The 57671-nt window shown below is 51.7% G+C and carries 34 protein-coding genes and 3 pseudogenes (1 of these 37 only partly in view); 27 read left to right on the forward strand and 10 right to left on the reverse strand.

All coding sequences use genetic code 11. The features are described from left to right. Positions 1–426 precede the first annotated feature (426 nt). The 20 genes and pseudogenes from tssB to GVK32_RS13075 all read left to right on the forward strand — a co-directional run bounded on the left by tssB (position 427) and on the right by GVK32_RS13075 (position 29208). A pseudogene (gene tssB / locus GVK32_RS12980) lies at positions 427–924 on the forward strand (type VI secretion system contractile sheath small subunit). Positions 925–961: 37 nt separating this feature from the next. Then, on the forward strand, positions 962–2512 hold the full coding sequence (gene tssC / locus GVK32_RS12985) for a type VI secretion system contractile sheath large subunit (protein WP_159868250.1): 1551 nt from the start codon (positions 962–964) through the stop codon (positions 2510–2512). 17 nt (positions 2513–2529) lie between these two features. After that, complete coding sequence (gene tssK, locus GVK32_RS12990) at positions 2530–3870, forward strand: type VI secretion system baseplate subunit TssK (protein ID WP_159868253.1); 1341 nt, start codon at positions 2530–2532, stop codon at positions 3868–3870. Next, on the forward strand, positions 3867–4556 hold the full coding sequence (tssL, locus tag GVK32_RS12995; protein WP_159868256.1) for a type VI secretion system protein TssL, short form: 690 nt from the start codon (positions 3867–3869) through the stop codon (positions 4554–4556). Before tssK ends, tssL begins: the two co-directional genes overlap by 4 nt. Continuing rightward, on the forward strand, positions 4553–6262 hold the full coding sequence (locus GVK32_RS13000; RefSeq protein ID WP_159868259.1) for an OmpA family protein: 1710 nt from the start codon (positions 4553–4555) through the stop codon (positions 6260–6262). Before tssL ends, GVK32_RS13000 begins: the two co-directional genes overlap by 4 nt. A gap of 3 nt (positions 6263–6265) precedes the next feature. Next, complete coding sequence (gene hcp / locus GVK32_RS13005; RefSeq protein ID WP_041146130.1) at positions 6266–6757, forward strand: type VI secretion system effector Hcp; 492 nt, start codon at positions 6266–6268, stop codon at positions 6755–6757. Positions 6758–6933: 176 nt separating this feature from the next. Further along, positions 6934–9585 carry a type VI secretion system ATPase TssH gene (gene tssH, locus GVK32_RS13010; protein ID WP_159868262.1) on the forward strand — a complete coding sequence of 884 codons (2652 nt, stop codon included), beginning with the start codon at positions 6934–6936 and terminating at the stop codon, positions 9583–9585. Further along, entirely contained in the window at positions 9582–12083 is a 2502-nt protein-coding gene (locus GVK32_RS13015; protein WP_159868265.1) for a type VI secretion system Vgr family protein, read from the forward strand. The genes tssH and GVK32_RS13015 overlap by 4 nt, the downstream gene beginning before the upstream one ends. A gap of 104 nt (positions 12084–12187) precedes the next feature. Then, positions 12188–13858 (forward strand): acetyltransferase, encoded by a 1671-nt coding sequence (locus GVK32_RS13020; protein ID WP_159868268.1) that lies wholly within the window; start codon positions 12188–12190, stop codon positions 13856–13858. Further along, positions 13855–14946 (forward strand): T6SS immunity protein Tli4 family protein, encoded by a 1092-nt coding sequence (locus GVK32_RS13025; RefSeq protein WP_159868271.1) that lies wholly within the window; start codon positions 13855–13857, stop codon positions 14944–14946. Before GVK32_RS13020 ends, GVK32_RS13025 begins: the two co-directional genes overlap by 4 nt. A gap of 79 nt (positions 14947–15025) precedes the next feature. Further along, a complete protein-coding gene (locus GVK32_RS13030) occupies positions 15026–16117 on the forward strand; it encodes a T6SS immunity protein Tli4 family protein (protein WP_159868274.1) in 1092 nt (363 codons plus the stop codon). Between the two features lie 65 nt (positions 16118–16182). Continuing rightward, a complete protein-coding gene (locus tag GVK32_RS13035; RefSeq protein ID WP_134526589.1) occupies positions 16183–16461 on the forward strand; it encodes a PAAR domain-containing protein in 279 nt (92 codons plus the stop codon). A gap of 1012 nt (positions 16462–17473) precedes the next feature. Beyond that, a complete protein-coding gene (locus GVK32_RS13040; RefSeq protein ID WP_159868277.1) occupies positions 17474–18598 on the forward strand; it encodes a hypothetical protein in 1125 nt (374 codons plus the stop codon). Next, positions 18595–22041 (forward strand): ImcF-related family protein, encoded by a 3447-nt coding sequence (locus GVK32_RS13045; RefSeq protein ID WP_159868280.1) that lies wholly within the window; start codon positions 18595–18597, stop codon positions 22039–22041. The genes GVK32_RS13040 and GVK32_RS13045 overlap by 4 nt, the downstream gene beginning before the upstream one ends. After that, positions 22041–23627, forward strand: coding sequence for a type VI secretion system protein TssA (gene tssA / locus GVK32_RS13050; RefSeq protein WP_159868283.1), 1587 nt, complete (start codon positions 22041–22043; stop codon positions 23625–23627). The genes GVK32_RS13045 and tssA overlap by 1 nt, the downstream gene beginning before the upstream one ends. 358 nt (positions 23628–23985) lie before the next feature. Continuing rightward, positions 23986–25740 (forward strand): type VI secretion system baseplate subunit TssF, encoded by a 1755-nt coding sequence (gene tssF, locus GVK32_RS13055; RefSeq protein ID WP_159868286.1) that lies wholly within the window; start codon positions 23986–23988, stop codon positions 25738–25740. After that, positions 25704–26789: a type VI secretion system baseplate subunit TssG gene (gene tssG, locus GVK32_RS13060; RefSeq protein ID WP_159868289.1), complete on the forward strand. Its 1086-nt coding sequence runs from the start codon at positions 25704–25706 to the stop codon at positions 26787–26789. The genes tssF and tssG overlap by 37 nt, the downstream gene beginning before the upstream one ends. Then, a complete protein-coding gene (gene tssJ / locus GVK32_RS13065; RefSeq protein ID WP_159868292.1) occupies positions 26767–27312 on the forward strand; it encodes a type VI secretion system lipoprotein TssJ in 546 nt (181 codons plus the stop codon). Before tssG ends, tssJ begins: the two co-directional genes overlap by 23 nt. Continuing rightward, entirely contained in the window at positions 27312–27767 is a 456-nt protein-coding gene (gene tssE, locus GVK32_RS13070; protein ID WP_159868295.1) for a type VI secretion system baseplate subunit TssE, read from the forward strand. Before tssJ ends, tssE begins: the two co-directional genes overlap by 1 nt. Before the next feature lie 103 nt (positions 27768–27870). Next, positions 27871–29208 carry a VasL domain-containing protein gene (locus GVK32_RS13075; protein WP_159868298.1) on the forward strand — a complete coding sequence of 446 codons (1338 nt, stop codon included), beginning with the start codon at positions 27871–27873 and terminating at the stop codon, positions 29206–29208. 95 nt (positions 29209–29303) lie between these two features. Here the strand turns inward: GVK32_RS13075 and GVK32_RS13080 are convergent. From GVK32_RS13080 to GVK32_RS13090, 3 genes and pseudogenes are all read right to left on the reverse strand, one after another. Beyond that, positions 29304–30354 (reverse strand): annotated as a pseudogene (locus GVK32_RS13080) (IS3 family transposase). Between the two features lie 141 nt (positions 30355–30495). Next, the gene (locus GVK32_RS13085) at positions 30496–31077 is read right to left on the reverse strand and encodes a TetR/AcrR family transcriptional regulator (protein WP_159868301.1); all 582 of its coding nucleotides are present in this window, start codon (positions 31075–31077) and stop codon (positions 30496–30498) included. Positions 31078–31165: 88 nt separating this feature from the next. Continuing rightward, entirely contained in the window at positions 31166–32215 is a 1050-nt protein-coding gene (locus tag GVK32_RS13090) for an aldo/keto reductase (protein ID WP_159868304.1), read from the reverse strand. A 109-nt stretch (positions 32216–32324) separates the two neighbouring features. Between GVK32_RS13090 and GVK32_RS13095 the strand changes: the two genes are divergently transcribed. The 6 genes from GVK32_RS13095 to GVK32_RS13120 all read left to right on the forward strand — a co-directional run bounded on the left by GVK32_RS13095 (position 32325) and on the right by GVK32_RS13120 (position 39903). After that, entirely contained in the window at positions 32325–33116 is a 792-nt protein-coding gene (locus tag GVK32_RS13095) for an SDR family oxidoreductase (RefSeq protein WP_159868379.1), read from the forward strand. Between the two features lie 60 nt (positions 33117–33176). Beyond that, positions 33177–34283, forward strand: coding sequence for an NADH:flavin oxidoreductase (locus tag GVK32_RS13100; protein WP_159868307.1), 1107 nt, complete (start codon positions 33177–33179; stop codon positions 34281–34283). Between the two features lie 77 nt (positions 34284–34360). Beyond that, positions 34361–35368 (forward strand): NADP-dependent oxidoreductase, encoded by a 1008-nt coding sequence (locus tag GVK32_RS13105; RefSeq protein ID WP_159868310.1) that lies wholly within the window; start codon positions 34361–34363, stop codon positions 35366–35368. Between the two features lie 328 nt (positions 35369–35696). Next, positions 35697–37577, forward strand: coding sequence for a beta-glucoside-specific PTS transporter subunit IIABC (locus GVK32_RS13110; protein WP_159868313.1), 1881 nt, complete (start codon positions 35697–35699; stop codon positions 37575–37577). A 10-nt stretch (positions 37578–37587) separates the two neighbouring features. Then, positions 37588–39009, forward strand: a complete 1422-nt coding sequence (locus GVK32_RS13115) for a glycoside hydrolase family 1 protein (protein WP_159868316.1) — start codon at positions 37588–37590, stop codon at positions 39007–39009. 57 nt (positions 39010–39066) lie between these two features. Beyond that, positions 39067–39903, forward strand: coding sequence for a PRD domain-containing protein (locus tag GVK32_RS13120; protein WP_159868319.1), 837 nt, complete (start codon positions 39067–39069; stop codon positions 39901–39903). A gap of 92 nt (positions 39904–39995) precedes the next feature. On the opposite strand, the gene GVK32_RS13125 is transcribed toward GVK32_RS13120, so the two are convergent. The 4 genes from GVK32_RS13125 to GVK32_RS13140 form a co-directional block, all read right to left on the reverse strand. After that, positions 39996–40994: a LacI family DNA-binding transcriptional regulator gene (locus GVK32_RS13125; RefSeq protein ID WP_159868322.1), complete on the reverse strand. Its 999-nt coding sequence runs from the start codon at positions 40992–40994 to the stop codon at positions 39996–39998. Positions 40995–41395: 401 nt separating this feature from the next. Further along, entirely contained in the window at positions 41396–42799 is a 1404-nt protein-coding gene (locus GVK32_RS13130; RefSeq protein ID WP_159868325.1) for a carbohydrate porin, read from the reverse strand. Positions 42800–43072: 273 nt separating this feature from the next. Beyond that, positions 43073–45826, reverse strand: coding sequence for a family 78 glycoside hydrolase catalytic domain (locus GVK32_RS13135; RefSeq protein WP_159868328.1), 2754 nt, complete (start codon positions 45824–45826; stop codon positions 43073–43075). Between the two features lie 138 nt (positions 45827–45964). After that, on the reverse strand, positions 45965–47842 hold the full coding sequence (locus GVK32_RS13140) for a glucose PTS transporter subunit IIA (protein WP_159868331.1): 1878 nt from the start codon (positions 47840–47842) through the stop codon (positions 45965–45967). A 314-nt stretch (positions 47843–48156) separates the two neighbouring features. Here GVK32_RS13140 and GVK32_RS13145 point away from each other — a divergent pair. Continuing rightward, a pseudogene (locus GVK32_RS13145) lies at positions 48157–48333 on the forward strand (nucleotidyl transferase AbiEii/AbiGii toxin family protein); the annotation flags it as partial. 615 nt (positions 48334–48948) lie between these two features. On the opposite strand, the gene GVK32_RS13150 reads toward GVK32_RS13145, so the two are convergent. The 3 genes in view from GVK32_RS13150 to GVK32_RS13160 are tightly spaced (at most 16 nt apart) and all read right to left on the reverse strand, a layout consistent with a single transcriptional unit that may run on beyond the window. Further along, positions 48949–49683, reverse strand: a complete 735-nt coding sequence (locus tag GVK32_RS13150) for a hypothetical protein (protein WP_123754788.1) — start codon at positions 49681–49683, stop codon at positions 48949–48951. Then, positions 49680–52418 (reverse strand): glycosyltransferase, encoded by a 2739-nt coding sequence (locus GVK32_RS13155; protein WP_159868334.1) that lies wholly within the window; start codon positions 52416–52418, stop codon positions 49680–49682. Before GVK32_RS13155 ends, GVK32_RS13150 begins: the two co-directional genes overlap by 4 nt. A 16-nt stretch (positions 52419–52434) precedes the next feature. Further along, positions 52435–57671, reverse strand: the 3' portion of a protein-coding gene (locus GVK32_RS13160; protein ID WP_159876622.1) for a hypothetical protein. Its footprint extends 1756 nt past the window's final position; 5237 of the gene's 6993 nt are visible here — the last part of the coding sequence; its start codon lies off the right edge, out of view; it ends in the stop codon at positions 52435–52437.

Genomic DNA, 57671 nt, shown 5'->3' on the forward strand with positions numbered 1-57671 from the left:
CGCGCATTAGCGGTCAACGTCGGCCGCGCCTGCTTTCGCCGGCCCGCTTCTTTAGTCAATACCGCTCCTTACGTCAATACTGCCGGCTCCTCTCCTTGTGGTGTTTCAAATGTCCGACACTGGACTTGAAAAATATTATTTTATTATTTCATTTATTAATTTGGAATTCTCATTGTTGTCGTGAATGTTATTTATTTTTGTGGCGTGAGTTTGTTTAAAGTAAATGTTGGCGGGTGACAGGCGCGCCAGGCCTGTTATGTCGGGCTTATGGCGCGGGTTGCTTTTAATTAGCGATTGCCGTTACGGGTTGTTTGAGTATTTCACGCTTTACGCTGCGATGAATTTAGAGTAAAAACAAAAAGCCGCATCCTCTATAGTGGCAATATTTAAGGTTAAGTGATTAATTTATTCAGGAGATAAGTATATATGTCTGAATCATTTCAGAACGAAATACCTCGTGCGCGTGTAAATATAAAGCTGGATCTTTTGACGGGGGGAGTTCAGAAGAAAGTTGAGCTCCCGCTAAAGCTCCTGAGCGTGGGTGACTTCAGCAACGGCAAGGCAGAGGGCACGCTCTCTGAGCGCGATAAGATAGACATCAACAAGAACAATTTTAACAGCGTCCTGGCTAATCTTAATCCGCAAGTCAATCTCACCGTTAAAAACACCCTCGCCAGCGATGGTTCTGAAGAAAACGTGACGCTCTTTTTTCACAATATGAAGGACTTTGAGCCGGAGGCGGTGGCGCGGCAAATTCCACAGCTTCGGGCAATGCTCGCGATGCGTAATCTGCTGCGCGATTTGAAATCAAATCTTCTGGATAATATGACTTTTCGGAAAGAACTGTAAATTATATTAAAAGACCCAGCGCTTTCTGCAGCGTTGCGTAATGAACTGAATGCGCTTGCCCCTGCCCAGGATTAATTACTGGACGTTTTTATCACGGAATAATGACGAGTAAATGCTAATGTCAGTCAATAATGAATCCCAGAATCTGGCGGGTGGCGCCGTTGTCGAAAAACATCTGCCGCAGGGTGGGGTATATGCCTCACTGTTTGACAAAATAAATTTAACGCCGGTGGCTGAGCTCGGTGATTTAAACGGTTTTGATGATACGACCGTTATGGCGGAAACCTCCGCCGACGCGCGCGTGACCGCCGCGGTGAAAGTGTTTATGCAGTGTCTGCAAAAATCCGGGCACAAAGTGGAGAAGCTGGATAAGACGATCCTCGACCATCATATTGCGGAGCTGGATTTTCAGATTGGCCGTCAGCTTGATGAAGTCATGCATCACCCGGATTTTCAGCGCACTGAGGGCGTCTGGCGCGGGCTCAAATCGCTGGTGGATAAAACCGATTTTCGCCAGAACGTCAAGCTGGAGCTCCTCGATTTGTCTAAAGAGGAGCTGCGCCAGGACTTCGAGGACTTTCCGGAAATTATCCAGAGCGGGTTGTATAAGCAGACCTATATCGCGGAGTACGACACCCCGGGCGGCGAGCCTATTGCCGCAGTTATCTCCGCCTATGAGTTCGATGCCTCCGCTCAGGATGTGGCGCTGATGCGTAACATCTCAAAGGTCTCCGCCGCCGCGCACATGCCGTTTATTGGCTCCGCGGGACCGGCATTCTTTTTAAAGGAGAACATGGAGCAGGTTGCGGCCATCAAGGATATCGGCAACTACTTCGATCGCGCCGAATATATCAAATGGAAAAGCTTCCGCGAAACCGACGACTCTCGCTACATCGGCCTGGTGATGCCGCGCGTGCTGGGCCGCCTGCCGTACGGCCCGGACACCGTGCCGGTGCGGAGCTTCAACTACGTCGAAGAGGTGAAGGGGCCGGAACACGACAAATACCTGTGGACCAACGCCTCCTTCGCCTTTGCGGCCAATATGGTGAAAAGCTTCATCAACAACGGCTGGTGCGTGCAGATCCGCGGGCCGCAGGCCGGCGGCGCGGTGCAGGACCTGCCCATTCATCTGTACGATCTCGGCACCGGTAATCAGGTAAAAATTCCGTCAGAGGTGATGCTGCCGGAAACTCGCGAATTTGAGTTCGCCAACCTCGGTTTTATTCCGCTTTCTTATTATAAGAACCGGGATTACGCCTGCTTCTTCTCGGCAAATTCGGCCCAGAAACCGGCGCTGTACGACACCGCGGACGCTACCGCAAACAGCCGGATTAACGCGCGCCTGCCCTACATCTTCCTGCTGTCGCGCATCGCGCACTACCTGAAGCTTATTCAGCGTGAAAACATCGGCACCACCAAGGACCGCCGCCTGCTTGAGCTGGAGCTCAACGCCTGGGTGCGAAGCCTGGTGACCGAAATGACCGACCCGGGCGACGAGCTGCAGGCGTCGCATCCGCTGCGCGACGCCAGGGTGGTGGTGGAGGATATTGAGGATAACCCGGGCTTCTTCCGCGTGAAGCTGTTTGCCGTGCCGCACTTCCAGGTGGAAGGCATGGACGTCAATCTGTCGCTGGTTTCCCAGATGCCGAAAGCGAAAGCGTAACGTAAGGCAGGAAGCAGATGAAAACGGAACAACCGTTATGGGGCAGGGGCATCATGATCTCTCCCCAGCACTTCCAGCAACAGGCTGCGTATGCGGCCTGGTCTGTGGAATGCATTGCCCGGCTGGGGCTCAACCATCCCTGGGGGGTGATTGAGTCGACCTTTGAACCGGACATGCTGAAACTCGGTCGTCTGCAGGCCCGCAGGCTGCATGTCCGTTTTCAGGATGGTTCGCTCATTGATACGGATAATGCCGATGCGCTGCCGCCAGCTCTGTCGCTGGACGGCGAATCACGTGACGCCGTGGTGGTGCTGGCTCTGCCCTTGTTACGGGCTAATGGCGGTAACTGCCTGACACCCGATCAGATGGCAGATCGCCCGGTTCGTTACCGCCAGCGATGGCGGGACGTGCGCAACCAGTATGGTGAAGACACCCGCCAGATTGCGGTGATGCAGCCGGAGCTGACGCTACGCTTCGCTCATCAGAACAACAGCGATTATCTGACCTGTCCCGTGGCCCGCCTGCTACAGGATTCGCAGGGCACCTGGGAGCTTGATGGCAGCTTTCTCCCGCCGCTGCTATCCGTACAGAGCAGCCGCTGGCTGGTGACCCAGCTCGAACAGCTGATGACCCAGCTGCGAGCCCGTTTGACCCGCCTGATGGCCATGCGCCGGGAAAGCAATGCGCGGATGGCAGATTTTGCGGTGGCTGACGTGTCTCTTTTCTGGCTGCTGAATGCCCTGAACAGCGCGGAGCCGGTACTCGGTCAGTTTTTACGATATCCGCAGAGCCCGGCTGAACGACTGTATCCGGAACTGGCAAGACTTGCCGGCAGTCTGCTCACGTTCTCCCTTGAGCATCAGATTAGCGCCATTCCGGGCTGGCAGCACGAACAGCTGAACGCTGTCTTCCCGCCGTTGTTTGACTTATTGGGCGACCTGCTGGAGGCCAGCCTGCCCTCACGGGTGGTGTCCGTTGAACTTGAGTACGATAAACGCCTGCATTTCTGGCAGGCGCGCCTGCACGATCCCCGTCTGCGCGAAGGTGCCGACTACTACTTATCCGTACGCTCCCCCATCCCGGTAGCCCAGCTGCAGGAGCAGTTTCCGCGCCAGTGCAAAGTGGGCAGCCCGGATCACGTCCGCGGTATCGTCAATTCCTCTCGGGTGGGGGTGCCATTGACGCCGCTACGCCATGTACCTGCCGCCATTCCTCTGCGCCTGGAGAATCAATATTTCAGCCTCGATGTGTCTCATCCTCTGGCTGTCGACATGCTCGAAAGCGGCTGCTGTATGTTTTATGTCCCGGGAATGCTCGGTGAGCCTGAACTTGAACTCTTCGCGGTACTGAGAACATGAGCGAGCGCAAACGCGGCATCTCCGCGTCCATCGATATTGATGCGCTGTTACAGGACACATGGCTGCAGGTTATCAGCCTGCGCCACGGCCCAAAATTTCAGGAAGGGGAAGGTCGATTGCTGTGGGAACGCTGTGTTGCGGACGTGGAGCGCGTACAGCGCGCGCTGAAAGAGAGCGAACTGGATGACGCCAGCTGTCAGCATATTCTCACCGCACAGTGTGCACTGCTCGATGAGGCGGTTAAAGGCCGCGGCGTAGAAGATGACGCCTGCGTACAGTGGTATGACATTCCTCTACAGGGACACTTTCTCGGCACCATGGATGCCGGAGATACCCTGTGCGATCGTATGCGAGATGTACTGCGTGAACCTGCACCAGACAGTGCGGTGCTCACCTGCTTTCAGCGCGTCATGATGCTGGGGTTCCTCGGTGATTTCCGGTCGCTGAATGACCCCAACCGTCAGAAACTGATACAGGCATTCGCTGACCATGTCTCACCCTTCAGCTATCCGCAAACCGAGCGGCTAATGGTAGAAAGCCGCGCATATCGGGTGATAGGGCGCTGGCTGTCATTATGGCCTGTACGGATCGCGGTGAGCGCTCTGGCGACCGTTGGCCTGTGGTGGGCACTGAACTCCTGGCTCGAGCGGATGCTGACAACCCTGTTGCCTGGGGTGGCGAAATGAGTCTGGCGCAACGGCGCGGGCTTGCGCTGTGGGCGGCACTGCTGAGCGTCGTCGTGTGCCTGGGATTTTTGCCGGCGTCCCGGCTGATTTCCGTCCTTGTGCTGGTGGTTGCCCTGGGGCTGATTGCGATAATTGGCTACGTCACAAGGCGTCGTTCTGAGAAGGACGTGGCCCTGCAGTTGGATAATCTTCCTGAAGCGACCTATCGCCAGCCGGTGATGCTGGTCTGTGGCGATCTACCGCAAACCTGGCCAGAACGGTCTCAGGTGCTGACCGTCACGCAGGGATGTTGGATCAAGGTTGAAGAGCATCAGAACCTGGCGCAGCTGACGCGGCAGCTGCTATGCCAGCGTCCGAACTGGGGGCGGCAGCTCGCGGTGATGGTCAACGTCTGTCCGCAGCAGCATGCGGACAGCGAAGCCCTGACCAGCCGTTTGCTGACTCTGCGCTGGTACATCAGCCAGCTGCGCCGTGAAATCGGGTATTCGGTACCGCTGCTCCTGAACGTCCAGGCCGGCAGCGCGATGATGACCGACATGCTCTGGCAGGCTGCTGTTGCGGAGGAAGGGATCCGCGTATGGCGGGAATCCTCAGTCCCCAGCCCCATTTCTGCATGGGTCGCGACAGGTGGCACGGTGGCCATGCAGCAGCAGGTGCTGATGAACAGCCTGATGACCTGGTCGCAAGGCCACGTCAAAGCGGTGTTTATCGATAAGAATCCGGATATCCCGGCAGTTGCCCCCGCTGCGATGCTATGGGGGATTGGGCCGAACGTTTCCGGTAGCCTCACTGATTCCATCTGGACTGCCTGGCTGACGCGCCACACCGCCATACTGCGCGCTGCTGGCTGGCAGCCGGTGGGGGCTGACAGCACAACAATAGCGCTATTCCCGGACTTTGTTCTCCCGCTCTTACCGGAAAGCCAGGGCCCCACGCCTCCTGGCCGCGCCTGGCGCTGCGCACTCGGGCTTTTCACCCTGGCGGTCATCGTGGCGCTGCTCAGCAGCGGCTGGAACAATCGTCAGCTGTTGCACCGTTTGAGTTTCGATGTCGCCCATTACTACCAGCTCTCTATGGATGACTACGGTCCCAAAGCCGATGCCGTCAAGGTATTACGTCAGGATTCCGCTCAGCTGGACGGCTGGGCGCGCAACGGTGAACCGCTACGGATGAGCCTCAGCCTGTATCAGGGGGAACGGTTACGTATGCCGATGCTGGATGCGATCCGTTCGTATGTACCGCCGCCTTCACCAAAACTGGAGGCAAAGTTAGCTACGCCACCCAAAATCAGCCGTCTCGACAGCATGTCGCTGTTCGATTCCGGCAGGTTCGTACTGAAAGCCGGCTCCACCAAAATGCTGGTCAATTCGCTGGTTGGCGTCAGGGCTAAACCGGGCTGGCTGATCGTGATAGCCGGGCATACCGATAACACCGGCAACCCCCAACGCAATCAGACGCTGTCCCTGAAGCGTGCCGAAGCGGTACGGGACTGGATGCGGGATACCGGCGACGTGTCGGAAAGCTGTTTTGCGGTGCAGGGCTACGGCGAAAGCCGCCCGATCGCGACCAACGACACGCCGGAAGGCCGCGCGCTGAACCGCCGTGTCGAAATTAGTCTGGTACCGCAGGCGAACGCCTGCCAGATACCGGGCACCCACCAGGCGTCATCGCAGGATGATGACGCATCACAACACAATGGAGAGTAATTCATGGCAATTCCTGTTTATCTTTGGCTGAAAGACGACGGCGGTGCGGATATTAAAGGTTCCGTCGACGTGAAAGATCGTGAAGGCAGCATCGAGGTGGTGGCGCAGGAACACAACCTGTACATCCCAACCGATAACAACACCGGCAAGCTGACCGGCACCCGCATTCACACGCCGTTCCTGTTCACCAAGGAGATCGACTCCTCCAGCCCGTACCTGTACAAGGCGGTGACTACCGGCCAGACCCTAAAATCTGCCGAATTCAGATGGTACAAAATCAACGACGCGGGCCAGGAGGTGGAGTACTTCAACACCAAACTGGAGAACGTCAAGCTGGTGAAGGTCGCGCCGAAAATGCACGACATCAAGGACCCTTCCTACGAAAAGCATAACCACCTCGAGCAGATCGAGCTGCGTTACGAAAAAATCACCTGGACCTACAAAGACGGCAACATCATTCATTCCGACTCCTGGAACGAACGCGCCACCGCGTAAGCCCGATGCGGATGGGGCAACCTGTCCGCAGTTTTCCTGAGTATCTGCCCGGCGGGTACTGAGTAAAACATCCCGTAAACGAAAAATCTGACCTGATGCGCTTTAGGTTCCTTACGACAAGGAAAAGCGATGGGCGGTAGCGTGCCTGAAGGTCCCCAGAGAGCGAGTTCAAGAACATGGAAAATCCGGCAATCCTCCTGCGACGTCTCAACCCCTACTGCGCCCGTGCGATGGAAGGGGCAGCCTCCCTGTGCCTCACGCGAGCGCATGCTGAAATTCTGCCGGAGCACTGGCTGCTGAAGCTGCTGGAGCAGGGCGAGGGTGACCTCACGGTACTGGCGCGTCGCTATGAATGGGATATGGACGCCCTGTGGCAGAATTTACTCGCCTGGCTCGATACGCTGCCGCGCTCGGTACGCAGCCGCCCGCAGCTGGCCGATAGCACCCAGACCCTGATGCGCGAAGCCTGGATGCGGGCCTCGCTGGCCGGCGAAGAGCGCATTCGCGGCGTACATCTGCTGATGGCGCTGGTGGATCAACCTAAGCTGGTACGCTGCGACGGCCTGTGGACGCTGCTGACGCTGGGGCAGAACCAGCTGCAGCGCCTGCGCCCGCGGCTCGATACGCAGTCCGACGAATGCCCGGAAGCCCAGCAGGACGCGGAGCTGGCGCAGAACGGCGGGGAGGTGCAATTTGTCGGTCGTCCGGTTGGGGCCGGGATAAAAGAAGGTGAGCTTAATCCGGTGCTTCAGAGCGCGCTGGATAAATATACCCTCGACGTCACCGCCAGGGCGCGGGAAGGCAGCATCGATCCGGTATTTGGTCGAGATACGGAAATCCGCCAGATGGTGGATATTCTCTCCAGACGCCGCAAAAACAACCCGATCCTGGTCGGCGAGCCGGGCGTGGGCAAAACGGCCCTGGTGGAAGGAGTGGGGCTACGCATCGCCGAAGGTAACGTACCGGAGTCGCTGAAAGCCGTCAGCCTGCGCGCCCTCGACCTCGGCCTGCTGCAGGCGGGGGCCGGCGTGAAAGGTGAATTTGAGCAGCGTCTGAAAAACGTCATCGACGCGGTGCAACAGTCGCCGACGCCCGTTCTGCTGTTTATCGATGAGGCGCACACCATTATCGGCGCCGGCAATCAGGCGGGCGGCGCCGATGCGGCCAACCTGCTGAAGCCCGCGCTGGCGAGGGGGGAACTGCGCACCATCGCCGCCACGACATGGAGCGAATACAAACAGTACTTTGAACGCGATGCGGCGCTTGAGCGTCGCTTCCAGATGGTGAAAGTCGATGAGCCGGATGACGATACCGCCTGCCTGATGCTGCGCGGCCTGAAGTCTCGCTACGCCGAACACCACAACGTCCACATTACCGACGACGCGGTACGCGCTGCGGTCGCTCTGTCACGACGCTATCTGACTGGTCGTCAACTGCCGGACAAAGCGATCGATCTGCTGGATACCGCGAGCGCCCGCGTGCGTATGAGCCTTGATACCGTACCTGAACAGCTGACCCACATCCGCGCGCAAATTACGTCTCTTGAAATGGAGAAGCAGGCGCTGCTGGAGGATATCGCCGTCGGCAATCACGCGGATGGCGAACGCCTGGCCATGATTGAACTGGAAGAGGTGCGCCTGATTGTCGAACTCGATGAGCGGGAAACCCAGTACGGTCAGGAACTCAGGCTGACTGAGCAACTGCTGGAGAGCCGTCAGGATATCTCCTTACAGGGCGAAACGTACGAACTGCAGCAGCGGCTGCAGGACATTCAGCAAAGCAGTCCGCTGCTTTCGGTTGATGTGGATGCTCGCACTGTCGCCAACGTTATTGCCGACTGGACCGGCGTCCCGCTCTCCTCGCTGATGAAGGACGAGCAGACCGAACTGCTGAACCTTGAAAGCGAAATTGGTAAACGCGTGGTGGGGCAGAATGCGGCCCTCAACGCCATCGGCCAACGATTGCGGGCCGCCAAAACCGGGCTGACGGCTGAAAACGGCCCGCAGGGGGTATTCCTGCTGGTAGGCCCGAGCGGCGTTGGCAAAACCGAGACCGCGCTGGCGCTGGCGGACGCGCTGTACGGCGGCGAAAAATCCCTTATCACCCTCAATTTGTCCGAATACCAGGAGCCGCACACCGTTTCCCAACTGAAGGGTTCACCTCCGGGATATGTGGGCTACGGTCAGGGCGGCATTCTGACCGAAGCGGTACGCAAGCGCCCGTACAGCGTGGTGCTGCTTGATGAAGTGGAAAAGGCCCACCGCGACGTCATGAACCTGTTCTATCAGGTGTTCGACCGCGGCTTTATGCGCGACGGTGAAGGACGCGAAATCGACTTCCGTAACACCGTGATTCTGATGACTTCCAACCTCGGCGGCGACCCTATCATGCAGCTGCTGGACGACCGGCCGGAAGCTACCGAAGTTGATTTACATGAACTGCTGCGCCCCATTCTGCGCGATCGCTTCCAGCCGGCGCTGCTGGCCCGTTTCCAGACCGTGATTTATCGCCCGCTGGCGGAAACCGCGATGCGTACCATCGTGCAGATGAAGCTGGCGCAGGTCAGCAAACGCCTGCACCGCCACTACGGTGTGGCCACGCATATCGACGAGAGCCTGTATGACGCGCTCACCGCGGCCTGTCTGCTGCCGGATACCGGTGCGCGCAACGTCGACAGCCTGCTCAATCAGCAGATTCTGCCGGTGCTAAGCCAGCAGCTGCTGAGCCATATGGCGGAGAAACGGGAGTTGTCGTCACTGTTGCTAGGCTGGAGCGAGGATAACGGTGTTGCACTGGAGTTTAGCGAAGCCGGAGGAGTGGCATTATGAGTACCAATCCCAAAACCAGATTTAGCCATAACCACCACCTGCTGGAAGTGAAAGGCTGCGAAGCCGAGCTCGACGTGCTGGCCTTTGAAGGCCAGGAAGCCCTGAGCAGACCGTTCAGCTACCGCATTGAGTTCACCAGCGCCGAGCATGCCATCAGTAAAGAGATGATGCTGATGAAGCCCGGCTCCCTGACGCTGCAGGCTCCGGTCGATCAGGGCTTCGGCATTAAGCTACAGCAGCCGGTGCGGGTGATTCAGGGCGTAGTGACGGGCTTTGAACGCCTCAGTACCTCCGCGGATGAAACCCACTACGCGCTGACGCTCCAGCCGCGTCTGGCGCTGCTCGATCGTTCGCACCAGAACGCCATCTACCAGGATATGTCCGTCCCACAGATCGTCGAAAAAATTCTGCGCGAACGCCATGGCTTCAAAGGCCAGGACTTTCTGTTTTCACTGAGCAAAGAGTACCCGCGCCGGGAGCAGGTGATGCAGTACGGCGAAGATGACCTGCATTTCATTACCCGCCTGCTGGGCGAGGTGGGGATCTGGTTTCGTTTTACCGCCGACGCGCGCCTGAACATCGACGTGGTGGCATTTTACGACAGCCAGCAGGGCTACGAGAAAGGCCTGACGTTGCCATCGGTACCGCTGTCGGGCCAGCATTCGAAAGGGGTGGACTCGGTCTGGGAGATGGAATGTCATCACTGCGTGGTGCAGAAACAGGTCAGCGCCCGTGACTACAACTACCGTCAGGCGAATGAAGACATGAATACGCAGGTGGATGCCAGCCGGGGAGATAGCACCACCTACGGTGACGCTTATCACTATGCGGATAATTATCTCACGCCGGGCAGCGCGTACGACCGCAGCCCGGCCCCGGAATCCGGTGCCTTTTATGCCCGTATCCGCCATGAACGCTATCTGAACGGCCAGACGCGGACCCGGGCGATTACCAGCTGCCCGACGCTCTCTCCGGGCCAGGTGCTGAAGGTCACGGGTGGCTATGAGGTGGCGGAGACCTTCTGCCAGGGCGTGGTCGTCACCGCAATGCATACGCATGCCCGCCGTGATGAAGACTTTGGGGTTAACTTTGAGGGTATCCCGGACAGCGTCGATTTTGGTTTCCGTTCCGAACCAGGCTCACGTCCGGTGATGGCCGGTACGCTGCCTGCCCGGGTGACCAGCACCACCGAAAATGACACCTACGGACATATCGATAAAGACGGGCGCTACCGGGTCAACATGTTGTTCGACCGCGACGGCTGGGAGACCGGGTTCGAAAGCCTGTGGGTACGTCAGTCCCGCCCGTACGCGGGCGACACTTACGGCCTGCACCTGCCGCTGCTGGCGGGCACCGAAGTGGCGATTGGCTTTGAGGACGGCAACCCTGACAGGCCGTATATCGCCGGCGTGCTGCACGACTCGGCCCACGGCGACCACGTCACCATCCGCAACTACAAACGTAACGTCCTGCGGACGCCTGCGAATAATAAAATCCGCCTCGACGATGAGCGCGGGAAAGAGCATATCAAGGTCTCGACGGAGTACGGCGGCAAGAGCCAGCTGAATCTTGGTCACCTGGTCGACAGCGAGAAGCAACAGCGCGGGGAAGGCTTTGAGCTGCGCACGGATTCATGGGGCGCCATCCGGGCGCAGAAGGGGATATTTATCAGCGCTGACGGGCAGGCAAAGGCGCAGGGGGAAGTGCTGGAGATGGGGGCGGCCCTGAGCCAGCTGCAGCAGGCATTAATCCAGGCCGAAGCCCTGAGCAGTGCAGTTGAAACGGCCAAAGCTGAACTGGCCGATATCCAGACTCAGAAGGCGTTACTGGAGCAGGTGCTGACTGATTTGAAACGGTCGGCGTTATTGCTCTCAGCCCCGGCGGGTATTGCCCAGACCACGCCGGAAAGCCTGCAGCTGTCAGCGGGTGAAAATTTTATCAGCACCAGCGGCAAACACACTGATTTCAGCGCATTGAAAAGATTCACCGTGGCGGCCGGGGAGAGGGTGAGTCTGTTTGCGCAACAGCTGGGTATCAAAATTTTTGCCAGCAAAGGGAAGGTGGAGATACAGGCGCAGGGCGATGAGATGACGCTGGACGCGCTGAAAGATATCCGCATCAGCAGCAGCGAAGGCAAGCTGGTTATCAGCGCGAAGCAGGAAATTATTCTCACCAGCGGAGGCGGCTATATCCGTATTGCGGATGGTGTCGTGGAGTGCGCGGCACCGGACAAAATCATCCAGCGGGCGGCTGTGTGGCAGAAGTTTGGTGGGCAGAGTATGAGCCAGGCGATACAGATCTGGGAAAATACTGATTTTGCCATAACGCCTGAAGTCAAGCGGTTATCGGATGACTCACCTGTGGCCGGTCTGACGCTGGGTTTAACTGGCGGGGATGGCACACAGCAAAGTTTGTTGACCTCCGCTTCAGGGGCTACGGCGGTGCAGAATAATATTAATATCGATTCTCTCAACGCCTCTTTGCTGGATAAAACATAAGGCACTCTGTTATTTCGGAGCATATTTTCGGGGAAAGTACCGGGTTGATTGCCACGAAGGTCTTTCTGAAGAGTATTTTCCTGAAAGGAAAAAGGACAGAATTCATGGCGGAAGAAGATACGACAGGTAATGAGAGCAGCTCCTCTATAACCTGCATAAAACCAGAATGGGACGACAGTGGACAGGTCTGCTGGCCCGGCATACAGAATCAGAAAAAATCAGAGAATGCTAAAGCTGTTTTGCTTCACCCGCCTGTCAAAGCGATCCCCGTTATCTTCCTTCCGGGAGTGATGGGGACTAATTTGATGAGCACTAGCGAAGGTAATAAAAATGATATCTGGCGTGGCGATAGTTTGGGGGGGGTATTTCTTAAATGGGCACGAAAGGATGGCATTGAACGAAGAGAACTGCTTAATCCTGACTCCACGAAGGTGGATAACCGTGGGGATATTAACCAGATCATCTATTCTCCGCTTTCTGATGACGGAAAATTATTTACAACCCGCCGGGAGAGGGGCTGGGGGGAGGTTTTATTCTTCAGCTACGGTAAGTTTTTAAGCGTCCTGCAGGGCGCATTGATGGATGACTGGCAGCAGAATCTTGTTAACTACGGCAAATCAGTGCCGGAGAAAAATGGCGTGCTAAGTCAGCTGGTCGGTAAAACTCTGTCTGAGGGCAAATATTCTGAAATTACCGGCGAGTCTGTCCTGACTCAGGAGGAGCTGAACCATTTTCAGAACTTTTTATTCCCGGTTCACGTCTATGGCTATAACTGGCTTCAGGATAATAAAACCTCGGCGGAAGGACTGGTAACCTTTATCGACAGGACTATCAGCCTCTACAAAAATCAACGCGGCCACGGCACGCCCTTCCCCGCCGGGCAAGAAAAAGTCATTATCGTCACCCATTCCATGGGCGGGCTGGTGGCACGCTATGCGTCGCAGGTCTGCGGGGCAAAAGATAAGATTCTGGGGATAGTACATGGGGTGATCCCCGACCTTGGCTCACCGGCGGCGTACCGTCGCATGAAGGTTGGCGCAAAACAGGAGGGCATGGCCGGGGCCGTGTTGGGTAATACCGCTAAAGAGCTGATGCCGGTCCTGGCCAGGGCTCCTGCGCCGCTTCAGCTCTTACCCTCGGCGAAATACCTTTCCGGGGCGCCTTGGCTGACTGTGGAGGGGGCTGGTGAAGACGGCAGCGATGTAAGGCTGCCGAAGGCCGGAGATCCGTTCAGTGATATTTACCTGAATAAAACCCTCTGGTATCGCCTTTATGAGTCCGACACTATCGATAAGGATGAGGCGGCTAGTCAAAGTAACTGGACTGCCTATTTAAGTTTAGTGGATAAACCTGTTCGTAAATTTATTTCTCAATTGGATAGTAAAGGCTATCACCCTAATACTTATGCCTTCTATGGCCATAAAATCGCCTCCGACGGCACCCTGACGTGGCGAATAACCTCCATCAACTACCCGAAAAATATGCACGAGAGTGACAGGAAGTTGCCCAACAACTACCGGGAGATCCCCCTGCCTTTTAATCGTTCTCAGATGTACGTGCTCACCCCATCAAAAACGCCTGGCGATGGCACGGTGCCTGTGGAATCGCTGAGCGCCATTTGCCGTAACGGCGAAATCAAAAGCGTTCTGGCAACGGACGTTGATCATCAGGGAGCCTACGATGTCAGCAGCCTGAAGGATATAAAAGTCAGACCGGCCCTGCAGTTTACTCTCAGGGCGATTGTGAAAATGGTTCAGGGGATCCCGACATCATGAAGACCATTCGACAGCTTATCGCGTTATCTCTTATGGCGGGCAGCATGTTTTTTATTGCCCAAGCTATGGCATCCACGCCAGTGCAGAAGGACAGTTCAGTGATAAATACTTTGTTTGCGCAAACCAAACCTCAGTGCATCGGGCGTTATGTGATTGACGTTCCCGAGTCGTTTAACAACAAGCTTCACGATATGATTTTTATCGATGATTTTAAAATTGAAAGCAAACCTCTCTATCCACCCGCATTTAAACAACGTGTACAGTTAAGAGAGCAGGCGTTGCGTGATGCCATTAATAAACCTGAAAATGAGCCTGTAAATTCGCCATTTATAAAAGAAAAAATTGTGCTACCAGATGGTAAAGGTGTTATTTTTGACAGAAATATTTCAGGAGAGGACGATCTTGGAAGAGTCTTGGAGGCACATGTATATGTCAATATGACAGCTTTTGTTATCACAGCGGAAATACTTGATTTATCCAATCCAAAATATATGGAAAGGAAAAAAACTTACATTAAGGCTGGTTTTACCGAGGCTCAAATGAATGAGAAACCAGCCAAATTAGCTGCCCTACAATCCTTGATATTACGGTTAAGCGGAAGAAAAGATGAAGATATTCCGTCGGCTAAAGGCGTGTGTATTCCAAATGGATTTGTCAGGGATGATGGTGGAAATCATATGGAAAAAGTTACATTTAGTTATGAAAATGATGACTTCATCCTGGGCGTGTATACAAACAATAAATATCCCGGATCAGAGGACACCCTGTTTAACCGTAGTGCGCAAATTAATGAAGCGCTTAAAACATCAAACCAGTACGCGATTAAAAAAGTAGCACTCTCACCGAACGGTATTCCTGCAGAGTCATGGTTATTTGGTGGTGTCCAAACCATCAGAAATACGGCAACGGGAAAGGATGAAAAGAACACGTTTTATGATTTTGATTTTAAGGCCAATGAGCGTGATGCTACAGCAGATAAGCCAAAGCTTAGTATTGGTCTCACAAGTGAGTATAAAAAAACACGCTACAGTGAGGCGCAGATGATTGAAATCTGGGACAGGCTGGTGAATTCCCTGCGCTATAAATGACGGATAAGGATGTGCGCCTGGCGTGGCTCGTCGCCGCTTCCGGATCGCCAGCCAGGCGTACTGAAAAGGAGCTCTCACCATGCAATGTCTTCGTGAACTTTCTGCCTTAGTGCTTATGGCTGCTGGGATGCTTTTTATTGACCCGGCTACAGCATCCACGCCAGTGCAGAAGGACAGTACAGTGATAAAAACTTTGTTTGCGCAAACCAAACCGCAGTGCATCGGGCGCTATGTGATTGACGTTCCTGAGTCGTTCAACAATCAGCTTCGCGATATGATTTTTATCGATGACTTTAAAATTGAAAGCAAACCTCTCTATCCACCAGCCTTTAAACAGCGAGTGCAGTTAAGGGAGCAGGCGCTGCGCGATGCCACTAATAAACCAGGTAACAGACCTGAAAATGCCCCGTTTTTAAAAGAGGTTATTATTCTGCCTGATGGCAGAGGCGCTATTTTCGACCATGATGAGTCTGGTGCCCCAGATATATACAGGCAGCTGGAAGCTCATATTTATTCAGGCATGACAGCCTTTATTATTACTACGGACATTCGTGACTTTTCAGATAAAAAACACCGTGAAAAAAAATTAAAATATTTGTCAAGAGGGTTTTCTGAGGCCGACGCAAATACCAAACCCGCCAAGTTGGCTGCCCTGCAGTCCCTGATGTCAAGGCTTAGTGGCAGAAAAGATGAGGATATTCCGTCGGCTAAAGGGGTGTGTATTCCGAATGGATTTATCGTGGATGATGGTGAAAAGCATAAGGAAAGCCTCACATTCCGGTATGAAAATGATGATTTTGTTTTTGGTGTCGATATGGACAATACAATCAAGGGCTCAGACGACACGTTGTTTAATCGCAGCGCGAAAATTAATGAAGCACTTAAAACATCAAATCAGTACACCATTAAAAAAGTGGCACTCTCACCGCACGGCATTCAGGCAGAGTCATGGTTATTCGGCGGTACCCAAACCATCAGAAATTTTGCGACGGGAAAAGATGAAAAGAACACATTCTATAATTTTATGCTTTATGCTAATGAGCGAGATGCTACATCGGATAAGCCGAATCTTAATATTGGGTTCGGCAGTGAGTATAAAAAAACGCGCTACAGCGAAGCGCAGATGATTGAAATCTGGGACAGGCTGGTGAATTCCCTGCGCTATAAGTAGTTGCCAGGAAAACCAGTAATTCTTTTCGTATACTTTTAGATTGTTTCTATATAAAGGATTTTATAATGAGTTTAGGCTATTTTTTAAGAGTCGGTGATAGTACTACCTGCGGTGGGAAGATCCTTATCGGCGATCCAACGCTTCAATGGTATGGCGTCTTTGCTGCCAGAGAAGGGGATATGGTTAGCTGCGGTAATTACCCGGGAATTTTTAAAGTCTCAGGAGGAGTCGCTGCTACCTTCGACGAAGGACAGGCGCTGGCGGGGTCGCTTGATAGTTTTAGCTCCTGCCCATGCCAGGCAAAATTTATCCCTACTATTCTGGATAGCTACTCAAAGGACTAAGAAATATGAGGCAGGGTTTGAGAAATCTATCCCTGATGTAAAAAGCCTAAATCTTTAATAAAACCAGAGCCGTTCATATCGCCCTTAGACTGTATCCACATTGCGTAGGTAATGAAAAATACAAAAGAATCCTGCGGAAGAACTTAAATATGAATAATCAATGAAATATAAACCTCAATCAAAACTATTACTTGCCAGTCTATCATTCTTGATTTTCGTCGTTGCATGCTAAACTAAACCGAAAACTATTGAACGTAACGAAAACATAAAAGTTGTCAGCCCATTCTCAGCTTCAAATACTGATGGGGAATGCTATAAAATAACTGCCGAGTATTAAGGATTATTACGGCCGGCTGGCTGAAAATGATCATCCATTACAAATTCCTGAGATTAAAAATAAAGATATCACTGTCAGTCTATATTTTTTAATATGAGAGTGATTGTAAGGAAAAAGGCATTTAATTTAAATCTGTCGTATTAATAATTGGCAGTTATTAGAGTTTTCAGAGCTAACCTTTAAGGTAATAAGAGAGGGGGCTAACTCCACCCGTTTGATCCTTCCTGATCGACTCATAGATGCATTAAAAATTTTCTTGTGGTGTAAAATAAATCCAAATTGTTTTGCTGTCTATAAAGTTTTAGAAGTCTTTTTGAATGGGTTGCCCCTGTTTGTTACACCAATCTTCTTGCGCCTGCCTCTTCTGTATGGAGCGGGTTTGATAAAAAATATTATGGATTGATGTTTGTAAGGATAAGAACAAAAAGTTTTTTAACAAAACACCAATATAGACTTTTTATATTTACGCTTAAAATAATCTACAGGAAATAATAGTCAGCCCTGAAATATTAAATGCTAAGTCTATCATTCTAAAGTTAATCATGGATTATTAAGTTATTCGACTCATTAACGGACATCGGTGGCGATTAAGTAACAAAGAACATTACTAATGATTCTTACATTTACTTCGCTTTTTGGGTTTTAAATACAATACAGCAAGTATCGAGTTTTACTATGGCATGGCCTATACCTGATATTCCTGAGCAGAAATCATTTCCAGAACCAAAGTATTGGTTCTGGATGATAGTGTTAATATTGATGTTAATTACAGGCGTTATTTCCAGTGTATGGATCTGGAATATGGCAACTTACGCTAAAGTTTTCTTTTACGGTGCCTTGCCAGCATTGTTGGTTTGGCTATGTTTATTCGGGGTAATGTTAAACCGCTATGAACAGTCTGTCGCAGCCGGCCAGGCATGGATCCTCGAAACGGAACGAACTAAAGCTAACTGGCGCAGCTGGAGTCGAAGGCAGCTAGCCGTAATTGGTAATGTTTTATTTTCCCCGGAAGAGAAGGGAATGGAGGCGCTATTGGGTGAGCTGGATAAGGTGCCTGCATATCCTAAAAAAGCCCGTCCGTTATTCAATTCGCCATATAGTTTTCCAGATTTAATGAAAAAAATAGACCGTGATTTGGAGATTCAGTGCCCAGGTTATCGTTATTTTCTTCATTCTATTTATGTTGTTCAATCTCTAGGTGGATTTGATGAGTATCGTAAAGAGTCGATTTCTCAGCAATGGGATCTTATACCCACTGCAGGTTATTTTAGAGAAATAGTGGAGTCTCTCTTCAACGTAAAGAGTTCCGACGGTTTGATATTAATTCTTTGTCTTCAGGATTGGCCTGCTTCAGGCGTAGGGCAGTCAAGCGAGTTTATTTCTGCTCAGCTTATCTCTTCCCCCAGCTTTGCTCACCAGCATTCACTGCCTGTTATCGCCGGCATGACTCGTATGATGCCGCTGGAGGAAGGGAAACTTATTAAAGAATTAGATATGTTATTTGAATATGTCCAGCCTGATAAAGAGAGTCTGGAATACGTTTGGCTGCAGGGAACGGTTGAAAAAGCTGCAGCAGAAATCATGCAGTATGCAACAGGCCATCAGTGGTCTCTGCCGGAAAAAAGACCGCTGCATTCGATCGATCTTTCTTTTGGGCCTCCAGGGGAGATGGCTTTACCACTTTCTTTAGTCATGCTGGCCGAAGCTGCCAGCAAAACAGGTAAAGATCAGCTGCTGGTTAATCAGACGACGCAGCAAACAGGAACACTTTGCTTGATTACCAGGGAGCTTTACCCATGATTGAACAAAAAATAATACCAAACGCACGTTATGGCTCATGGGGATTTTTCCTCCTGATTATTGGTCTGGCGGGAGTAAGTGCTTTTTTAATTTTTATCAACCTGGACAGTTTGAACAGCATTGGGATTTCAACTCAGAAAATCTGGACAATCTGGGGAGGCGTGTTTGCCGTCTTGCTTTTTGGCCTGATTGGTTCACCTGTCTGGTGGCGATGGAAACAGAGAAGAAATCAGGCCGTCTACAAGCCACAGGAGCCTGGCGAAAAGATGGAGTCTCTCTCCGTTGAGGGTAGAGGTACCGTTCCGTTTTTGCCCAGCCTTAAAAAATATCTCCGAGTCCGATATAGGCTTTTATGGCGCCACAAAGTCCACCTGCTGCTGGTGACGGGCGACGAAGCCACGATTGAAAAACTGGTTCCTGGCCTGCAGCAGCAGCAGTGGCTTGAAGGCAACCGTACCGTTCTGATTTACGGCGGTAGTCTGACTGCAGAACCGGACAAGGAAAAGTACACCGCGTTACGCAAGCTGCGTCGCGGGCGTCCACTGGACGGGATTGTCCGGGTCATGCCTCAGTCGCTTAACCTGACCCCGCAAATCAGTGACAGCGACCTTCGCGGGCTGGAAAAAATCAGTGAATTGCTGCATTACTCAGCACCTGTCTGGCTGTGGCGGCTGTGTGACAGCAAATGGGCGCAGACAACGCGCACTGAGCAGGCGGTCGGGGCAACGTTCCCGCTGCGTGCAAAAGCTGATGATATTGCCCGTCAGCTCAAGCTGATGCTGCCGTCCCTGCGAACGCAGGGAGTGAGCCAGATCGCGGAAAACAACAGTCACGACTTCCTGCTGCGCCTGGGCCAGGACCTTAAAGACGGTGGCATCGCTCGCTGGACTCAGCAACTGGTGCCATGGCTGGCAGCCTCCCAGCAGCGCGTTCCGCTGCGTGGCCTGATGTTCAGCCTGCCAGGATATAAACCTGTCGATACGTCAGAGGGAGCAGCCGGTGCTGAGATATTTATCCCTGAGTCACAGCGCCATGCGCTGACCCTGCCCTTAACCTGGCAGGGCATTGTGGATGACTGTACCCGCATGCGTGGCCACCGTGTCGGTATGGCGTGGGAGCAGACGCTCGCCTGGACGCTGATGGCCATCATCGGTGTTTGGGGAGCGGGGACGCTGCTGTCGTTTACAGTCAACCGCCAGCAGATAGTCTCTGTTGCGCAGCAGACTCATGCTCTGGTGGAGCATCCCTCGGTATCGGATCACCAGCTGACGGCCCTGCATATTCTCCGCAATGACGCCGGTCGCCTGTTGCATCATGTCCGGGAGGGGGCGCCCTGGTATCAGCGCTTTGGTCTGGACCATAACCAGCAGCTACTCGACGCGATGCTGCCGTGGTATGGCGTGGTAAATAATCGCCTGATACGCGATCCGGCGAATGAGGCCCTGACGCAAAAGCTCACCGTGCTGGCTAACTCAGCGCCTAACAGTGACCAGCGTGTCCAGCTGGCGAAACCGGGCTATAACCAGCTTAAGGCCTGGCTGATGATGGCCCGCCCGGATAAAGCCGATGGCGCGTTCTACGCGCAGACCATGAAAGCCGTGCAGCCGACGCGAACAGGCATCTCCACCGGCCTGTGGCAGAGTCTGTCCCCGGATCTGTGGGCATTCTACATAACTGAACTGCCACAGCAGCCACAGTGGAAAATCACGCCGGATGCGCAGCTGATCGGCCAGAGCCGTCAGGTGCTGTTGCAGCAGATTGGACGGCGAAACGCCGAAAGCACGCTGTATGAAAACATGCTCAAATCGGTGCGTCGTAATTTTGCCGATGTTTCTCTGGAAGACATGACCAGCGGTACCGATGCCAGCCGCCTGTTTACCACTGATGAAGTGGTGCCGGGGATGTTCACCCGTCAGGCATGGGAAGGTGGCATTCAGCAGGCCATCGAGAAGGCGGCCAGTTTCCGTCGAGATGAAATCGACTGGGTGCTGAGCGATTCCCGCAAGACAGTGTCGGCCGACCTGTCGCCGGAAGCGCTGAAAGCGCGTCTGACCCAGCGCTATTTCACCGACTTTGCCAGCAGCTGGCTAAACTTCTTCAACAGTCTCCACTGGAATCCTGCCAGCAACATTGCCGACGTCACCGACCAGCTGACGCTGATGAGTGATGTGCGCCAGTCACCGCTGATTGCCTTAATGAACACAATCGCATGGCAGGGACAAACCGGAGAGCGGAGCGAAGGCCTTTCGGACTCTATCATCAAATCCGCGAAAGACCTGATGGTCGGGAAAGATAAGCCCATAATTGACCAGTCTGCGTCAGGTCCACAGGGACCACTGGACGAAACCTTTGGCCCGCTGCTGACGCTGATGGGCAAAAGCAAGGGCGGCAATGTGATGTCGGCCGACAGCACCCTGAGCCTGCAAACTTACCTCACGCGAATCACCCGAGTGCGTTTACGCCTGCAACAGGTGGCGAGCGCTACCGATCCGCAGGAGATGATGCAGACCCTGGCGCAGACCGTGTTCCAGGGCAAAAGCGTTGATCTTACCGATACTCAGCAGTACGGCAGTCTCATGGCGGCAAGTCTGGGGGAAGAGTGGAGTGGTTTCGGCAATACGATGTTTGTTCAGCCCCTAACTCAGGCATGGGAAACGGTCTTGCAGCCCTCAGCCGCCAGCCTTAACGATCGCTGGAGCCGCTCTGTTGTGGCTAACTGGCATACGGCCTTTGATGGTCGCTTCCCGTTTGCGGTCAGCAAAAGCGATGCCTCGCTGCCGATGCTGGCTGAATTTATCCGCAAGGACAGCGGACGCATTGACCGGTTCCTGACCACCGAACTTAACGGCGTGCTGCACAAAGAGGGTAGCCAGTGGGTACCGGATACGGTGCACAGCCAGGGGCTGACGTTCAATCCGGCGTTTCTGCGGGCGGTCAACCAGCTTAGCCAGCTGTCAGACATTCTGTTTACCGACGGTAGCCAGGGAATCAGTTTTGAACTGCAGGCACGACCCGTATCTCAGGTGGTGGAAACCCGGCTGACCATTGACGGGCAGAAATTGCACTACTTCAACCAGATGGCCGAGTGGCACTCTTTCCGCTGGCCCGGGGACACCTTCAAACCCGGAACCATGCTGACGTGGACTTCTACCAGCGCGGGGGCGCGTCTGTTCGGCGATTATAGCGGCAGCTGGGGCTTTATTCGCTGGCTGGATCAGAGTAAACGTCAGCGGCTCGACCGCAGTCAGTGGATGATGAGTTTTACTGCCCCGGACGGCCGCACCCTGCAATGGGTACTGCGCTCCCAGCTGGGTAATGGTCCGCTGGCGCTTCTGGCGTTACGCAACTTCAGCCTGCCGGAGCAGATATTCAGCGTGGATCCCTCTGCGACCTCTCAGGCTCTGGCAAGTTCGGAGAATTCAGCCATAGAGGGAATGGAATAATGACGACATTACAAAGTGTACTTCAGACCTGCTGCGCCGATGAAAAGACGCTCTTGAGCAGTGCTCGGTCGCGCAGTGCTGACTGGGAGCGCTGGCTGAAGCCGATTGGCGACAATCAGCCAACCGGAGTGGATCCCGGATACGACGATGATTTTCAGCGTATCCGTGAAGAGATCAACAAACTTTCCGACACTGATACCGGTCTGATTTGCCGGCTGGCGGAAAGGCTGCTGACCGGCACCAGTAAGGATTTACGTGTCATCACTTTCTACGTTTGGGCACGTCTGCATCAGGATGGTGAGCTTGGGTTTACGCAGGGACTTGAGCTGATGGCCTCGATGTTGGAGCAGTTTGGCAGCCGATTGCATCCTCTTCGCGATCGCAGCCGTAAGGCTGCCCTGGAATGGCTGGGCAGCAGCCGTGTGACAAACAGCCTGTCTCTGTACCCTGAGGTTGATATGTCTATCATGCAGCGCATTACCGCTGCGCTGTTGCTGGCTGAACAGACGTTCCAGACGTTTGATGAGAAAGCCCGGCCAGAATGGGCTGGACTGTACCAGGCTCTGGATAACCGACTGGTACAAAGCGGTGGAGCCAACAGTCTGGTGCCACAAACTAGCCGGGAAGAGAGCACGATTGCTGCGTCAGCGCCGGTGATGAACACCGTCACCTCGGGACGAGATTTGCTCGATCAGGCCAAAGTGCTGGCGCAATATCTTCGCGATCGGCCGGGAGGCTGGCTGGCCGGGCACCATCTGCTGAAGTGCGTACGCTGGGACACGCTAATGGAACTTCCGCCGCTGGATGCATCCGGGCGCACCCGCCTGGTGCCACCGAAGCCAGACCACAAAGCGCACCTCAAGCGCCTGTACCTGCAGAAAAGCTGGTCTGAACTGCTGGAGCATACGGACACTTTACTGGCGCAGGGCGTCAACCACCTTTGGCTGGACGTGCAGTGGTATGCATGGCAGGCGCTGGCGAAAATGGATAACGACACTGTACGTGCAGACATCCTGTGCCGCGATCTTAAGGGCTTACTGGCCCGCCTCCCGGGGCTGGAAGTACTGGCTTTCAGCGACGGCACTCCTTTCGCCGATGAAGCAACGCTGAGCTGGATAAACGAAAGCGTGCTCGACGATATGCCCGGATGGAAAGATGAGCCGGTATCAGCCGCGGTTGCTGGAGGCGATGATGTGCTAATGCTGGAGCCTGAAGTGTTGGCGAAAGCAGACGGTGAAGGTATTGAAACTGCGCTCAACTGGCTGCAGGTTCAGCCGGGTTATACCTCCGCCCGGGACCAGTGGCTGATGCGCCTGTTGATGGCCAGGGTGAGTGAACAGTACGGTAAACACGAAATGGCACTGCATCTGTTGGGCGAACTCGACGGTAGTGCCAGGGTGCTCACGCTTGAGCAGTGGACGCCAGAGCTAATGTTCGAAGTAAAAGCCCGCAGGTTAAAGCTGTTGCGGGGTAGGGCCGGGCGCAGTGAAGCAGATAAAACGCGCCTGCAGTCTGAAATGGACGCTCTGCTATCCGGGCTTATCTCACTGGATCCTGCACGAGCAGTTGTACTCTGCAGCGGATGATATTACGCGCATCAAAATAGGTTTTGAACTGCTCCATAAATATGGGGAATATGATATTCAAATAATATATTTAATACTTTGGATAATACACCTGAGCAATTATTTTCTCCTCAAGATAAAAAACATTGGCATTGGAATTTAGATAATACTAAAAAGGCTGGCGGTGATTTTAAAAATGCTCTCGGAGGGTTGTGTTTAAAAAAGATAAAATTGTTTCGGTATCAATATTAGTTTGTGTCAATGTCGTGCTGGCAAAGATTTCGACAAATCAGTAAATACGAGGCTATTAGGTTTCAGGTGCCTTTTTAGAACTTATTATTTCGCTATCCGGTAAACAAACATTAATAAAGACGAATCTATGGACGACTTAACCCTGCGTTATTATGACGCTGAAATGCGCTACCTGCTGGAAGCCGGGGAAGAATTTGCCCGTGCTCATCCTGAGCAGGCGGCAATGCTCAATTTGGATAAAGCGGGCGCGCGCGACCCGTTCGTGGAACGCCTGTTTGAAGGCTTTGCCTTCCTGATGGGCCGACTGCGCGAGAAGCTCGATGACGACCTGCCAGAATTGACCGAAGGGCTGGTCAGCCTGCTGTGGCCGCATTACCTGCGTACCATACCGTCGATGTCGGTGGTGGAGTTCACCCCCGACTGGGGCGGAATGAAGGAGCAGATGCGCATCGACAAAGGCTTTGAGGTTCATTCCCGGCCGATCGGTGAGAAGGGGACGCGCTGTCGTTATTCCACTACGAAAGCGATAGACCTTCAGCCCCTCTCGCTGGAGCGCGTCAGCCTGGCGACCGATTCTGATGGCCGCTCGGTTGTCACGCTGCGCTTTAGCTGCAGCAAGCTGGCGGACTGGAGCCGTATCGATCTCAGCCATGTTCCGCTTTACTTCAATGCCGACGCGTCTCTGGCCTGCGCCATGCACGAAGCCTTCACCATGAGTGTGGCCAGGCTGTGGCTGCGGATGCCCGGTGATGTGGAAAGAAAACCGCTGGACGGGTATTTCACCGCGCTCGGGTTCGGTGATGATGATACCCTCTGGCCGAAGGGTAGCAGTAGTTTCAGCGGCTACCAGCTGCTGCTGGAGTACTTTACCTTTCGCGAGAAATTTATGTTCACCTGTCTGCGTGGGCTGGAGACCGCCGCGTTCCCGGCTGAGCTCCCCTGGTTTGAAATCGACGTGGTGCTGGCTGAGCGCTGGAAGCATGACTTCAGCTTTACCGGCAAGCATCTGCGGCTGAACTGCGTACCGGTAATTAACCTGTTTCCACTGGAATCCGATCCGCTGACGCTCAACTCGTTGCAGACGGAATACATGCTGCGCCCGATGCGGGTACAGGATGGTCATACCGAGATTTACGCCGTGGATTCGGTGATGTCATCAAGCCAGCATACCTACGTCCCGTTCTCGAGCTTTCGCCACAAGGGCGGGATGATGCGCCATGAAGCGCCGGAATACTACTATCACACCCGCCTACGCCGCGGACCGTCCGGTCTGCATAACACCTGGCTAATTCTTGGTGGCGAAGCGTTTGATACTCACACCGTGCCGATAGATGAAAGCCTGTCCCTGACGCTCACCGGCACCAATGGTCAGCTGCCTCGTCGGGCCCTGCAAAGCACCGTGCTCGATACGGTGGTGAAAACCACCTCAGTCAGCATCGCTGTTCGCAACTTGTGTGCGCCGACGCTGCCTTGCTATCCACCGGATAGGGATCGCTTTCACTGGCGTGTGCTAAGCCATCTTGGCAGCGGTTTTCTCTCGATGATGGATAACGCTGAGGTGCTCCGCGGTACCCTGGCGCTGTATGAGTGGACAGAGAGCGAGATGAACCGGCGCCGTCTGGAGGCCATTATCGATGTGAAGCACAGCGAAACCGAGCGTTTTGAGCAGGGCTACCTGGTACGCGGCGTGCAGATTGACGTCATGCTCGATAGCCACGGCTTTGCCGGAAGAGGGGATATCTGCCTGTTTGGCGAGATGCTGAGCCGCTTCTTCGCGCTTTATACCGATATCTATCTGTTTAATCGCCTGATTATCATCCTGCAACCGACCGGAGAACGCCTGGAATGGGAAGAGAAGCACAATCGCCGCATTCCCGGCTGACCCTTCAGCTGGAGGCAGACCTTCACCGTATTAACTTTTACCGTTTCTGCCAGCTGCTGGAAAAGCGCCATCCGGGTAAGCCGCTAATGGGCTCAACCAGCCATCCAGCCGATGACCCGGTACGCTTTGCCCCTCATCCGGGAATGGGATTTCCGGTCAGCGAACTGAAAGCCGTCGAATACGACGAAGTCGATGACGGCAAACCAGCGGTCATTCGTACCACCTTTATGGGGATGTACGGCGTCGATTCACCGCTGCCGACCGCTTATCTCGATGACATCGCTCAGCTCCGGGAGGGGCATGACGCGCTGCAGAGCTTTTTGGATATCTTCAGCCACCGCATCCTGACCCAGTTTTATCGCATCTGGCGGAAGTACTCCTGGCCTGCCACGTTCGAGCCCGGAGGAGGCGACAATATTTCGCAGTCGCTGTTGGGACTGGTGGGGCTGGGGATCCCCGGAACCGCAGAGCATATCGCCACCCCGGTGTCGCGCTTTCTGGCCCTGCTAGGCGTGTTACGCCAGCCCGGAAAAACTCAGGAGGGGATGCAGGCGCTGGTGAGCCTGTTGGCACCCGACACCACCGTACAGGTGAGCCCGTATTGCCTGCGGCCGGTGGCGGTCAGTCAGCCACTGGGCTTTTACGGTGATGACGATTTTCTCCTGGACGGTAACACACCGCTTGGCGATGAGGCGATGGATGCCAGCAGCCAGCTGCTGATTGCGCTTTCAACAGATAACCGGCAGGAAGCGCAGGGCTGGAAGCCGGATGGTCCGCTGTATCCGGATTTTCTGGTGATGCTAAGGGTCTATCTGGGCTGGCGCTTTAAGGCAAAAATCACCCTAACGACGTTGACTCGCTTATTGGCCGTCCCTCCGCTCGGCGAAGGTCATTTCTGGCTTGGCATGAATGGCGTGCTGGGAGCTGAAGATCGCGTGTTCCTGGACGATATCCCGCAGACCTTTACGACGGAACTGGGCTATTACAGCGGCATGAACCCCGCCATACCACAACAAGGAAACCGATGTGTTACGTACAAGTTCGACTAAAATCGCCTGCTGGCTGCTGCCGCTGGTGGCGTTCAGCCTGACGGGCTGTGGGGTGACGCAGAGCGTCACTGAGGGTACCAAATCGGCCTTTAGCGCTATTTTTTACAAGAAAATTAAAGTCCTGCATCTCGATTTTATAGCGCGCGAGGCGCTGAATACCGATACACGTGAGAGCACTTCGCTGTCTGAGCCGCTGGTGGTGCGGGTGTATCAGCTGAAAGAACGTAAAACCTTCGACAAGACGCTATATCAGCAGCTGCTGAAAGAGGGCGATACCCAGCTGAGCGCTGATTTGCTGGCCACGCGTGATGTAGTCGTGAAGCCGGGTGGTGATGTGAATCTCGATATGCCAATGGAGGCCGACACGCAGTTTGTGGCCGTTGTCGGGCTGTTCCGTCATCCGGATATGGTGAATAACACCTGGAAGCTGGTCATCGAACGTGAAGACCTCGATCCCGATAAACCGCGTATTCTGGAAGCCGGAAACAACCATCTGAGGCTGCAGCCCGTTAAGGACGATTAATGTCACAGGGACACAATACCCCCTCATTATATGAAATTCTTTACGGCAACTTCACCGGTGGCCTCGACCTCAACCACGTCAACGAGCAGGACCAGGCGATCCTGTCCGTGCTGGACAACATGCAGCGCATTCTCAACTGCCGCGCCGGCACGCTGGCGCATCTGCCGGACTACGGCCTGCCGGATATGGCCAAAATCCTGCAGGGTATGCCCGGTACCGCCCATGAACTGATGGGGACGCTGTCGGCCGTTTTGCTCGAATATGAACCACGGCTGAAAAGCATTAGCGTTATTCTCCTTGAGCAGGCGATCCCCGGCGAGCTGCGCTATGCGATCGATGCGGAGCTGAAAGGGGTGGGGCTGGTGCGCTATGGTACCGAGTTTATGCCCGAGGGGCGGATATTCATTCGCCACCTAAAGCAACAGCATTATTTCGACAGAAATCCCCGCATGTAGGGATGCCGGGCAGGCCGGCACGATATCTTCCTCGGGACGAATGACCGCCAGCTCCCGGAGTGAGTCACCAATCTCCGCCTGCAAATCCACGGATGAATCCATTATGAAAAGCACAGAACCCCGAGATATTCGCACGGGCGGCGATCCGCGCCCGTTCCCTGACTTCATCGCCCTTCGCGATGAAATGAGTAAGCAGACGCATCCCGCCAGGCCTGATATTCGCTGGGAGCGGGTGGAGAAATTGTCGCTGGCGCTGTTTGATAAAAACGGGATTGAGCTGCAGACCGGGGCCTGGTACACCCTGGCGCGCAGCCATCTGGCACGGGTGGAGGGCATGAACGAAGGGCTGAAGCTCGTTGCCACGATGCTCAGCCGCCAGTGGGTGCAATACTGGCCACGGGCCAGCCACCCGCGGGCAGAAATTCTCTCCGGGCTGTTTCAGCGGCTGCAGAAAGTGTTCCGCACCTTTACCCTGAGCCATGAGGATTATCATGAGCTCCTGCAGCTGGAGTCGACGCTTGATTCCCTGAGCAGCATCCTTGCCCGCCAGGAACTGCTGCAGATAAGCCAGATAGAGCCGCTGGTGCAGCAGGTGTGCAGCGCGGTGACGCGCGTGGAAAATGCGCCAGAGCCACAATTATCCGCTGCACCCATTATTCTTCCTGCCGCGCAGGTTCCGCCGATCGGATTGAACGAATCAACACCAGAGCCCCGGCGGCCGGATGCAATCCCGCCCGGTTCCGCCGTCGCCGTTAACAGGAACCACAAAACGGCGCCTGCGCCAAACCGGGTCGGCCTATTCGCCTGCGGGATGCTGACGGCCTTTGCGTTGGGCGCCGCAGTCTTTATCGGCGGCCACTACCTGGCTCGCTCGGATCAAGCGGGTCAACAGCCCGACAGCAGCCAGCAGCCGCTACCCTGGCTGCCCGGCGCGGCGGCAGGCGAGTCGGGCAGCTCTTCTGGCTCAGCTTCCGGCTGGCTGAAGGATGCCTCGCTGAGGTTAGAGGCGCTTTCTGCCCTCCCGCCTGACTGGCATCTTCGCTATGGTCAGGATCTGATAAACCAGGCTTATGCACTGTGGCCGGGGCTTCCCGGAACTGAAGAGCTGGGCACTCAGTGGCGGCAAAAACTTGCCCTGAACGGGACGCCCGATGATTCGCTTGCGGGCTGGCATCAGGGCATGCACAGGCTCCAGAGCCTGAGCGAGCAGCTTAACGCGCTGGATGGGCAAAAGGGGAGATACCTGACGGTCAGCGAGCTGAAATCGCAGGTGTTTGCAGCTATTCAGGCATTTAATCAATCGGTGCCGGCGGAGGAGCAGCTCCGGCAGATAGCTGCACGGCAGGAGCCGGGGATGATCCCGCAGGCACAAAAACTTGAGGTGGAGCAGCACCTACAGCAGCTCATCATCCGATACTCGGCGCTAACCACCGCGGAATAGCGTTGCTCTCCGGGGAGCTTGTTCGCCGCACAATCGGGTATTGTTCCGCAGTCAGCCGGTAATCCCCCCATTTTTAGCGGAGGTGATAAGTAGAATCAGGTCATGCGCTGAATATGCTGCATCGGTGTGTAACCATTCAACGCCATATTCGGACGTTCGTTATTATAAAACCATTGCCACTGCGTGGCATAGTTCTGTAATTCATCCAGTGATGTAAACAGGTACTGCCCCAGCCAGTCATAACGCACCGTCCGGTTATATCGCTCAATATAGGCATTCTGCTGAGGTTTGCCGGGCTGAATAAAACGAAGGGTTATATTCTGATGAGCCGCCCATGACATCAGCATCTTCCCCGTGTATTCCGGCCCGTGATACCTATTGACGTCGGTTTCCCTTTCCACTCAATGAGTTGTTCCAGTGTTCTGATTACCCGACTGGCGGGCAGGGGAAAATCTACCTCAATGGCCAGCGCTTCACGATTAAAGTCATCAATAACATTCAGCAAACGGACTGAACGACCATCCGATAGCTGATCGTGCATGAAGTCCATCGACCAGCATTCGTTTCTGTTTTCAGGCACCGCCAGCGGTTCAGGTTTATCCCGTTTCAGTCGTTTTTTCGGCTTGATCCGCATGTTCAGCGATAACTCGCAATAAATCCGGTACACCCTTTTGTGGTTGAACCTGAAGCCTTTGACATTACGCAGGTATAAAAAACACAGGCCAAATCCCCAGTTGCGCTGACGGTCAGTGATGCGGATCAGTCAGTCAGCAATGAGGTCATTTTCTTCATTCAGATGAGGCTGATAGCGATAACAGCTTTCGCTGACCACAAACAACTGGCAGGCAAAACGCACACTGACGTTTCGGTTTCTGACCGCGTCCTGTGCCATCTGCTTTCGACGCGATGGCATCACCACTTTTTTGCCATGGCCTCCTGAATGATTTCGGCTTTGAGCCGTTCTTCAGCATACATTTTTTTGAGGCGACGGTTTTCGTCTTCCAGCTCTTTCAGACGGGTCATCATGGAGGCATCCATACCGCCAAAGCGAGAACGCCAATTAAAGAAACTGGCATTGCTCATGCCATGCTCGCGGCACAGTTCGGCCACAGATGTTCCGGCCTCGGCTTGCTTCAGGATGGACATGATCTGGCTGTCGGTAAAACATGATTTTTCATAGAGATCTCCCCGGTTCAGATTACGAGAAAATTCTACTTATAAACACACCGGTTTTTCGGGGGGATTACCGTTAAACAAATGGGATGCAACTAAATAGATCATGTGCATTTACTCTTTTTTCAAAATCTCTTTTTTAATAACCTCGAGTAATTCATCTGACAGCGAATCTCCTGCCGTTGCCCGTGAAAGTGTCAATGCCCCCGTTAACATCGCCAGTTGCACCAGGGCGCTGTTTCTGCGCTGTACGTTATTGTCGATATCAGAGACGGATTCCAGCCTTGCCAGCATAGATTTCACTCCCTCAAGATAGACGTCATGGATTTTTTTGGCGGCGTCTTCTCTTGCAACATCACTTGCCAGGGCAGTGATTAAGCAGCCATCGCCTGCATTGTCCCGATGCATTGCAGAGAGATAAAAATCAACAAGGGTGCTCAGGTTATTATTCTCGGGTTGCTGGAATATTTGCAGCCAACGTGAGCCAGACTCTTCCAGCGCTCTCTCGCTAGCGATTGCAACAAGTTCATCTTTGGAACGAAAATGACCGTAAAAGCCACCATGGGTTAATCCGGCAGCCGCCATTAGATCGTTGAGGCTCACACCGTTAAGGCCACGTTCGCGAAAAAGCTGCGATGAAACCTGAATGATTTCCTCGCGGTTTCGTTCCATTTGCTGTTTGGATACCCTGGCCATACGCTCTCCTGATTTATTCGGGCATCATCTTAGGGCATGAAAAAACCATACTCAAGAGAGGATGCCAACCTCTATAGATATTGATTGTTTACGCTCTGGGTGGTCGGGCGGGGATCACGCGACTGCTTTCACCTCCCTGAGAGCGAGGAAGAGTCCCGGCGATTTGCTCATGCGGTGTCCCTAACGTGACGGCACTCACTTCATCCAGAAGGGCAATGTGAGCATCATTCAGGGAGTGACCAAGTGCTGCTAACGTATCGTCAAGTTGTGACAGAGTGCGTGAACCCAGTACAGGTATCAGGCTGGTGCTGGAACGCTCGGCCTTATATCTCAACCAGGAAATAGCAATCTGTACCGGTTGAATATTCAGTTCCCGGGCAATATAAAAAATGCAGTCAAGCAGTTCAGTGCCTTCTTCTTTACGTACCAGTCGGCCTGCAAAACCCGTCAGTCGGCCCTCTTTGCTTTTTCTGTATTTTCCCGTCAATAACCCTCCCCCCAGTGGTGACCATAGCGTAGCTGCCAGCCCGAGCGCTTCCGCCATAGGCAATAATTCACGTTCAGCCGTGCGTTGAGCCAGGCTATATTCCACCTGAATACCTGCGATACGCGACCATCCACGAAGCTCCGCAATAGTCTCTGCGCGAGCAATACGCCAGGCGGGAAAATTTGATAATCCGGCGTAAAGGATTTTTCCTGAGCGTACCAAATCATCAAATGTGCGCACGATCTCTTCGAGAGGGGTCAACTGGTCATCAAAATGTGCCCACAGAATATCAATCCTGTCGGTATTCAGACGTTTGAGGCTTTGCTCCACTGATGAAATCATGTTCTTACGGCTGTTGCCGGTAGCGGAAATATCAGCATTCGGTGTTGCACCCAGCGTATATTTTGTTGCCAGCACAAAATGGTCGCGTTCGGCAGCGATAAATTCTCCGACCATTAATTCTGATTCCCCAAACTGATAGGAATCAGCCGTATCGATAAAATTACCGCCTGCATCGGCATAACGGTCAAAGACCTGCTTTGCTTCTTTTTTCTCGGAACCGTAGCCCCATCCTGTTCCAAAGTTGCCCGTTCCCAGCGCCAGTTCGGAGACACGCAGTCCCGTGTTACGACCAAAGGTTGTGTATTTCATGGCTTCTCTCATTTAAATGTTGATTGACATTTATTATAGATGTCATACATCATGTATTAAAGCAAATATGTTTATTTTTTACTCACTGACAAAAGATAAGAAAACCATGATGAAGATAAAACCGGCTGTTCTGATAACCGGTGCCTCTTCTGGCATCGGCGCGGTTTATGCCCAACGCTTTGCTAAGCGGGGCCATGATCTTGTGCTGGTTGCCCGTAACAGGTCACGTTTAGACGCTCTGGCACTGGACCTCCAGACTCAGTACGGTGTGCAGGTTGATATTTTGCCGGCGGACCTCAGTCAACCTGGTGATGTGGAAAGCGTGGCGCAGCGACTGCGTGAAGACGAGCGTATCTCAATACTGATTAACAATGCAGGTATGAGCCTCTCGGGTTCCTTTACTACTCAGAGTTCAGCAGAGATTAACGCATTGATCGCCGTTAACTTATCCGCCGTTGTTACGCTTGCACATGCTATCGCGCCAAGGCTCGCAGCGGCGAAAACAGGGGCAATTGTTAATCTCAGTTCAGTCGTTGGATTGGCCCCTGAATTAGGTATGACAATTTACGGTGCCACCAAAGCTTTTGTGCTCTTTCTGTCTCAGGGTCTGAGTGTTGAACTTGGCGCACAGGGTGTCTATGTGCAGGCTGTCCTTCCTGCTGCGACCCGCACCGAAATCTGGGAACGTTCTGGCGGAGACATTAACACCATGCAAGGCGTAATGGAGGTCGGCGAGTTGGTCGATGCAGCACTGGAAGGATTTGATCGCCGTGAACCGGTGACAATTCCTCCGCTGCATAATGAACAACAATGGATGAGCTACAACCAGGCCCGTCAGTCCATGCTACCCGAGTTTGGTCAGGAGCACCCTGCAGCACGTTATCTCACGAAAGCTGAATAAATCGTGTCCATTACGATGGACAATCTGCCGAATTAGGCTTTATGACAGGAAGGTATCTTTATGTCTGACAATGTTCTTTTTACCCCGTTTTCCGTTAAAGGGCTGACGTTGCCTAACCGCATTGTGATGGCACCCATGACCCGGGGGATGGCACCGGAGGGTATTCCCGCTGAAGCCAATGCAGATTATTACCGTCGACGTGCCGAAGGCGAAGTCGGTCTTATTCTGACTGAAGGGACAGTGGTCGATCGCCCGGCATCGCGCAATATGGCTGGTATTCCTTTCTTCCACGGTGATAAAGCACTGGCGGGATGGAAGCGCGTTGTTGATGCTGTGCATTCAGCGGGTGGACGCATCGGGCCACAACTCTGGCATACCGGGTCTACCAGAGGCGGGGAATGGGAACCGGATGCTCCCGTTGAAAGCCCGTCCGGGCTTGTTGGCCCCGACGAATTCCGTGGTGTGGTAATGAGTGAAGAGGATATTGCGGACACAGTGGCAGCTTTCGCTCGTGCCGCTGCCGATGCAAAACGCCTTGGCTTTGATACTCTTGAATTGCATGGTGCCCACGGCTATCTGATTGATCAGTTTTTCTGGCAAGGAACAAATAAACGTACCGACATGTTCGGCGGCGCAACAATTAAACTTCGATCCCGTTTCGCTGCTGACATCGTCCGTGCAGTTCGCGTCGCCGTGGGGCCTGAGTTTCCATTAATTCTGCGAGTCAGTCAGTGGAAACAGCAAGAATATACTGCGCGTCTGGCCAATACTCCGCAAGAAATGGCCGACTGGCTTGTGCCGCTGGTGGAGGCGGGTGTTGATATTCTGCATTGTTCTCAGCGCCGTTTTTGGGAGCCTGAATTCGCGGACATCGATGGTAATGAAGGACTCAACTTTGCCGGATGGGCGAAAAAACTCACTGGTGCTTCCACCATTAGCGTGGGTTCTGTAGGGCTTGCCGACGACTTCTTCAGTGCATTTGGTGGTAAAGGCACTGGGACTGCAGCACTGGATAATCTCTATACCCGTATGGAGCGTGAAGAATTTGACCTGATAGCTGTAGGGCGCGTGCTGCTTTCAGACCCTAATTGGGTACAAAAAGTCCATTCCGGAGAGACTCACGCTTTGCAGGGATTTGATGCGGCCGATCTGGCAACGCTTGTGTAACCCAGTTAATACCGGGTCTTTCCTGTTAACGCCGTATGTGGCATGCGGCGAGTACCTCTCTATATCGGATGAATAAGATGAAAGCACTGCTGCTCAAGCGCTACGGTAACCTGGATCAGCTTTATTTTGACGATATCCCTCGTCCACAGATTAAAGCGGATGAAATACTTGTCAGAATATATGCTGCGGGTCTTAACCCCATAGATACGATGATTCCAAAAGGAATGTTCAAACCTATCCTTAAATTCAAATTACCGATGGTGATGGGAAGCGATCTTACAGGAATTGTTGAGGAAGTGGGCGCTCAGGTCACACGTTTTAAAGCAGGTGATGCCGTCTTTGCCAGTGTTTTCGATTTACATATCGGCTCATTCGCGGAATATGTGGCAGTGCCGGAACATGCGGCTTCGCTTAAACCAGAAAGTCTTGGTTTTGTTGAGGCTGCATCTTTGCCGATGGTAGCACTTGCGTCATGGCAGGCATTCACTGAAAGAGCCAAAATTGAGCCTGCCGATAAAGTGTTTATTCCCGCAGGGGCGGGGGGGATCGGTACGTTTGCCATACAACTGGCGAAGCATCTCGGGGCCACGGTGGCGACCACAACCAGTACGGGCAATATCGATCTCGTGAGAGATCTGGGTGCCGATTACGTTGTTGATTATAAAAATCAGCGATTTGAAGAAATTCTGAGTAATTATGACGTAGTGTTGGGCACGCTCAGAGGCGATGAGATTGCCAGGGCTATGAAAATTGTTAAATCCGGGGGGAAAGTGATATCCCTTATTGGTCCACCTGATGTGAAGTTTGCTCGTAAGAGGGGAATGAATGCCCTGATGCGTGGAATAATCTGGTTGCTGAGCGCAAAAATTATTCGCCTCGCTGAAAAAAATAATATTGATTATTCATTTCTGTTTATTCGTTCTGATGGAAAACAACTGGAAGAAATTGCAAGGCTGGTAGATGCAGGAAATATCAGGCCGATTATCGATAAAACCTTTCCTTTTGAACGAACAAAATCTGCACTGGAATATCTGGCGAGAGGACATGCGAAAGGCAAAGTCGTCATTACGATAGTTGAGCCATAAACGCATGAGTCTTTCGAAATATATATAAAATGTTTCCGGTAGAATTTTTCTCTACATTAGTTTCACTCGGGAATTAATAACATGCGGAATAATAACTTGCAGGGTGGGGGAGTTATTTGTCCAGAGAATAACAAAACATGATGATGCTCACGTTTTCAGCAACTCTGGCTTGCGGATGTTATCCTTAACTTACTATCTTAAAAGTCTGGACGTCATCGGAACTTCCGAGCGAGACCTGATACGGGATGCATGCCTTTAAAACGCATGTTTCCCGTATCAGGTTTTTTTTTGCCCGGAGAAAAGCATCAACCCCATCTATGAGGCATGTATGAATATTCAGGAGTTGGCTGAAAAGATCCTTTCCGCCGTCGGCGGTGAAAAAAATGTATCAGAAGTCGTTCATTGTGCAACCAGGCTGCGCTTTGAACTCATGGACAACTCGAGGGTGGAAATCCCGCGTCTGGAAAAACTGGACGGTGTGATAACTACCGTGCAGTCAGGAGGACAGTTTCAGGTTGTCATCGGCAATAAGGTGGCAGAGGTTTTTCGGGCACTCGATAGTTTGATTACGCACGATACCAGCAGCAAGTTGAAGACCGTTTCGTCGGGCAAACGTGCACCAGCTCTTAGTCGGTTGGTAGATATCATCTCGTCTATTTTTACGCCACTTCTTGGCGCAATGGCTGCATCAGGTATCATCAAAGGTTTGCTGAGCATTGCATTTGCGAATAACTGGCTGGACAAGAAAGAAACGACAGCGGTGATTCTTCAGTCCACCTCAGACAGTATGTTTTACTTCTTGCCCATTCTGCTTGCCATCACGGCGGCAAGAAAATTCAAAACGGATATTTTTGTTTCGGTGACGATGGCTGGCGCATTGATTTACCCTGATATTGTCGCTTTCTTTACGAATCATACGGATGTCACATTCTTTGGTATTCCGGTCATGATGATGAAGTATACAGGTACTGTACTGCCCGTTATTCTCGCCGTTTATGTCATGTCTTTACTTGAAGGAATGATCAAGGAATATATCCATGAAGCGGTAAGGAACGTGATTTTACCTTTCATTTTACTGTTAGTCATGGTCCCGTTGACATTGATGACTATCGGTCCGATTGGTATATTTGCAAGCGAAGCGGTAGCTGGGGTGTTTGTTAAGATATTCAGTTTTAATCCCATTATTGCCAGCGCATTGTTCGCCGCAGGCTGGCAGATATTCGTTATTTTCGGTATGCACTGGGCATTTACGCCTATTATCATCAACGATATTACCGTGCTGGGAAGAAGCACCCTCAAAGCCTCCACTGTTCCTGCTGTATTTGCGCAATCCGGTGCTGTCCTTGCTGTTCTGTTGAAAACTCGAAATAAGAAAATGAAGACACTTGCCAGTGGTGCGTTCATATCATCCATCTTCGGGATCACTGAACCTGCAGTCTATGGCATTACGTTAAAGCTAAAAAAACCCTTTATCTGTGCTGTTCTAGCATCGGCAGTTGGCGGTGGCATTGTGGGTTATTCCAATAGCGCTGCAATCTCGGTTGGTATTCCTAGCCTTGTAACGCTACCTATATTTTACGGTGAAGGTTTTGTTGGATTACTTATTGGGATAACAACATCTTTTGTGCTGGCCGCAATCCTGACGTATATCGTTGGTTTTGAGGATCCTCAGGAAGAAGAAGATGTGCCCGCTAAAAATGAACGTTCCGAAAAGCCGTATGTACCCGTAAACGCAGTGACATCAATGAATACAGCTGAGGAAATCTATTCACCAGTGAGCGGCACCATTGTTCCATTATTGGATGTCGAGGATAACGTGTTCTCTTCCGGAGTTGTGGGCAATGGGATAGCTATCGAACCTACATCGGGGAGAATTGTGTCACCGGTTAACGGGACCGTGGTTTCCACTCTGGCAAGTGGGCATGCAATACATTTGCTTTCTGACAACGGTGCCGAAGTGCTTATCCATGTGGGCATAGATACCATTCAGCTAGGTGGTAAATTTTTCAAAATGCATGCGACAGAAGGCGATATTGTCAGCAAAGGTGATTTACTGGTCGAATGCGATCTTGCTGAAATTAAGCGCGCAGGGTTTAACACGGTTACACCCATCATTATCACTAATTCCGATAAATATCATATGGTGAGCACTCAGGACCACCCAATAATTCAGTCTGGTGCACCATTGCTAATTCTTTCCACACATTGAGGGAGACAGTATGAAATATAAAAATCTTAAACCATTCCCATGTAATTTTTTCTGGGGTGCATCCACTTCTGCCTATCAGATAGAAGGCGCATGGAATGAAGATGGCAAAGGACCATCGGTGATAGATATGCGCGCAGAATATCCTGAGGGAACGACGGATTTTAAAGTCGCCAGCGACCACTATCATCGCTACAAAGATGATATCCGCGTTCTTGCTGAAATAGGATTCAAGGCATATCGATTTTCTATTGCCTGGACGCGCATATTTCCTCTGGGAGAAGGCGACGTGAATCGTGCGGGGCTCGATTTTTATCACAATCTTATTGATGAGATCCGTAACCATGGAATGGAACCGATTGTCACTATGTACCATTTTGATCTGCCGCAGGCATTACAGGATATTGGCGGCTGGCATAATCGTAGAACGGTTGATGCTTTTGTACGGTATGCCGACGTGTTATTCGATGAGCTGGGGAGTAAGGTCAAGTATTGGCTCACAATCAATGAGCAAAATTTGATGATATTGCAAGGAAATGCGTTAGGTACAGTCGATCCAAAAGTTCAAAATAATAAGAAGCATCTATACCAGCAGAATCACCACATGATGGTTGCTCAGGCTGCAGTGATGGCAAGTCTGCATCGTAAGAACCCGGGTTCGCTGATTGGACCTGCTCCTAACATTGCTTTGATTTATGCTGCAAGTCCCAAACCGGAAGATGTGCTGGCATCTGAAAACTACAACGCAATCCGCAATTGGCTCTATCTGGATATGGCCGTTTATGGGCGATATAATCATCTTGCATGGGCATATCTTGAAGAAAAGGGGTATGTTCCTGATATCGAAGAAGGTGATGAGGAAATTCTTGCAAGTGGCCGGCCAGATTTTATTGCGTTCAATTACTATACTACTCAGACAGTTGAAGCCAGTCGGGGTGATGGGAATGACGAAGTTATCCGGGGTGGGAATAAATTTCTTAAGTCAGGGGAGGACGGCGTTCACCGCGGTTCTTCCAACGGTCATCTTCCTCGAACTCAATTTGGCACTGAAATTGACCCGGTTGGATTTCGTAATACCCTGAGAGCAATTTATAGTCGCTATAATTTACCATTACTGATTACAGAAAATGGCATTGGGGCGTTTGATAAGCTTGAATCTGATGGCACTATAAACGATCAATACCGTATTGATTATTTGAAAGCACATATTGAGCAAATGCAACTGGCTATTACTGACGGCGTCGAGATTATGGGTTATACTCCTTGGTCTGCGATTGATCTCATCTCGACGCACCAGGGTTGTTCAAAAAGATATGGGCTAGTATATGTGAATCGTGACGAATATGATTTGAAAGATTTGAGCCGTATCAGGAAGAAAAGCTCATACTGGTATGAAAACGTCATCGCAAAAAATGGGCTTGATAATAACAGCTAATTTTGAAAAGCGTGGTGCTTCGGCATCACGCTAATACTTATAAATGAAGAAGAATAGATGATAATTCAGAAAATATTAAGTAATAACGCAATCGTTGCTGAAAATGGTAACGGAGAGGTGTTGGTTGCGTTAGGGAAAGGCATTGGATTTGGCAAGAAAGTTGGTGATATGGCAGATGCAAGCAAATTCGATGCTCAATTCTTGCAGCAAGGAAAAAATGTTGATCAGTATTATCATGAACTTTTCAGTCATATACCGGATGACATCATTCAGGTAACGAGAAAAATAGTTTTAATGGTTGAAAGTGAATCAGAAATACTATCTCCATTGTCACTTTTATTGGCCTTAAGTGACCATCTCTATTTTGCTATTTCTCGCGCCAGCAAAAATTTACATCTAAAAAGCCCTTTAGCATGGGACTTGAAAGTTTTTTATCCTAAAGAATATCAGATAGCAACCGACGCCGTCACTCTGATTAATACTATGCTTAAAGAGCAAGTATCTGAAGATGAAGCTGGTTTTATTGCTCTTCATATCATCAGTTCAAGACAGAATGCAAATATACAAGATACGATGAATTCTGCTGAGATGGTTAAAGATATTTTAAATATTATTAAAATACATTTGAAAATTAGCCTTAACGAAAAATCACTCGAGTTTCAAAGAATCGTGACGCATCTGAAGTTTTTTTCTTTACGGATGATAAGTCGTGAGCCTGTAAAAATTGGTGATGATGAAATATATTCTGGGATTAAAGAGAAATTCCCCATAGCATACAGTTGCTCAGAGAAAATTAAAAGTTGGTTAATGGTCAATCACAACTACTCTATGACTCTTGATGAACTGATGTTTCTGACAATTCATATTGAGCGCTTACGCGAAAGCTCTCAATAGTAATGGGTATCATTTAGATGCCAGATGTGATTTTTACAGATTGTTATTTTTTATTAAAGATTCCGCCCAGTAGTCATGTGGATTTATTTAAGCTAGTCAATTTTGCGTACAGATTCTCTGATGACAAGTGTTCCGGATAGCTCTGAATAAACATGCTTTGAGGGTATGTTCAGAATTAACTCAACTGCTTGCTTAAACATTTCTTCAAGCGGTACTTCGAGCGTTGTTAACGCGGGTGAAAAGAAATGTCCAATTTTTGAGTTATCGAAACCCGTTACAGAAATATCTTCTGGAACCGATTTTCCTGTTTCTTTTAGTGCTTTTATTGCGCCCAGGGCCATATCATCATTGCCCGCAAGAATGGCCGTAAACTCTGCTTTTTTTCTCATTAAGTCAACGGTTGCATCATAGCCACTTTGCATACTCCATGTCCCATGGACAATCATATCTTCGGTTACAGCCTGGCCATATTCAGCCATTTTTTCTCGATATGCTTTTTGGCGAGCTGAGTTGCTGCGAGATTTCTTCTTGCCAGAAATATATGCGATTTTACGGTGTCCCATGCTGTATAAAAAATCCATCATTTTCAAACCACCTCTGTAGTGGTCTATGAAAATAGAATTTTCCGCATTGGTTTTTAATTTCTGATTTAATGCCACAATGGGAACAGGGCATGACTTAACTATTTTATCCAGTTCGCGTGCAGTCAGATATTTTGTATAAACCATAATTCCGGCACACTTCATCCCCACTAAAAAATCGATGGCACTAACTTCTTCCTCAGCAGTGTGCTTTCCATCTGCGAAAATGAGACGGTGATCATACTTTTCACAATACTTAGCAGCATTGTAGACCAGGGTTGAAAAGTAGGGGCCATCGTAGACTTCGTTGGTGATAACCAAACCAATCATACTCGTTTTTTGAGTTGCCATCTGCTGCGCAAGGAGGTTCGGCCGGTATCCGGTTTTCTCAATTGCTTTATAAACCAACTCTTTGATTTCTTTTCTGACGACATCTTTGCCATTTAAGACACGGGAAACAGTCGATTTGGACACTCCCGCGCATTTAGCAACGTCAAGCATTGTAATCATTACATCCTCGCTTCATAGAACCGATTTTACTTTTCAATCACAATTTCACATTCCATGCGATGCATAAGTTAATAGTTTTCACTCACTTTAGCAACAGGTACAAAATGTACCCTCTTTGTTGAATATTTATCCTTAATGATTATGTTTTATTTGTTACTTCTGACAATGATTATTCTTCGTTCTCATTATCCTTGCGAATTTTAAGGGGTGTTAATTGAGGTGTCTGTGATGTTAGTCTACGTTTTAAAAGAAAGGCTACCGGCATGATATAATTTAACCTTGCAGGTAAAGGTTGCTCAATGTTCACCTTTACCTGCAAGGTTGTGACATATTGTTATCTAAATTAAGAAGAGTGTTTAATAAAACACTTTTATCAGGATGCTCTTCCTAAATTTCAATGATTAAAACCAGACTTCCCACATTGCACCTACGTTTAAGGAGTCAAGACGGGTGTCTTCAGTATCCGTAATGAGTGCAGTGTGCTGATTATCCACCTGGCCACCGGTGACATAGAACCGCAGCATAGGTCGGAAGTCCGGTCCCATTGCAAACGAGATATTTTGCGAAAGCGTCAGCTTCCAGCCTTTATTGGTGCCGCCTTCATCATATCTGACCTGCTGCCAGCCTGCTTCGAGCCAGGTTGAGTGGATATCGTTCCAGTAATACATCGGGCGCACAATTGCGGCATAGTTTTTACGGCTATCCTCTGGATTTTTACTATTGTCATAATCCTGATATGCGACAAGGTATCTGACCATAGCGTGCGGGTTGAAGGTATACATGCCATCAAAGCTGATATAGGTGGAGTGCAGCCCGTTGGTTTTATTGTAAACACTGTTATCCGAGTTATCAGAATAGCGACTAATAAGCTGATTCATTGAATGGTCAGTGGTATGACTTAGAACCAGTGCACCTTGCCACGCATGTTTACGTTCGTCACTGTCAATCGCTTTTGAATCGAAACCGTAGTTGGCATAAGCAGCAACATCCAGAATGCCTAATTTCATACCATGGATTTTTGACGTTACTGCATAATTACCCTTGTCACCCGTATCTGAACCACCTGTACACGTAATACGCGAGGGGTTATCTCCGGCCTTAACGACCTTCGGATCACAGGACTCTACTGAGCCTACCGCTCCGACATCGAACAAAATGCCATTAATATTAAAATTCTTAATCCCCGCCCCTTGACCGTCATGGTTCATCCACATGTAGTCGTTGATTTCCTGTGACGGCCTTTGATGGAAATCCCTACCTGCCCACAAATAGGAATTGGGTTGAGATTCAAAGAGGTTAGTCACTCCGACGTAGGCTTTTTTCAGATTGAGTTCATCACTCCAGTGCTCAATCATCACATTGGCATCCCAGATAGCGCCATTTTCACCTTTGAACGTCTTGATCAGTGAATACTCTCCGCCATACCCTTGGTTGCCCAGACGCCCAATGCCTGATGATCCATTATAAGAGCCGTCAACTGATACGTACTTCTCGTCACCCGCCTGGTAATGAGCGCCGTAGCGTGCATAAGCCGAGAATTTAAACCCATAAGGGATTGTCATATCCGGAGAAGGCGCTACCGCTGGTGTAGCAACAGATTTGTGTTCTACAGTGATGGGATCAGCTTTGGATTGTTGAACGGTGGTTTTTGCATCCCGTTCGGCCAATGCTTTATCAACAGCTTGTGATATTAATTTCTCTAACTGCTCTTGACTGATATTGATATTTTCCTGAGCGAATACAGAGGCAGGAAGTAATGCGGAAATAATTGCTATCACTATCGGTAATTTTTTTGATGTTCTCATGGTAATTCCATTCTATTGTTTTAGTGACAGGGAAACGTGCAAAGTAGTTTCCTATCGCAATGGTGAAATTATTGTGTGTAACTGATGTGTGGCCAATTCCCAAAAAATATATTAAATGACGGTTTCCCTGCCACTTTGGTTGCTGGTATTAATTGAGTAATAAGTGTGAGTTTATTTTAAGTTGGTATGGTGCAAGTCACCTGAAGAAAATGTGGCGATTATAAAAGAGTGAATGCGGTAGCTTATTCAGCTACCGCGTTAGTTCTTTCTTGTTTAGTTAATTGATGTGAATTTGTAATTCCCCGAGCCTACCAGGACTTTAATAAAACCATCTTCTTTGCCGATGATTTTTAATCCTGGTACAGATTTTAAGTCCACGCCGCTCTCTTTAATAAAAGTATTATCTTTGGCAGGGATATAAATAAATGCTTTGGTGTTCGCAGGAACCGACACATTCAGTTGCCACACGTTATTCAAAATCTCATACGATGCACTGATCTCTCCGCGAACTGTCGGCATTTTCACAGATGCACTCGCCAGCCCTGCTCGTGCAGGTTTAACCTGAAACTCTGCCCAGGCGGGTTTCAGTGGTTGAATGCCAAACAGACTTTCAGGGATGACAATAGCGGGTGATGTGCCCCACGGATGAGAATGACTGACGGTAAAATCATCCGACTCATTCCATGCTTCCATGGTTGAACCGGAACCCAGTTCCATCATGTGTCGCCAGTTGTGGCTGTTATCACGCGGAGTACCATCAGAATTCATGCCTGTCATCTGATTAACTGCCTCTTCTGCCTGCCCATGTTCGGCCATAGCAGTGAGTGCGAACAGGGAACTGTAGACACTGCCTTTGAGCATACGCTGATCGGCGAGGTATTTTGCCGCTCTCACCGCTTGTTCAGGGGACGCTGCACCCAGGGCTGTGACAAATGAACTGGCCTGACTGGAAATGTGGAATTCGCCATTGATATTATCTTTGAACGTATCATGCTGCCGGTCAAAGAATGTTTTTTGAATTCCGCTTCGGGATTTGTTGTACAACGCTGCGTATTTTTGGCTTTCCTCTGCTTTGTTTAACGCGCTTGCTATTTGCGACAGTGCCTTAGTACCTGCATAGAAAAAGACGTTAGTGACATTATGAGTGTCCGAAAATTTATAGCCATCGCGCAGTTTTTTCGGCCAGTCAACAATGTCATGATCCGGTCCCGGGCCACCGTCGCCATAACTGGCGGTAACAATACCTGTTTGTGGATCAAACCCTTTCAACAGTTTGGCTGGGATTTTTGTCTGCAACAGATCAAAGTTTTTCTCGATCAGTTTCCGATCCCCCGTATAGAGGTAATCATTCCAAGCGTTGAGAATGTTATAAACTTTCCACTCCATCGGCCACGTAGAGTTATGAGTTAACCAGTCCACCGAGAATCGGGCGAGGGCATAGTCGGTGTTGAGCGCATAGTTACTCAATTGCTGAATATACGTATCTGCTTCATAGGGGGCTCTTTCGCGATTTGGCGAATCAACGTACAAGTCGTGATTGAGATTTTTAATGGAATCTCGTGAGAATGCCCATATTTTATTGAGTTGTGCGTTAGATGAGTTGAACGTTGCCGCCTGATCATCAAAGGGATACTGCAACGTAAATGTTGTCAGGTAGTTTTGAAGATTTTTTTCGGTAACAAAAGCCGGGAGGCCTGAGATCTGTGCATATCTGAATACGCGGAATCCAAAATGTTCAATCGACTGAGAGCCGTTTTTCAGCGTCCATTCGTCTTTATTATTGATGAGTGCTGCGGTCTGCCATTTCACGTTGTCAGAATCTTTCAGTACTTCACCCGCTTTGATGGTGACAACTTCCCCGCCTTTATTACCCGTATCAATTGCCAGGTTCATACCACCGACGATAGTAACGCCATAATCCAGTAAAAATTGACCATTGGCGGTTTTTTTGACAGTAGCTGGAGAGACAATTTTTTTAGCGAGGTTTTCTGCCGGATAACCCACAAGACTCTCAAGGGCGGGTTTAGTCATAACGGATTGCCACTTTGAATCATCAAAGCCGATATTTTGAAAACCCGAAGGGTATTTGTTTGCATCTATATTTTCGTATGGGTAGCGAAAACCTACCCAAGACGTGGCTTCAGGATCGTGCATATCGCCTGAGTACGGAAAAACAGCGTTCCCGGCCAATGACTTCCACGATTCGTCTGTCGCGATAATTTGCACATCACCATCGGTATAGTAGATGCGTAATTCGGCCATGAATGATTTTTTATCACCATAGCTGAATGCTGAAGCGGAAATCGCATTATCCTGGCCAGACTTGATGTTTTGAGTAACATCGAAAGCGTTATAAAACGTTTTTCCGTCGTAACCACGAACCGGACCCAGACCGACAAATTTCCCATTCAGGTTAACTTTGTAGACGTACTGGCGGGACTCAATAGGATTTGTGCCTGTGGCATAGATAATGGCGCGTTGGATTTGTTTATTTTTAACATTGAATTGTTTACGGAAAAACGCCCAGTCATCTTCCTGCGTATTTTTTTCTGAATGTTGGGCTGTCCAGATTGGCCTGGCACGCCAGTTATCTTTGAGCGCGGTGTCGAAATGGCTTACGGAAGAGAAGGGGCTCACTTCATTTTGCGGGTTCCATGTTTGAACTGCCCAGTAGTATCGTGTCGCCGCAGAAAGATGTGGTCCGCGATAAGTTACTCCGGATGAGTCTGATGTGGCTGTTTTACCAGAATCCCAGAGAAGTTTTTCAGTCGCAATATTGCCACTGGCATCAATAAAATCAGGAGAAGTTGCTACCACCATTCGATATGCCGTCTGCACATCATTACGCTGTGTGCTGTTAAGCACCCAGCTCATTGTGAAGTGATTGAGATCTTCGACGAGTAACGGCTGCTTTTGCAGTTCAAGTCGTAAGTCAGAAGGCTGAGCCTGCGGAACGGCTTTTGCACTTAAAGGAATGAGCATCATCAACATTACAGGGCTAAGACGAAATATTTTAGAAAATTGCATGTCAGTATGACCATTTATAATAGGTTGAGATCAGTGCTTCACTGAGAAGTGTTGCTGCTAAAACTTTTAGTGAATGTCTTACTTCCTTTAGAGGGTCGGACAACTATTTGAACGACCCTCGTATTGTCAGCCTCTTTGTCAGGCCAGGGTCATCACCGGCATACCCTGTCCGACAATTCCCTGTTCCTTCAATTTACTGACAGTAAAATCATCACTATTCACGATAAGAAATGGGGTAGTTAAATCATAACCCGATGCCAGAATGTTCTCTTTTTCAAAAGAGATGAGGGGCGTTCCGGCTTTGACTATGTCGCCCTGTTTTACCTCGGTAGAAAAATACTTACCGTTCAACTTCACAGTATCCAACCCAACGTGGATTAACAGTTCAGCCCCATTCTCGCAGAGCAGTCCAACTGCATGATGAGTGTCAACAGTTGTAGCCACTTGCGCATCGCAGGGTGAGACCACAACCCCTGTTGAAGGCATGAATGCCATCCCGTCACCCAGCAGACCGCCAGAGAAACTTTCATCTTTTACTTCGCTAAGCGGAAGAATCGTGCCTGCAATTGGGCTGGTCAGAGTCAGGGCTGGGGCATTTTCAGGGATAGCGGGAATGACTTTCTTAGGCTCTTTTGGGGAAGTGGTTTTTTCCTCCGGTTCTTTAAATCCGGCAAAAAATACCAACAGGAAGGTGACAGCAACGGCAACCAGTACACCAGCGAGTTCACCGATAAACGACATCGGATTATCTGCACTGATAGCATTCACAATGGTCAGCAAACCCGGCAGACCTGCATATGCGTAATAGTAGCTACCAAAGAAACTGGTCACGACAGCCCCAATAGCACCACCAATGCAACCACAGATGAAGGGTTTTTTGAGTTTAAGGGTTACACCATAGATGGCGGGTTCAGTAATGCCGAATACCCCGGTAAGACCAGCAGAATAAGCAACTGTTTTAAACTCCCGGCGTTTTGATTTAATCGCGCAGGCAAATGCGGCAGCCATCTGTGCGACAACAGCAATTGTCTGAAATGCCTGGAAGGAGTCACGTCCATACATGTCGAAGTTAGCCATAACCACCGGGGTGATACCCCAATGAACACCAAAAATAACGACCACTTGCCACAAACCACCAATGACTGCTGCTGCCAGTGCGGGTGCGGTATCAAACATCCAGTTGTAGCTAATCGCGATTCCGTTTGCGAGACCAGAAGTGACAGGGCCAATCAGGACCAATGTCAGAGGCACCATAATGACAACGCAGATAAGAGGAGTGAATAATGCTGATACAACTTGTGGCAGCAATTTTTCAACAAATTTCTCGAGGTAGGATAATCCCCATACAAGAAACAGTGGCGGGAGAACCGAGGATGTATAGACGGTTTTAGCAAGGGGTAAGTACATGAATGTAATCAGATCCCCTTTTGCTATCTGAGCTGCAATGGTTGCCCAATCAGGGTTAATCAGCGCACAACAGCACAGAAGTGCGATGAACATATTGCACTTGTAATATTTTGATGCAGTGACTGCAATGAAGACCGGCAGAAATGTAAAGGGTGTCCATGAAATGAAGTTAAGAACACTAAAGACCCCTGTGCTCTGAAATGCCGGGAAAAAGTATTTTGCTGTAATTAAAATCCCCTGAAGAATACCTGCAGAGGCAAGGATATAGATAATAGGGGCAAAAACAGATGACATTGCGGATATAACACTATCGATAATCCGTTTCTTTTCGCCGCCGTCCTGAATTTTCGTTGGATCAATATTGCTTGCAAGCGCTTCATATACTTCTGAAACATGCGTGCCAATAACAATCTGAAACTGCCCCCCACTGATCACGACAGTAATAACGCCCGGGAGCTGTTTGATATTCTCAACAGCTCTGGCTGGCGTATCTTTTAACACCAGTCTGAGTCGGGTCGCACAGCGTGCGTAGCTGACAAGGTTTTCCTCACCACCTATCTCGCTGAGTATGTCACTTGCCAGTTTCGAATAATCTCTAATTTTTGCCATTGTGTTGTCCTGAGTTCGATGATTCCTGCAACCGGTTTCAAGAATCATCCTTATGCATACTTTCTGCAACCGGTTTCAACCGAATTTGTGGAAGGCTTCTCATTTTTGTTTCCAGGCTACATGGCTTTATTTGCATGGTGAAAGAAGGTTTAAAGAGCAGGTAATTTAAATTTCACTTGCAGATTTTATCTGTTTTTTTTTGCTTTTATTGTTTATTTATTCATTTTTAATGATTTTTTATTCTTTTTTCTGCATGAGAAATCTGATGTGAAAGCGTGATTCTGGTATGCAGAGAGGAGGTTACTTCTCAGGAGGCGCCGATAAATATTGAAGTTTAGCCTCTTGCGCGAGGAACTCAGTACCCACCAGAAGAACGTGATGTGGTTGAAGCGGTGGAGGATGAGTTTGGTGTCGCGACTATTCAGGTTGTTTCACTTGCCGATCGCTATGGTGGCAAGATTTGTGCTGCGCTGGACAGGCAGCTTCCCCGCTGGAAAGATATTGCAGAGCGCTATGCGAAGGAGGTGGCAACGAGCTGCTGCTTAAACTCAGGAGAATAATTAGGGCAGCCTTTACGCCTGCCGGGAGTCACATTTTTCTGCATATCTGACACTTTGGTTCCCACTACTTATTTGGTGGACACCACTTTGTCGGATGCATCAGATTATGACCAGACGGTTCCCGCTGTACGCTTACTATACACATGCCTTTAAACGATATGCAGATTCGCCGCGCTAAGCCTTAAACGAAAGGTGATCCTACCCACGTAATGTGGACACCGCCCTAAGTGAGGTTTTCGTGTTCAAATTGTTCCGGCCGGAGGCCGCCAAAGGCACTGTGACGGCTGCCAGGCCGAAAACGGATGAGAAACGGTGCGCCGGGCTTTCATGGCAACGGCTGGTGCTCCTTGTTTAGCCGTATCCTGAAATCTCTTAAGAATGTGGTGCGGGGCGTTCTCTCTGGCCGATTGCGGGGAAAACCATTAGGCTCAGATATATCCCACCCCAGTTTCAGCCCCGCAACCAGTGCATCCAAGTCAATAATTTCATTGTTGCCCTGGAAGGTGTAATGCCCGTTCAGCAAAATGTGCTAGCCGGGGGCAGGGATCACTTCTCATTCAAGAGTTTTACCAACTGGTTAATGCCGTCCAGCGATTTTTGCCAGTCAGGCATCCCATCCCAGCATGCCGGAGCGGGAGTGGTTTTGACATACAGGGTCGGAACATCATTAATCAAAAAACCGCCGCTGCGCAGGTAAAAGCCCTGCAGATCGCAAATGCGGCTGTATTTATCCGCCCCTGGCGTCATGAAACTGGCAATTTTTTTCAGGTCCGAGCGGGTGGCTGCCAGCCCTTTTGCTGAGGTATTACTTTTTATCTCATCAGCTACCTGCGCAATGGTGCCTGCCTCGATAGCGTCATCCAGGTTGACGAATTTACCCTGGCTTACCCAGCTGGCCAGGTAACCTGTACAGGTTTTGGCCTTTTCAGTGGCACAGTTGAGCGGTGTCAGCAGGCTGGGGCGAAAATCGACCGTCGCCAGCCCGGATTGTTTCACCTTTGTCAGGTTGCTGACTTCCTCATTAATCAACGTGTTGCAACTCTTGCCGTCATAGTCGGTATTCTGGCAAACCAGCAGGGCAATCGTAGGGATACTGGCTATCTGACAGGCCATTTTATCCTCACCTTTGGGCGTGGCGGAGCAAAAGGTGGAGTAAGGAATATTGGGTTTAATTTTGTCTATTTTGGCGGCTGCCTGAGAGAAATCATCGGCATAGCTGTTACTGACAGAGGCAAACAGCAGTGCGGCGATGCTGGCAGGCAAAAGGTACCGGGTATTCATCGTGTTGCTCCTGTGACTGAGGTTTCGGGGAAAGTGCCAGACGTAGGGCTGGCGGCACGTTGTGCATGATGAGTGCAAATGGCTTTGATCACCTGCTTAACGAGAATATCGGGTGCAGTATCTGGGGAGGATAAAGCAGGGCTAATCGCCAGTTGCTCCGGCTGTGTCACCACGCGCAGCGCTTCGCCGTACATCGCATGAAGCTGCTGCGCGAGCACGGAGTGCTCTACCGGGCAAACCATCGTCACGCTACCGTCCCAGGGGGCCGAGTATTTTGCGGGCGGCGGGAAGTGTTGACTAAAAGCTGTGCCATGGTGAACCGTACGGAGTTGTTGCAACCGCTGGACGTTCTGCGCGTAGTGTGGGTTGGCGGCAATATGTTCTTGCTGGCGACAGTAACCGGCACTCAGGGGATGATAAAGATGCCAGAGTGGGCGCCCTGTGTCGCGGGTGAAGGCCGCCGTGCCCAGCACGCTGACCTTGTGGAACCAGGCATTATCCTCTCCCCCCCAACCCACAAACGTTTCATCCATACCGCCGTGGCGGAGGACAAAATCGGTCCGTGCCAGCACGGCTCCTCCCTGTGCGCCACTGCGTTGCTGGAACACCGGCGAACAGGTTTCTGGTCGACGTTGTTCAGCCTGCACCTGCAGGCTCTCTTCTTCGCCGAGGAAATTGATCGTACTCCAGGGGATCAGGCAGTCGAGTTGCCGCGCCTCGCACTCCTGCCAGGCCAGGCGGATAAAATCTTGCGGCAGCAGTAAATCCGCATCCAGCCACAATAGGTAGCGGGTATGCACAAAAGGTAAGGCGATATTCAGAGCCCGCGCTTTGCTAAATGGCGATGATGTACAGGCGAACAGGTAGTCGTCGGCAAGCTTCGTCGCAACGGCCTGCGCATGAGGCTGGTTATCCAATTCGACAACCAGCACGCGGCGCACGTCAGGCTGCTGTTTAAGCCCAGCCAGCATACATTGCAATGCCGCTATCCGGGGTTTTCCGGCGAACGGCACTATAATGCTCACACCATCATCGAGCTCTGCGGGCGTCGCCAGATGTGGCACGGTGGACGTGTTACGAAGTAGCGGCGCCCGTGGATGCAGAGAAGGCGGTGTGTTACCCAACAGCGCCTGTATCGCCGGTAACCAGAATTGCGGCCATTGCTCGGCAAAATCCCAGTGTTGTTGTAGCCAGGCCCGGTTTTGCAAGCCGCGCTCGCGCAGGAGCTGGGGGCCAAGTGTTATCAGCTCGCTGAGGATATTTTCCAGCGTATCCAGGCTGGCGCAAACAAAAGGGGAGCTGGCGTCAGGGGCACACTGCTGTAAAACGGCGGCAATATCGGGTTTCAGCCCTAAACCATTGACCACCACAGCACCTGCCGCCAGGCCTTCCAGGCTGTTGCGATGGTAGCTGCCGGTGACACACTCATCGATAACGATATGCGCGCGCCGTTTCATCTCCATCGATTGTGTAAAATCGACCTGCCCGGCTTCCAGCGTCAGTAGGCGAAGTGGATAGCGCTGTGCCAGTCGCGTCAGGATAGCCATTGTTCGTTGGTAACCTTTGCCGTGCCAGTACAAACGATGATTGGCCGGGTACTCGTCATGTTTCACACTCGGCGTGTAAGCAATGGTCACCGTGGCCTCTTTCTCGGCATTGTCAAAGAGCGGATTGCACAGTGGCATCGGGTTCGGTACCGCCCGCCACTGTGCGAACTCTTCCAGCGAGGCCTGATATTGCGCTACCACCAGCCCGGGCATGCCGCGCGCGACAAATTGTCGATCGACATTGCTGATGTAATTATGGGCGAGGGTGATCACCGGTTTGTTCGCCAGCAATGCCTTGTGCTGCGGCGCGGTAAAACCGTTATGCACGATCAGCAGATCGGCCGCCTCCAGCAGGGCGCAGGCAATATCCGGCTGTTTTTCCCACTCCACTTCACGCTCAAACCGCATGCCATTCCCATAGTGGTTTGTCGCCCATACGGTGCGGCACCGATGCGGGGTGTAATGTTCGATGCATTCGCTCAACAGTTTTGGCACTCCGACAACTGGCGTGGTGGCATAAGAGACGATATTCAGGGATTTAGTGCTTTTCGCCTGGCGGCCGAAAGCGGAAAGCGACTGGTACGGCAAGGTTTCGACAGCGCTGTGCTGGCTGAGGTTAACCACCTCCACACCATGGCGTGCGGCGGCATCAACCAGCCGGGCGTATTCCTGGCGGATTCTCGGCAGTTCATGGCTGAGCGAGTGACGCCCCGTTTGTGCGAAGAAGTGGTGGTCGGTGAAATCCATGCCGATAAAACCGATGCGTTTAGCGCCCATGAACATTGCCAGGCACGCCGCAACGTAGGTGGAGTTACGGGTGTAAGGCAACGAATGACGGTCGTTTATCTCCACGCCGCCGTATTGCCCCAGCATGAAACGCACCATCACCGGATGCGCAATATCCAGTGCAAGATGGCTGAATATCGCTTTCGCCTGTGATTGCTCGATATGCGCAAAGCGCTCGGGGGTGAACTGATGGCGTGAGTTGAGCACGACCAGGTAATCCGGATGAAATTTACGGCCAATGTCGTTTACGCCAATGGTCAGGTAGTGCTCCGCGTCGTGCAACTGGTTGAGTGAGTTACCGCAGCCGCACACCAATATGGTTTCGCCGGCGTGGCGCTGATAATAGTCCGCGAAATTTGCCGGCAAGGTGGGCGGTTGAACTAGCGACTGGGCACTTTCCATCGGCTTTCCTTGTTTCTCAGTCAAAAATCACGGGGATATTGTTGATTTGCACCAGCGGTAATTGCTGGTCGCCGACGGAGCCAAACAGGGTCAGGGAGAAGGACATCCTGGCCGCCGTTGAGGCCTGCAGCGCGGCATGCTGATACCATTGCCAGACTTCCGCTGCTATCTGGTCGGCAAGAGGCTGCGGTGACGTATTATTTATCTCCAGAGCGTTGATCATCAGGACCGGGGACTCCACCAGAAGGTCCGAGCCGGGACGCAATGGCCAGGCATAGTTCACCTGCAAATTAATCACCGGATCGATGCCCAGATTACCCACTTTGGTTAGCGGCGTGATGAGCTGCTGAATCATCTGTTGCAGTACGCCGAGGCTAATTGCCCCGGCGTGAACCGCTGGCAGGCTATCCCGTTCAATCAGGGGAATCATCACGTCGGGAAAACGCAGCGTATCGGTTTGATAGATAAATAAAGTGTTTGTTTTTTCGTCACTCAACAATTCGTCGTTGCGAACGCTCCAGGCGGAGAACTGGATGCTCTGGCAGGTGAGAATAGCCAGAGGTTCCCAGCGCAGCACCGTGGTGGTGAAGTCCGGTCGCTGTTTTAACGTGCAGTTGATTTGCCACCACTCACCCTGTTTTGTGGCTTTGCTACGGTCTGGTGCCCACTGGACATTCCCCGCCAGTTGCAGCGTGGGCCAGATAGCCGGATTTTGCCCGCCGTCATCAGTGCGGCCACGGAGCTGCAGCGTTTTATCGCTGAAACTGAGGCAAAAGTGATCGATTTCACGCACATTTGCCATCAGTGACATAGGCTGATACCAGTTCGTTGGCCAGTTGGTGGCAATGCCGCTGGTCAACTTGCAGAACTCCTGCAGAATCGCGTCGGCATCCGGGGCGGGAGAGCCAGAGCTACTGGACAACTGCAACAGGCTTTCCAGCTTTGGTGCCAGGGCAGGCCAGGCCTCGGTAAAATGTGCCAGAGCGGCGAAAAGGCCATCCAGGATCGGGCCGGTTTGCTGATGGCTGTTAAGCTTCAGCGGCTGCCGGGCCAGTACGTTACGTTCGACGTCAAAATAGAAATCATCCTGATCCTGCAGATCCAGCGAAAGCTGAGTCTGGTAACACCACTGCAACGCCTGGGCGATTTCATCAGCCAGTGAACCAGGGCTACCGGCGGGGGAATGCATCGCGACGCCCAGACCCTGCTGTGAAGCTAATACCGGCAAGGGAGGCTCAAACGGCAGCGGAATGGGGATATCAACCCTGCCTGGAGGCGAGGTGAGATCGGTGATCGGCATCGTGAGCTGTGTGGTTTCCGGGAGTACGAATTTTAGCCAGGTACTGGGGATGTAACCTTGCTGCTCCTCACTCACGGCAAAATCGTGCTGCAGATAGCTGACCTGGTATTCCAGTGGGAGCGAAATAAAGGATTGATCGCCCGGTTTCGCAACTGTCAGCAGGCTGGTGGCCCATTGCGTGCCGGAAGTCAGATCCAGCGTCACTGGCGTAAACTGATACAGATTGTTGCTATCGCCCGCCTGAAGCGGTGAACCTGCCGCAGGCTGTTGCAGAATGCCATACAGCTGCGGGGCTTTCTGGGGACTGGTGTCATCGGCGCTCCCATTAACCTCCACCTCGGCTGGGAACTGGACAACCGTCGACACCATGTAAGCACTCGACAGGTTTTCCAGCAGCGCCTGCTCCAGCCTTTTCTGCGCGACACTAACATCGCCACCGTTGTCGATATCTTTTTGCAGCACCGACACCAGCCCGGAAGGAATAGATTTTGCCAGCAGCTGCTTTGCATGCATCAGCTGGTTGTAACTGGCTGCATCAAGCCTGGCAATCGCCACGCCCATCTGTGGAGACATCACGGTATCAAAGGCGTTGAAGAAGCTTTTTGCCCAGGCATCCATATCGACGTTGTTGTACTGAACGCCGTCAACGAGGCTGTTACGTGGGCTGGTATTAAGGGGACGCAGCGCAAAATAGCGTGGATCGTTGGCGAATTGCACAGTGAATCCGAGGCTGCTGGCGAAGCGGACCGACCACAGCTCCTGGGAGGCATCGCCGCTACTTCCGACCTGGACCCCGGCGCGCTGCGCCAGTTTGAGCTGGCCTCCCTTACCGTCAATGTTGCAGAAAGCCTGTTCGAAACTGCGGGCAAAGGGCGTGATATTTCCGCCATCATGTTGTGGACTGGCCTCGGGTGAGAGCTGTGCCAGTAGTGGGTAGGTAACCTCTATGATCTGCGGCAGCTTTTGCGAAACATTGCTGTCAACGCGAGCGGGATCGCGCCAGGCGCGGGCGCTGACGCCAATCGCCACGATGTCGTGTTCCTGCTGGGCCAGCAGGGTAAACGGAATCGTGAAATCCAGCGACCACTGCATTTCGCCGTCGGGTGAGTAATGCGCCGGGCTGCCTGTAGCCTGGGCATTTATATAGTCAAGAATCTGTTGTGCTGCCGTCAGTAACGGACTTTGCAAATCACCCGGTACTCCCCCCTGAAGCAGGCTACAGGTCAGGGCATATTGGGTTCCACTGTCCGTCAGCTGCTGGCAAATGCGGCGGTATTTATCCCCCATTCGGCGCCACTGTTCACGTGGGTCGCTGCCTGGAGATGCCACGCTGTCAACGATATCCGGGTTAAAGGCCAGCCGGATTTGCAGACAGGCGCTTTGTGTGGTGTCCGGCACAAAGAAGAAAGTGCTCTGCAACCCAGGCCATTCTCCCAGCGCGATCAGTGGGTCACTGTAGAGCGGCGTAAAGCTGTCATTGTGCCCTTCGGTCAGCGGGTTGCCATACATATCACACAGACGAAATGCCAGATTCACCGTCTGGCCGATAAGCGCATAAGGATTTGTGCCAGGAAGCGCGCTGAACGGCAGAAGTGGCACCTGCTGTTGAAGCTGCCATGTGGCCGCCGGCGAAGTGGTTTCGCCGTTTTCCGTCGGGCCAACCGGCAGGCTCCACACCGAACCACGCCACTGCGGGCTGGCTTCAGTAATACGGTACTGCAGCAAATGGTAAAGATGATGCACCGGGATTGTTGCCGTCGGAGAGGTATCGCCAGCCGGGGTCCAGCTGGCGGTAAAGCCAATATTTCCTGGTGCAAGCGTGGATTGCCAGACATACAGCGGCGTTCCGGCACTGTCATACGCCCGGCAGTTCAGGGCAGCGAGATCGTGCTGTGCCGTTATCCAGAGGCTGTTGTGGTATGACGCTAGCACCAGCGCATTGGCAGGCTGGGTGTCAAAATCGACGACTATCATAAAATCGGCAGTGCCGGAGGAAGTGCCGTCCACGGCCTGCTGGTTTGGATCATTGGGTGAACGGTTTGACGCCGCGGTATCCGCGAACAGCGAATCCGGTAATCCCTGTCCATCGGCAGTCTGGTAATAAAGGTAATAACCTGGCGCCCGCACGACGCTCAGTTCCCAGACGAGCTGCAGGAAATTCTCTACGTTACTCAGGCGTGCGGTATCGCTATCGGAGGTAAACGTGGCCCGCATCATCGTATGCATCAGGCTAACCTGCGCGACCTGATTCAGGGTCGACAGGTTCATTTTCGCCAGCAGCACATCCGGCGAAAGCGTGTCTGATACCCATTCAGATTTACCCGGTGGCAGGTAGAGAAGTCGCAGTGATGCGTGGGAAAGATCGGCGTTTTGTAGTGCCTGATAAATAAGCTCGCGGGTTGTTTCATCGGTGCCGTTCAATTGATAGATCGGCGCGGTCTTAGCATGGTCTGGTGAAGAGGGCGAGCCTGGCGTTTTGCCCTGGGGCGTGGCCACCTGCGTCAGCGACAGGCGGATTTGCAGCGAGCCAAATGCATTGACTGGCGCATCGTCCGTATCATCATCGTAACTGCTGGCTTCAGGTACCAGGCGTAAGGTGCCACCCGCCAGCGACTGAAGGAGTTTAAGCAGCGGCTGGGGGAAAATAAACAGCGTGCGCAGGGCGTCCGGGCTCTGCCAGGCCAGGCTGTTTTTCAGTTGATACCCGAGCGGGGCCGCGATAGCGCCGGGCAAGGGTTGAATCAGCAATGTACCGGGGGCGACCGGCGCGGGTGACGCAGGTGCGGCGTCAAAAATCCAGTGAGGGTCGGGGTTATCCGGTAACGCGGCAGGCACCGTAAACTGAGCTGTGGCGTTCTGTGGGCTTCCATTCCCAAAACGTAACCAGTCGACCTCCAGGCCGGGAGTGAAGCTGAGCGTGGCCTGCGCATCTTGCGGGCTGCCGCTGACGGCAAACTGTTGCCCGGAAAGAACATACAGCGAAGAGGTTGGCAGACTGGTTATGTTGTCTGGCGTTACTATGGGCGGAATGTGAGACGGATCGGGAAGTTGCAGGCCGGACATCAAATAGCGTGAACCAAACCCGGCGATGCTCCAGTACGCCAGTTTGTCGAGCAGTTCGCTAAGTTCTTTTGTGGGATTATCTGTGAGCCAGGCGAGATCCTGCGCATCCTGAGTGATTAGCGGATTTTGCGCATCCATCCCGGCCAATGTCGCACGTTTGGCCCAGCGGCGGAGTGCGGTATCCTGCTGCTTTTCGTACTGCTTTGCATCTTCAATCAGGGTCGAGAGGGTGTAGCGCGCAATCATCAGGAAATAATCGCCGAACAAATAGCTGGCCATACTTGGGCCGTCGGGCGGGGTATCTGATGCCCGCAGGCTGGCCTTCTGCTTGCCATCCGGGACGGATGGTCCTACCAGGCCGACATTATCAAAATAGATTTTTACCGCTTCCGTGTAGTTATTCGGGGTCAGATTGAAGCGGGAGAAATCAATGTCTATGCCGCTGGCCTGCAGATGCAATGCGTCAAACATTGGCAGCATAGCCGCCGTATCAAAGGGCGCTTCTCCGGAACCCAGCCCGCGGAGGACAAAGCGCAGGCTAGAGGCAAAAAAGGCGTTCAGTTTGTCAAGGAACCCATTCCTGCCGCCAAACTCCGGGCCAGGCTGCGCACTGCCGTTACCGAGCATATCGGCCACCTGTTGCAGCGTGACTGACAGCGGCCGATCTCCGCCGTTATCCGGCGCGAAAGTCAGCAGCCACTTCACCAGGCGAATGATCATCTCTTCGTAACCGCTGGCGATCGCGGGAGAAGCCAGCGGTGGCTGGTCTGGCGAAGGGCAATCCATCACCAGCGTGGCAATCAGATTGACGACGGGCGGGTGTTGCGCCTGCCACACAACAGTAGGCTGTAAAACAAAAATTACCTCAAGCTCAACCTGCGTTATGTCAT

The sequence above is a fragment of the Klebsiella sp. 18074 genome (genome assembly GCF_902705905.1).
In the GTDB taxonomy this organism is placed as follows: Bacteria; Pseudomonadota; Gammaproteobacteria; order Enterobacterales; family Enterobacteriaceae; genus Klebsiella; species Klebsiella terrigena.

What these genes read in the sequence shown, in the direction of transcription:
- GVK32_RS13095 (WP_159868379.1), top strand. Translation starts at nt 32,325, where the DNA reads ATGAAGATAAAACCGGCTGTTCTGATAACCGGTGCCTCTTCTGGCATC.
- GVK32_RS13035 (WP_134526589.1), top strand. Translation starts at nt 16,183, where the DNA reads ATGAGTTTAGGCTATTTTTTAAGAGTCGGTGATAGTACTACCTGCGGT.
- hcp (WP_041146130.1), top strand. Translation starts at nt 6,266, where the DNA reads ATGGCAATTCCTGTTTATCTTTGGCTGAAAGACGACGGCGGTGCGGAT.
- tssK (WP_159868253.1), top strand. Translation starts at nt 2,530, where the DNA reads ATGAAAACGGAACAACCGTTATGGGGCAGGGGCATCATGATCTCTCCC.
- tssA (WP_159868283.1), top strand. Translation starts at nt 22,041, where the DNA reads ATGACGACATTACAAAGTGTACTTCAGACCTGCTGCGCCGATGAAAAG.
- GVK32_RS13150 (WP_123754788.1), bottom strand. Translation starts at nt 49,683, where the DNA reads ATGAATACCCGGTACCTTTTGCCTGCCAGCATCGCCGCACTGCTGTTT.
- GVK32_RS13085 (WP_159868301.1), bottom strand. Translation starts at nt 31,077, where the DNA reads ATGGCCAGGGTATCCAAACAGCAAATGGAACGAAACCGCGAGGAAATC.
- GVK32_RS13110 (WP_159868313.1), top strand. Translation starts at nt 35,697, where the DNA reads ATGAATATTCAGGAGTTGGCTGAAAAGATCCTTTCCGCCGTCGGCGGT.
- GVK32_RS13020 (WP_159868268.1), top strand. Translation starts at nt 12,188, where the DNA reads ATGGCGGAAGAAGATACGACAGGTAATGAGAGCAGCTCCTCTATAACC.
- tssG (WP_159868289.1), top strand. Translation starts at nt 25,704, where the DNA reads ATGGGAAGAGAAGCACAATCGCCGCATTCCCGGCTGACCCTTCAGCTG.
- GVK32_RS13075 (WP_159868298.1), top strand. Translation starts at nt 27,871, where the DNA reads ATGAAAAGCACAGAACCCCGAGATATTCGCACGGGCGGCGATCCGCGC.
- GVK32_RS13090 (WP_159868304.1), bottom strand. Translation starts at nt 32,215, where the DNA reads ATGAAATACACAACCTTTGGTCGTAACACGGGACTGCGTGTCTCCGAA.
- GVK32_RS13025 (WP_159868271.1), top strand. Translation starts at nt 13,855, where the DNA reads ATGAAGACCATTCGACAGCTTATCGCGTTATCTCTTATGGCGGGCAGC.
- tssF (WP_159868286.1), top strand. Translation starts at nt 23,986, where the DNA reads ATGGACGACTTAACCCTGCGTTATTATGACGCTGAAATGCGCTACCTG.
- GVK32_RS13045 (WP_159868280.1), top strand. Translation starts at nt 18,595, where the DNA reads ATGATTGAACAAAAAATAATACCAAACGCACGTTATGGCTCATGGGGA.
- GVK32_RS13155 (WP_159868334.1), bottom strand. Translation starts at nt 52,418, where the DNA reads ATGGAAAGTGCCCAGTCGCTAGTTCAACCGCCCACCTTGCCGGCAAAT.
- GVK32_RS13120 (WP_159868319.1), top strand. Translation starts at nt 39,067, where the DNA reads ATGATAATTCAGAAAATATTAAGTAATAACGCAATCGTTGCTGAAAAT.
- GVK32_RS13100 (WP_159868307.1), top strand. Translation starts at nt 33,177, where the DNA reads ATGTCTGACAATGTTCTTTTTACCCCGTTTTCCGTTAAAGGGCTGACG.
- GVK32_RS13105 (WP_159868310.1), top strand. Translation starts at nt 34,361, where the DNA reads ATGAAAGCACTGCTGCTCAAGCGCTACGGTAACCTGGATCAGCTTTAT.
- tssE (WP_159868295.1), top strand. Translation starts at nt 27,312, where the DNA reads ATGTCACAGGGACACAATACCCCCTCATTATATGAAATTCTTTACGGC.
- GVK32_RS13000 (WP_159868259.1), top strand. Translation starts at nt 4,553, where the DNA reads ATGAGTCTGGCGCAACGGCGCGGGCTTGCGCTGTGGGCGGCACTGCTG.
- GVK32_RS13130 (WP_159868325.1), bottom strand. Translation starts at nt 42,799, where the DNA reads ATGAGAACATCAAAAAAATTACCGATAGTGATAGCAATTATTTCCGCA.
- GVK32_RS13140 (WP_159868331.1), bottom strand. Translation starts at nt 47,842, where the DNA reads ATGGCAAAAATTAGAGATTATTCGAAACTGGCAAGTGACATACTCAGC.
- GVK32_RS13135 (WP_159868328.1), bottom strand. Translation starts at nt 45,826, where the DNA reads ATGCAATTTTCTAAAATATTTCGTCTTAGCCCTGTAATGTTGATGATG.
- tssC (WP_159868250.1), top strand. Translation starts at nt 962, where the DNA reads ATGCTAATGTCAGTCAATAATGAATCCCAGAATCTGGCGGGTGGCGCC.
- GVK32_RS13115 (WP_159868316.1), top strand. Translation starts at nt 37,588, where the DNA reads ATGAAATATAAAAATCTTAAACCATTCCCATGTAATTTTTTCTGGGGT.
- GVK32_RS13125 (WP_159868322.1), bottom strand. Translation starts at nt 40,994, where the DNA reads ATGATTACAATGCTTGACGTTGCTAAATGCGCGGGAGTGTCCAAATCG.
- GVK32_RS13030 (WP_159868274.1), top strand. Translation starts at nt 15,026, where the DNA reads ATGCAATGTCTTCGTGAACTTTCTGCCTTAGTGCTTATGGCTGCTGGG.
- GVK32_RS13040 (WP_159868277.1), top strand. Translation starts at nt 17,474, where the DNA reads ATGGCATGGCCTATACCTGATATTCCTGAGCAGAAATCATTTCCAGAA.
- tssH (WP_159868262.1), top strand. Translation starts at nt 6,934, where the DNA reads ATGGAAAATCCGGCAATCCTCCTGCGACGTCTCAACCCCTACTGCGCC.
- GVK32_RS13015 (WP_159868265.1), top strand. Translation starts at nt 9,582, where the DNA reads ATGAGTACCAATCCCAAAACCAGATTTAGCCATAACCACCACCTGCTG.
- tssL (WP_159868256.1), top strand. Translation starts at nt 3,867, where the DNA reads ATGAGCGAGCGCAAACGCGGCATCTCCGCGTCCATCGATATTGATGCG.